General features: G+C 63.8%; 49 protein-coding genes, 1 tRNA gene, 1 other RNA gene, 4 pseudogenes and 1 riboswitch (1 of these 56 running past the window's edge). Of the genes and pseudogenes, 31 read left to right on the top strand and 24 right to left on the bottom strand.

Annotated elements, in window-relative coordinates:
- From tolA to BMX85_RS28250, 5 genes are all read right to left on the bottom strand, one after another.
- On the bottom strand, positions 1-59 hold the 5' portion of the coding sequence (gene tolA / locus BMX85_RS28270) for a cell envelope integrity protein TolA (protein WP_090327319.1). The gene continues 883 nt to the left of window position 1, outside the view; only the first 59 of its 942 coding nucleotides appear in the window; it begins with the start codon at positions 57-59; its stop codon lies off the left edge, out of view.
- 12 nt (positions 60-71) lie between these two features.
- Entirely contained in the window at positions 72-509 is a 438-nt protein-coding gene (locus BMX85_RS28265) for an ExbD/TolR family protein (RefSeq protein ID WP_090327316.1), read from the bottom strand.
- A 15-nt stretch (positions 510-524) separates the two neighbouring features.
- Positions 525-1,217, bottom strand: coding sequence for a protein TolQ (gene tolQ / locus BMX85_RS28260; RefSeq protein WP_090327309.1), 693 nt, complete (start codon positions 1,215-1,217; stop codon positions 525-527).
- 15 nt (positions 1,218-1,232) lie between these two features.
- Positions 1,233-1,655: a tol-pal system-associated acyl-CoA thioesterase gene (ybgC, locus tag BMX85_RS28255; protein WP_090327305.1), complete on the bottom strand. Its 423-nt coding sequence runs from the start codon at positions 1,653-1,655 to the stop codon at positions 1,233-1,235.
- Between the two features lie 232 nt (positions 1,656-1,887).
- The gene (locus BMX85_RS28250; protein WP_090327295.1) at positions 1,888-2,640 is read right to left on the bottom strand and encodes an SDR family oxidoreductase; all 753 of its coding nucleotides are present in this window, start codon (positions 2,638-2,640) and stop codon (positions 1,888-1,890) included.
- Positions 2,641-2,802: 162 nt separating this feature from the next.
- A riboswitch (ZMP/ZTP riboswitch) is annotated at positions 2,803-2,926 on the top strand.
- 99 nt (positions 2,927-3,025) lie between these two features.
- Here BMX85_RS28250 and glyA point away from each other — a divergent pair.
- From glyA to BMX85_RS28210, 8 genes are all read left to right on the top strand, one after another.
- Positions 3,026-4,273, top strand: a complete 1,248-nt coding sequence (gene glyA / locus BMX85_RS28245) for a serine hydroxymethyltransferase (RefSeq protein ID WP_090327617.1) — start codon at positions 3,026-3,028, stop codon at positions 4,271-4,273.
- A gap of 80 nt (positions 4,274-4,353) precedes the next feature.
- Complete coding sequence (nrdR, locus tag BMX85_RS28240) at positions 4,354-4,824, top strand: transcriptional regulator NrdR (RefSeq protein WP_090327291.1); 471 nt, start codon at positions 4,354-4,356, stop codon at positions 4,822-4,824.
- Between the two features lie 113 nt (positions 4,825-4,937).
- Entirely contained in the window at positions 4,938-5,507 is a 570-nt protein-coding gene (gene pilV / locus BMX85_RS28235) for a type IV pilus modification protein PilV (protein ID WP_090327287.1), read from the top strand.
- Positions 5,504-6,454 (top strand): PilW family protein, encoded by a 951-nt coding sequence (locus tag BMX85_RS28230; protein WP_090327282.1) that lies wholly within the window; start codon positions 5,504-5,506, stop codon positions 6,452-6,454. Before pilV ends, BMX85_RS28230 begins: the two co-directional genes overlap by 4 nt.
- A gap of 1 nt (position 6,455) precedes the next feature.
- Complete coding sequence (locus BMX85_RS28225; protein WP_229210705.1) at positions 6,456-6,989, top strand: pilus assembly PilX family protein; 534 nt, start codon at positions 6,456-6,458, stop codon at positions 6,987-6,989.
- 18 nt (positions 6,990-7,007) lie between these two features.
- Positions 7,008-9,149, top strand: a complete 2,142-nt coding sequence (locus BMX85_RS28220; RefSeq protein ID WP_229210704.1) for a pilus assembly protein — start codon at positions 7,008-7,010, stop codon at positions 9,147-9,149.
- Positions 9,146-9,601 (top strand): type IV pilin protein, encoded by a 456-nt coding sequence (locus BMX85_RS28215; RefSeq protein ID WP_090327278.1) that lies wholly within the window; start codon positions 9,146-9,148, stop codon positions 9,599-9,601. The genes BMX85_RS28220 and BMX85_RS28215 overlap by 4 nt, the downstream gene beginning before the upstream one ends.
- A gap of 11 nt (positions 9,602-9,612) precedes the next feature.
- Complete coding sequence (locus tag BMX85_RS28210) at positions 9,613-10,164, top strand: GspH/FimT family protein (RefSeq protein WP_090327274.1); 552 nt, start codon at positions 9,613-9,615, stop codon at positions 10,162-10,164.
- Positions 10,165-10,182: 18 nt separating this feature from the next.
- On the opposite strand, the gene BMX85_RS28205 is transcribed toward BMX85_RS28210, so the two are convergent.
- On the bottom strand, positions 10,183-10,509 hold the full coding sequence (locus BMX85_RS28205; protein WP_090327269.1) for a hypothetical protein: 327 nt from the start codon (positions 10,507-10,509) through the stop codon (positions 10,183-10,185).
- 277 nt (positions 10,510-10,786) lie between these two features.
- Between BMX85_RS28205 and ribD the strand changes: the two genes are divergently transcribed.
- From ribD to BMX85_RS28190, 3 genes are all read left to right on the top strand, one after another.
- The gene (ribD, locus tag BMX85_RS28200) at positions 10,787-11,857 is read left to right on the top strand and encodes a bifunctional diaminohydroxyphosphoribosylaminopyrimidine deaminase/5-amino-6-(5-phosphoribosylamino)uracil reductase RibD (protein ID WP_090327606.1); all 1,071 of its coding nucleotides are present in this window, start codon (positions 10,787-10,789) and stop codon (positions 11,855-11,857) included.
- A 12-nt stretch (positions 11,858-11,869) separates the two neighbouring features.
- Complete coding sequence (locus BMX85_RS28195; RefSeq protein WP_090327265.1) at positions 11,870-12,505, top strand: riboflavin synthase; 636 nt, start codon at positions 11,870-11,872, stop codon at positions 12,503-12,505.
- 243 nt (positions 12,506-12,748) lie between these two features.
- On the top strand, positions 12,749-13,285 hold the full coding sequence (locus BMX85_RS28190; protein ID WP_090327261.1) for a TlpA family protein disulfide reductase: 537 nt from the start codon (positions 12,749-12,751) through the stop codon (positions 13,283-13,285).
- 45 nt (positions 13,286-13,330) lie between these two features.
- Here the strand turns inward: BMX85_RS28190 and BMX85_RS28185 are convergent, their stop codons facing one another.
- Entirely contained in the window at positions 13,331-14,095 is a 765-nt protein-coding gene (locus BMX85_RS28185) for a transporter (protein ID WP_229210703.1), read from the bottom strand.
- Between the two features lie 249 nt (positions 14,096-14,344).
- Between BMX85_RS28185 and ribBA the strand changes: the two genes are divergently transcribed.
- The 4 genes from ribBA to BMX85_RS28165 all read left to right on the top strand — a co-directional run bounded on the left by ribBA (position 14,345) and on the right by BMX85_RS28165 (position 17,343).
- Entirely contained in the window at positions 14,345-15,454 is a 1,110-nt protein-coding gene (gene ribBA, locus BMX85_RS28180; RefSeq protein ID WP_090327257.1) for a bifunctional 3,4-dihydroxy-2-butanone-4-phosphate synthase/GTP cyclohydrolase II, read from the top strand.
- A 26-nt stretch (positions 15,455-15,480) separates the two neighbouring features.
- Positions 15,481-15,969, top strand: coding sequence for a 6,7-dimethyl-8-ribityllumazine synthase (gene ribH / locus BMX85_RS28175; RefSeq protein WP_090327252.1), 489 nt, complete (start codon positions 15,481-15,483; stop codon positions 15,967-15,969).
- A gap of 103 nt (positions 15,970-16,072) precedes the next feature.
- Positions 16,073-16,543, top strand: a complete 471-nt coding sequence (gene nusB, locus BMX85_RS28170; RefSeq protein ID WP_090327247.1) for a transcription antitermination factor NusB — start codon at positions 16,073-16,075, stop codon at positions 16,541-16,543.
- Between the two features lie 200 nt (positions 16,544-16,743).
- Entirely contained in the window at positions 16,744-17,343 is a 600-nt protein-coding gene (locus BMX85_RS28165; RefSeq protein ID WP_090327243.1) for a flagellar biosynthesis protein FlhF, read from the top strand.
- 69 nt (positions 17,344-17,412) lie between these two features.
- Here BMX85_RS28165 and BMX85_RS28160 read toward each other — a convergent pair whose 3' ends face one another.
- Positions 17,413-18,345 (bottom strand): lytic transglycosylase domain-containing protein, encoded by a 933-nt coding sequence (locus BMX85_RS28160; protein WP_090327239.1) that lies wholly within the window; start codon positions 18,343-18,345, stop codon positions 17,413-17,415.
- Positions 18,346-18,827: 482 nt separating this feature from the next.
- Here BMX85_RS28160 and ubiD point away from each other — a divergent pair, with 482 nt between their 5' ends.
- The gene (gene ubiD / locus BMX85_RS28155; RefSeq protein WP_090327234.1) at positions 18,828-20,312 is read left to right on the top strand and encodes a 4-hydroxy-3-polyprenylbenzoate decarboxylase; all 1,485 of its coding nucleotides are present in this window, start codon (positions 18,828-18,830) and stop codon (positions 20,310-20,312) included.
- A gap of 15 nt (positions 20,313-20,327) precedes the next feature.
- Positions 20,328-20,426, top strand: an RNA gene (ffs, locus tag BMX85_RS28150) — signal recognition particle sRNA small type.
- 75 nt (positions 20,427-20,501) lie between these two features.
- Here the strand turns inward: ffs and BMX85_RS28145 are convergent.
- Entirely contained in the window at positions 20,502-21,158 is a 657-nt protein-coding gene (locus tag BMX85_RS28145) for a hypothetical protein (protein ID WP_090327229.1), read from the bottom strand.
- Between the two features lie 137 nt (positions 21,159-21,295).
- On the opposite strand from BMX85_RS28145, the gene dnaX reads away from it, so the two are divergent.
- The 5 genes from dnaX to BMX85_RS28120 all read left to right on the top strand — a co-directional run bounded on the left by dnaX (position 21,296) and on the right by BMX85_RS28120 (position 27,874).
- Positions 21,296-23,869 carry a DNA polymerase III subunit gamma/tau gene (gene dnaX / locus BMX85_RS28140; RefSeq protein ID WP_090327224.1) on the top strand — a complete coding sequence of 858 codons (2,574 nt, stop codon included), beginning with the start codon at positions 21,296-21,298 and terminating at the stop codon, positions 23,867-23,869.
- Positions 23,870-23,930: 61 nt separating this feature from the next.
- Positions 23,931-24,257, top strand: a complete 327-nt coding sequence (locus BMX85_RS28135) for a YbaB/EbfC family nucleoid-associated protein (RefSeq protein WP_090327219.1) — start codon at positions 23,931-23,933, stop codon at positions 24,255-24,257.
- 21 nt (positions 24,258-24,278) lie between these two features.
- Positions 24,279-24,869, top strand: a complete 591-nt coding sequence (gene recR / locus BMX85_RS28130) for a recombination mediator RecR (RefSeq protein WP_090327214.1) — start codon at positions 24,279-24,281, stop codon at positions 24,867-24,869.
- Positions 24,866-26,092 (top strand): CaiB/BaiF CoA transferase family protein, encoded by a 1,227-nt coding sequence (locus BMX85_RS28125; protein ID WP_090327210.1) that lies wholly within the window; start codon positions 24,866-24,868, stop codon positions 26,090-26,092. The genes recR and BMX85_RS28125 overlap by 4 nt, the downstream gene beginning before the upstream one ends.
- A 189-nt stretch (positions 26,093-26,281) precedes the next feature.
- Complete coding sequence (locus BMX85_RS28120) at positions 26,282-27,874, top strand: methyl-accepting chemotaxis protein (RefSeq protein ID WP_090327206.1); 1,593 nt, start codon at positions 26,282-26,284, stop codon at positions 27,872-27,874.
- Positions 27,875-27,887: 13 nt separating this feature from the next.
- Here BMX85_RS28120 and BMX85_RS28115 read toward each other — a convergent pair whose 3' ends face one another.
- Both BMX85_RS28115 and BMX85_RS28110 read right to left on the bottom strand, forming a co-directional pair.
- Positions 27,888-30,041 carry a putative bifunctional diguanylate cyclase/phosphodiesterase gene (locus BMX85_RS28115; protein WP_090327202.1) on the bottom strand — a complete coding sequence of 718 codons (2,154 nt, stop codon included), beginning with the start codon at positions 30,039-30,041 and terminating at the stop codon, positions 27,888-27,890.
- 1 nt (position 30,042) lies between these two features.
- Positions 30,043-33,084 (bottom strand): response regulator, encoded by a 3,042-nt coding sequence (locus BMX85_RS28110; RefSeq protein WP_090327597.1) that lies wholly within the window; start codon positions 33,082-33,084, stop codon positions 30,043-30,045.
- A gap of 186 nt (positions 33,085-33,270) precedes the next feature.
- Here BMX85_RS28110 and BMX85_RS28105 point away from each other — a divergent pair, with 186 nt between their 5' ends.
- Entirely contained in the window at positions 33,271-34,476 is a 1,206-nt protein-coding gene (locus BMX85_RS28105) for a glycosyltransferase (RefSeq protein WP_090327198.1), read from the top strand.
- A gap of 73 nt (positions 34,477-34,549) precedes the next feature.
- Here the strand turns inward: BMX85_RS28105 and BMX85_RS28100 are convergent, their stop codons facing one another.
- The 6 genes from BMX85_RS28100 to BMX85_RS28075 form a co-directional block, all read right to left on the bottom strand.
- Positions 34,550-35,503: a PEP-CTERM sorting domain-containing protein gene (locus BMX85_RS28100; protein ID WP_090327194.1), complete on the bottom strand. Its 954-nt coding sequence runs from the start codon at positions 35,501-35,503 to the stop codon at positions 34,550-34,552.
- Positions 35,504-35,739: 236 nt separating this feature from the next.
- Positions 35,740-36,678, bottom strand: coding sequence for a PEP-CTERM sorting domain-containing protein (locus BMX85_RS28095; protein WP_090327190.1), 939 nt, complete (start codon positions 36,676-36,678; stop codon positions 35,740-35,742).
- A 173-nt stretch (positions 36,679-36,851) separates the two neighbouring features.
- Complete coding sequence (locus BMX85_RS28090; protein ID WP_090327187.1) at positions 36,852-37,541, bottom strand: acyltransferase; 690 nt, start codon at positions 37,539-37,541, stop codon at positions 36,852-36,854.
- Complete coding sequence (locus BMX85_RS28085; protein ID WP_090327184.1) at positions 37,541-38,644, bottom strand: nitroreductase family protein; 1,104 nt, start codon at positions 38,642-38,644, stop codon at positions 37,541-37,543. The genes BMX85_RS28090 and BMX85_RS28085 overlap by 1 nt, the downstream gene beginning before the upstream one ends.
- A 122-nt stretch (positions 38,645-38,766) precedes the next feature.
- Entirely contained in the window at positions 38,767-38,967 is a 201-nt protein-coding gene (locus BMX85_RS28080) for a YbdD/YjiX family protein (RefSeq protein ID WP_090327592.1), read from the bottom strand.
- A complete protein-coding gene (locus tag BMX85_RS28075) occupies positions 38,967-41,051 on the bottom strand; it encodes a carbon starvation CstA family protein (protein WP_090327180.1) in 2,085 nt (694 codons plus the stop codon). The genes BMX85_RS28080 and BMX85_RS28075 overlap by 1 nt, the downstream gene beginning before the upstream one ends.
- A gap of 207 nt (positions 41,052-41,258) precedes the next feature.
- Here BMX85_RS28075 and BMX85_RS28070 point away from each other — a divergent pair, with 207 nt between their 5' ends.
- From BMX85_RS28070 to BMX85_RS28040, 7 genes and pseudogenes are all read left to right on the top strand, one after another.
- A complete protein-coding gene (locus tag BMX85_RS28070) occupies positions 41,259-42,620 on the top strand; it encodes a cache domain-containing protein (RefSeq protein ID WP_090327175.1) in 1,362 nt (453 codons plus the stop codon).
- A 71-nt stretch (positions 42,621-42,691) separates the two neighbouring features.
- On the top strand, positions 42,692-43,309 hold the full coding sequence (locus tag BMX85_RS28065; protein WP_090327172.1) for a response regulator: 618 nt from the start codon (positions 42,692-42,694) through the stop codon (positions 43,307-43,309).
- Positions 43,310-43,586: 277 nt separating this feature from the next.
- A complete protein-coding gene (locus tag BMX85_RS28060) occupies positions 43,587-44,753 on the top strand; it encodes an EAL and HDOD domain-containing protein (RefSeq protein WP_090327164.1) in 1,167 nt (388 codons plus the stop codon).
- A gap of 3 nt (positions 44,754-44,756) precedes the next feature.
- On the top strand, positions 44,757-46,841 hold the full coding sequence (locus BMX85_RS28055; RefSeq protein ID WP_090327159.1) for a putative bifunctional diguanylate cyclase/phosphodiesterase: 2,085 nt from the start codon (positions 44,757-44,759) through the stop codon (positions 46,839-46,841).
- A gap of 59 nt (positions 46,842-46,900) precedes the next feature.
- Positions 46,901-46,990: transfer RNA gene (locus tag BMX85_RS28050), tRNA-Ser, on the top strand.
- Positions 46,991-47,241: 251 nt separating this feature from the next.
- A pseudogene (locus BMX85_RS31225) lies at positions 47,242-47,787 on the top strand (PAAR domain-containing protein); the annotation flags it as partial.
- Positions 47,784-48,383: a type VI secretion system amidase effector protein Tae4 gene (locus tag BMX85_RS28040; protein ID WP_090327155.1), complete on the top strand. Its 600-nt coding sequence runs from the start codon at positions 47,784-47,786 to the stop codon at positions 48,381-48,383. The pseudogene BMX85_RS31225 and the gene BMX85_RS28040, both read left to right, overlap by 4 nt.
- 469 nt (positions 48,384-48,852) lie before the next feature.
- On the opposite strand, the gene BMX85_RS28035 is transcribed toward BMX85_RS28040, so the two are convergent.
- The 7 genes and pseudogenes from BMX85_RS28035 to BMX85_RS31615 all read right to left on the bottom strand — a co-directional run bounded on the left by BMX85_RS28035 (position 48,853) and on the right by BMX85_RS31615 (position 55,675).
- Positions 48,853-49,893 carry a site-specific integrase gene (locus tag BMX85_RS28035; RefSeq protein WP_218147417.1) on the bottom strand — a complete coding sequence of 347 codons (1,041 nt, stop codon included), beginning with the start codon at positions 49,891-49,893 and terminating at the stop codon, positions 48,853-48,855.
- Positions 49,894-49,902: 9 nt separating this feature from the next.
- Positions 49,903-50,689, bottom strand: a pseudogene (gene istB, locus BMX85_RS28030) (IS21-like element helper ATPase IstB).
- Positions 50,686-51,764: pseudogene (gene istA / locus BMX85_RS28025) on the bottom strand (IS21 family transposase). Before istA ends, istB begins: the two co-directional pseudogenes overlap by 4 nt.
- Before the next feature lie 39 nt (positions 51,765-51,803).
- A complete protein-coding gene (locus BMX85_RS28020) occupies positions 51,804-52,904 on the bottom strand; it encodes an IS110 family RNA-guided transposase (protein WP_090327150.1) in 1,101 nt (366 codons plus the stop codon).
- Between the two features lie 213 nt (positions 52,905-53,117).
- Positions 53,118-53,813, bottom strand: a pseudogene (locus BMX85_RS28015) (IS3 family transposase); the annotation flags it as partial.
- Positions 53,814-53,837: 24 nt separating this feature from the next.
- Positions 53,838-55,193, bottom strand: a complete 1,356-nt coding sequence (locus BMX85_RS28010) for an IS110 family RNA-guided transposase (RefSeq protein ID WP_090327138.1) — start codon at positions 55,191-55,193, stop codon at positions 53,838-53,840.
- Between the two features lie 128 nt (positions 55,194-55,321).
- The gene (locus tag BMX85_RS31615) at positions 55,322-55,675 is read right to left on the bottom strand and encodes a transposase (protein ID WP_090327134.1); all 354 of its coding nucleotides are present in this window, start codon (positions 55,673-55,675) and stop codon (positions 55,322-55,324) included.
- A 180-nt stretch (positions 55,676-55,855) separates the two neighbouring features.
- Between BMX85_RS31615 and BMX85_RS28000 the strand changes: the two genes are divergently transcribed.
- Positions 55,856-56,803 (top strand): PoNe immunity protein domain-containing protein, encoded by a 948-nt coding sequence (locus BMX85_RS28000; protein WP_090327129.1) that lies wholly within the window; start codon positions 55,856-55,858, stop codon positions 56,801-56,803.
- Positions 56,804-56,867: the final 64 nt, after the last annotated feature.

Here is a 56,867-nt window from a genome sequence, read left to right as displayed (position 1 = left end):
CGCCAGCCTTCGTTTTGTCGCGGAACCTTGTACGGACCGCCTGCGGTTGCGGGTTTCATCGTCTGCACGTGTTATTTGGTGGACAAGCCGACCCGGTTGATGCCCATCTTTTTCGCTTCCGAGATCAATTGGATGACGTCGTCGTACTTGCTTTCCTTGTCGCCGGCGATCAGCACCGGATAGTCCGGATGGCTCTCGTGCAGCGTGCGCAGTTTCTTGACCAGCGCGTCGCGGTTCGGGGCCGTTTCGGGCGCGTCCTCGCCTTTGCCCTTGACGCCGATAGACAGCGCGCCGTTCGGCTTGATGACGATCTGCACGTAGTCGCTCGGCGGCTTGGTCGATTTTTCAGCGTTCGGCAAGTCGACGATGCTCGGATCGGTGGCCGACGGCATGACCATGAAGATGATCAGCAGAACCAGCATGACGTCGATGTACGGCACGACGTTGATCTCGGACTTGAACTTGCGGCCGCGGCCGCCGCGCATGCTGCTGGAGAAAGAAGAAGCCATGGTCTCTCTGCCTTCTTAACGCGATTGACGTTGCAGGATGTTGGAGAACTCTTCGACAAAACTTTCGAAGCGGATCGCCAGACGATCGATGTCGTGCGAGAAGCGGTTGTAGGCGACGACCGCCGGAATCGCCGCGAACAGGCCGATGGCGGTGGCGATCAGCGCTTCGGCGATGCCGGGCGCGACGGCTGCCAGGGTGGCTTGCTGCACGTTGGCCAGGCCGCGGAAGGCGTTCATGATGCCCCAGACGGTGCCCAGCAGGCCGATGTACGGCGACACCGAGCCGACCGAGGCCAGGAAGGCCAGGTGCGATTCAAGCACGTCCATTTCGCGCTGGAAGGCGGCGCGCATGGCGCGGCGGGCGCCGTCGAGGATGGCGCCGTGGTCGACGGTGTCGCGGCTGGCGGCGTAGGCGGCCTTGCTCTTGATGAATTCACCCATGCCGGCTTCGAAGATGCGCGCCAGCGGGCCGCTGGTGGCGCGGTCCTTGCCGGCGTTCTGGTGCAGCGCGTGCAGGTTGCCGCCGGCCCAGAAGGTTTTTTCGAAGTCGATCGTCAGGCGGCGCGCCGAGCGCACCGCGAACAGTTTACTGAAGATGTAGGTCCAGCTGGTCAGCGAGATAATGAACAACAACGCCATGATCAGTTGCACGATCAGGTGGGCATTGGAGATGAGGGACAGGAAAGAGAGGTCTTGGGTGACGTTCATTGTTTATCAGTCTGATCAGTCTGTTTTGGTGATGTTGGTGATGCTGCGCATTTTGTCCGCGACGGCCGGCGGCACCGCGCGGGGGCGCAGCGTCGCGTCGACGCAGCCGACCTTGACCCGCGCCGTGTTCAGCAGTTGCTCGCCGCACCAGGCCTCCTGGACAAAGGAGATCGAGGCGCGTCCTAATTTTTCGATACTAAGTGTCAATTTTATTACGTCGTCAAGCTTAGCAGGCGCATGATACTCCGCGCTGACGCTTTTGACGACGAACATAGCGTCGTGCTCCTGCAATAAAGCGTGCTGGCTCACATTGAGCTGGCGCAGCCATTCGGTGCGCGCGCGCTCGAAGAACTTCAGATAGTTCGCGTAATAGACGATACCGCCGGCGTCGGTGTCTTCGTAGTAGACCCGGACGTTCCAGATGAACTCTGCTGGCATGTTGTTAGGATTGCAAGTTGTGTTGAGCAACATTCTACGCGATTTTGTTCTTTTGGTTGAAGCTTGAACGGTGAAAAGCACGTCCTTCCCGCCGGTTGTGCGGGATTTCAACTCGCGGCGCAAAGATTGCACTGCCGACAGTTAAGCGTTTTATGAGCAACTTGCCAAGGATTGTAACAACCGCTTACGAATTGCAGGGGGCGGCCGCGTCTGCGTGGCCCCCTGGTTGAACCTACTGAACGTTGCGTTTGATGGCCAGCGGACCGTAGCCCTGGCACGTCGGCATCATTTCGATGCGGTTGATGTTGATGTGGGGCGGGAGGGTGGCGATCCAGAACGCCGTGTTGGCGATGTCCTCGGCCGTCAGCGGCACGGTGCCTTCGTATACCTTGGCGGCGGCTTCGTCGTTGCCCTTCATGCGCACGTTGGAGAACTCGGTGCCGCCGCACAGGCCGGGCGCCAGGTTGGTGGCGCGCACGCCGGTGCCGATCAGGTCCGCGCGCAGGTTCAGCGTGAACTGCTCGACAAACGCTTTCGTCGCGCCGTAGACATTGCCGCCTGGATATGGCGTCGCGCCAGCCACCGAGCCCAGGTTGATGACGGTGCCGCTGCCGCGTTTGACCATGTCCGGCAGGATCGCGCGGGTCATGGCGACCAAGCCGCTGCAATTGGTGGCGATCATCGTGTCCCAGTCGTCCAGCGACGATTCGTGCGCCGGGGTCACGCCCAGCGCCAGGCCGGCGTTATTAATCAGTACGTCGATCTGCTTCCATGCGGCCGGCAGGCCGTCGAGGGCGGTTTTGATCGAAACCTTGTCGGTGACGTCCAGCACCACCGGCAGCACGGCGTCGCCCAGTTCTGCCGACAGGGTTTGCAGGCGGTCCTCGCGGCGTCCGCTGATCAGCACTTTGTGGCCGTTTTGAACGAAAGTGCGGGCCATGGCGGCGCCGAAGCCGGCGGTGGCGCCAGTGATGAAGACGATCATGTTTTATCCTTGTCGGTGAGGTAAGAGGGCGGAAGGCTGGACAAAATTGTAGCCGAAATGGCAGCAACGCTCGCGGTCCCCGGGGAAAACGCACAATCTTGTAAGTTATGCAAGTCATTTCCTTGCTCAAATCTGGCGCATAAATTACAATCCGGGTTCCATTACGTCTCACGTAACTGGCGAAAAGCTGCGGTCGGCCCCAAAATGGTGCGTCGGTCCGTCGGCGAAAGGTGGGCATCCACCGGGAAACGTGAGATTTCACTAGCCGTTCGCCTGGGCAGCCCATCGATGGAAAGCACGAAAGAGGCTGCCTGTCCGCTATCGGCGTCCCTCATTCGATCCAGCCTGCCAAGTACTACAGTTACTCATTCGATTGGAGTTTTTCATGTTCGCAAAAGATCACACCCTCGCCAAGGTTGACCCGGAATTGTTCGGCGCCATCCAAAAAGAAAACACCCGCCAGCACGACCACATCGAGCTGATCGCGTCGGAGAATTACACGTCGCCGGCCGTGATGGAAGCGCAAGGCTCGCAGCTGACCAATAAGTACGCCGAAGGCTATCCGGGCAAGCGTTACTACGGCGGCTGCGAATACGTCGACGTCGTCGAGCAACTGGCGATCGACCGCGTCAAGCAACTGTTCGGCGCCGAAGCGGCCAACGTGCAGCCGAACTCGGGCTCGCAGGCCAACCAGGGCGTGTTCTTCGCCGTCCTCAAGCCGGGCGACACCATCATGGGCATGTCGCTGGCCGAAGGCGGCCACCTGACCCACGGCATGCCGCTCAACATGTCCGGCAAGTGGTTCAACGTCGTCTCGTACGGCCTGACCCCGGAAGAGGACATCGACTACGCCGCCATGGAAGCGCTGGCCAAGGAACACAAGCCCAAGCTGATCATCGCCGGCGCGTCGGCCTTCTCCAAGAAAATCGACTTCGAGCGTTTCGCCGCCGTGGCCAAGGCCGTTGGCGCCTACTTCATGGTCGACATGGCGCACTACGCCGGTCTGATCGCCGCCGGCCTGTACCCGAACCCGGTGCCGCACGCCGACTTCGTCACCTCGACCACGCACAAATCGCTGCGCGGCCCGCGCGGCGGCATCATCCTGATGAAGGCCGAGCACGAGAAGATCATCAACTCGGCCATCTTCCCTGGCATCCAGGGCGGTCCGCTGATGCACGTGATCGCCGGTAAGGCCGTCGCTTTCAAGGAAGCATTGACACCCGAGTTCAAGGCTTACCAGCAGCAAGTCGTCATCAACGCCGACGTGCTGGCCAAGACCCTGATCAAGCGCGGCCTGCGCATCGTGTCCGGTGGCACCGAGTCGCACGTGATGCTGGTGGACCTGCGTCCGAAGAACCTGACCGGCAAGGAAGCCGAAGCGATCCTGGGCACGGCGCACATCACCACCAACAAGAACGGCATCCCGAACGATCCGCAGAAGCCATTCGTGACTTCCGGCATCCGTCTGGGCAGCCCGGCGATGACCACGCGCGGTTTCAAGGAAGCGGAAGCGGAAGAAGTCGGCAACCTGATCGCCGACGTGCTGGACAACCCGCACGACGCCGCCACCATCGAGCGCGTCAAAGCGGCGGTGAAGGTGCTGGCTGATAAATACCCGGTCTACGCCAAGTAATTTGTGTCAGTAGTAAGGCGGGATGCCGGCCTGGCCGGCGTCCCGTCAAGTGGTTCAATGTAAGTTTGCCCATGGCTCATATGAAATGTCCGTTCTGCCAGCATGAAGATACCCAGGTTCTCGATACGCGTGTATCCGAGGAAGGGGATTCCATACGCCGGCGCCGGCGTTGCGGCAAATGCGATAAACGATTTACCACGTATGAGCGCATCGAGCTGGTCATGCCTTACGTGGTCAAGAAGAACGGCAGCCGCACCGAGTATTCGGCCGCCAAGCTGCGCGGCAGCCTGACCCTGGCCCTGCGCAAGCGCCCCGTGGCGGCGCCCGCCGTGGACGCGGCCGTGTTGTCGATCGAAGAAAAATTGCTCACCAGCGGCAAGCGCGAAGTCGACACTGGCTACATCGGCGAGCTGGTGATGCAGGAGCTGCAGCGCCTCGACAAGATCGCGTATATCCGCTTCGCATCGGTCTACAAAAACTTCGAAGACCTGGCCGAATTCCAGGACGCCATCGCCGAAGTCGGACAGGACCGCAAACCGCGCAAAAGCTAGCATCCTGCTAGCGCACCCTTGATCCACCTCATACCTCGGCCATTGGCCGCTGCTACCGTCTAGCATAGTCCCCGACAGTCGCCGACTGTCGCTGTCGACTTGCGGAGGTGCGCATGCCCACGGCCCGTGCTGTTGCCGGCTTTACCCTGCTCGAAGTGATGATCGCCGTGCTCGTGCTGGCGTTGGGCATCGTCGGCGGCGTGTCGATGCAACTGGCGGCGCTGCGCGCCCGGCACCAGTCGACCTTGCTGGCACAGGCGTCGTGGCTCGCCGTCGGCATGGCCGAACGCATGCGCGCCAATCCCGAACAGATGCGCCTGGCCGACGGCGCCAACCTCTATCTCACCCTCGATTACGATGTGCTGGCCGAGCCCAACCCGCCGCCGCCGGCCGCGCTGTGCTATGGCGGCGATTGCGATGGCGCGCAGCTAGCCGCGTTCGACCTGTATGAAATGAAGGCGCTGATGCGGGAGAACTTGCCGGCCGGCCGCGCGGTGGTGTGCCGCGACGCCGGCCTGTGGGCGGGCGGCAAGCTGCGCTGGGCGTGCACCGGCGGCGCCGGCGCGCCGTTGGTGATCAAGGTCGGTTGGCGCGGCAAAAATCCGGACGGCACGCCGCGCAAGGACGAGGCCGGCGAGTATGTGCCAGGGGTTGCGCTCACCTTGGCCGTGGGAGCGCCATGATGCGCGCGCGCCAGCGGGGCTGGACGATTATCGAGCTGGTCATCGCCACCGGACTGGGCTTGGTGCTGACGTTGCTGGCCAGCGGCTTGTTGCTGGCGACCAGCGGCAGCTACCGCAACCACAGCGAGAACACGTGGATCGACGACGGCGGGCGCTACGCACTGGAAATTATGTCGCAGGCGATACGGCAGGGCGCTTATGTCAACTGGGATAGCAAGGAGGCGCCGGCCGAGCTGGCCGCGCACGAGCCGGCGGCGATCGCCGGGATCGACGCCAGCAGCGTCAGCAAGGCCAGCGACGGTATCTCCGGATTGGCGCCGGACATGGCCAACGGCAGTGACGTGCTGGCGGTGCGCTTTTCCGGCCATGGCGACGGCGCAAACGGCGACGGCTCCAGCCTCAACTGCGCCGGCTTCGGCGTGGGCGCGCCATCGGCCGTGATCGAGCGCGGATGGAGCATTTTTTATGTCGCCGCCGATGCCGGGGGCGAGCCGGAATTGCGCTGCAAGTATCGCAGCGCGGCGGGCTGGGGCGCCGATGCCATCGTGCGCGGCGTCGATTCCTTCCAGGTGCTGTACGGCCTCGATAGCGACGAGCCTGCCGATGGCATTCCCAATACCTTCGTCAACGCGACCGCGATCAACGGCATGGATGCGGCGCTGGCGCTGGTCGGCGCCACGCCGGAGGAACTGCAGCGCGATTTGCATCGCAAGACCAACTGGAAGCGCGTTTGCAGCGTGAAGCTCGCGTTGCTCTTGCATGGCGAGAACAACACGCGGGCCGATGCGGTGGTGCGCCGGTTCGATCTGTTCGGGCCGGCTTATTCGGACGGCCATGGCGACGATCGGGGCGTGCGGATCGCGGAGGGAATATTCCCGGAAGCGCAGCGCTGGCGGGCGCGGCGTGTATTCGGGATGACGGTCGCGCTGCGCAACAGGAGCGGCTGACGTGGCGGCGCGCCCGAGGGTTTGCAAGGCGCCGCGGCAAGAGCGCGGCGTGGCGTTGCTGGTGTGCTTGCTCATGCTGATATTGGTGATGCTGTTGGGCGTGTCGGCGGCGCAGCTGAGTTTGCAGGGCGAGAAAGCGGCGCGCGGCGAGCGCGATCGCGAAGTGGCGTTTCAGGCAGCGGAGGATGCGTTGGCGGATGCGGAACGTGACATCGAGGCGGGCGGCGGCGAGGTCGTCGATCCGGCCTGCGGCGAGGCGCCGGTGTGGCAGCGGGTCGACTTGTCCGGCGCCGTCGAGGGCGGCTGCACGGTCGCGTTTGGCGCGGCGACCGGGGTGGCGATGCCGACCGGGCAAGGCTTCGCGCCGTTCAAGAAACCGCGCTACCTGATCGAACGCACCGAGTGCCACCATCCGGGCGAGGATGCGTCGGCGGCCGCCACGCCCAGCTATTGCTATCGGGTGACGGCGATCGGTTTCGGCGCGAAAGCGGCGACCGAGGTGGTGTTGCAAAGCGTGTTCAGCAAGCCGGAGTAAGGAGGGCGTATGTCTGCGATGAACGGTCGGCGTTGGTTGGTGGAGATGCTGAAAGGGTTGGCGCTGCTGGCTGGCATGTTGGCCTCTGGCGCGCACGCGGCGCCGCCGGTGCTCGACATCGCCAGCGAGCCGCTGACGGCCGCGTGTCGCGTCGCCTCGCCGCCAGCCGGCGCCGCCGAGTTCGACGGCGCGTCGTTGCTGCGCGTGGCGCCGCCACCTGCCACCGCCGGTGCCGGCGAGCTTTTTCAGGCGAGTATCAATACCGCCGACTGGGGCGGCCACTTTTCCCGCTACATCTTGTCGCCCGGCGGCGCGGGATCTTCATTCACGCCAACGGCGATGTGGGACGCCGGTGCGCTGCTGACGGGCGACGGCGCGCGCCCGCCATCGCCAGACCCGGCGGCGCGTAAAATCTTCACGGCCATCGTGGAGCCGAACGGCGCGCTGGCGATGATCCCGTTCGAATGGAGCGCCTTGTCGGCCGAGCAGCGACAGAAACTGGATCAGGCGCCGCCGCCCGCCACCGGCGCCGATGCCTTCGGCGAGCAACGCCTCGCTTTCCTGCGCGGCGATCGGACCCAAGAGGGCAAGCTCTTCCGCACGCGCAGCAGCGTGTTGGGCGATTCCATCAACGGCACGCCGGTGTATGCGGGGCCAGCCCCCGGCGCGGCGTCGCGCACGCGGCCCGACGTCATCTATGTCGGCGCCAACGACGGCATGCTGCACGCCTTCAACGCCGCCGATGGCAGCGAGTTGTTCGCGTATGTGCCGAACGCGGTGATGGAAAAGTTGAACCGCCTGCCCGGTCCCGACTACGTTCACCAGGCGTATGTCGATGGGCCGGCAGGCGTTGGCGAGGCGGTGATTTCGGGCAGGGACAAGACGATCCTGGTCTCCGGCATGGGCGGCGGGGCGCAGGGTGTTTTCGCGCTGGACGTTACCGATCCGCTGCGGTTCGCCGACGGCGGCGTGCTGTGGGAATTCACCGACCGCGACGATACCCTGATGGGCAATGTCACCACGCGGCCGCAAATCGCAAAATTGCGGACGCGCACGGTGGCCGGCGTGCCGATCTACCAGCATTTCGCGGTCGTTGCGAGCGGGCTGAACACATACGCGCCGGACGGCAACGCCAGCCCGACGGGGAAGGGCGCCCTGTTCCTGCTGGCGCTCGACAAACCGCGCGGCGCGGCGTGGCTGCTCAACGCCAACTACTATCGTCTCACCACGCCGATTGCGGACGCCGCCTCGGCCAACGCGCTCAGCGCGCCGGTGCTGGTGACCGACCGCACCGGCTCGCTGCGTTATGGCTACGCCGGCGACCTGCAAGGTAATTTGTGGCGCTTCGATTTCGGCGGCGGCGCGCCCTGGGCGGGCGCGGTCGGTCCCGGTGTCGGCGGCGCGCCCCTGTTTGTCGCGCGCGACGACAGCGGCACGCGCCAGCCGATCACCCAGCAGCCCTTGCTGGCGTATGCCGAAGGCGGCGGTTATCTGGTTCTGTTCGGGACGGGAAAGTTGTTGGAAAAGGCCGACCGCACGTCGGCCGGTTTTTCACCGCAGTCCTATTACGCCATCCGCGACAGTCTGCTTGATCCCGCCGAGGTCGTCACTAGTCGCAGCCAGTTGACGCAGCGCGTACTGCTGGACAATGGCGGCACCGCGCCGTTCAGCTTGAGCGGCGCCAAGATGGAATTCGACAGCAAGGGCTGGTATGTCGATTTCCTGCAGGCGGAGAGAACGGGCGAGCGCAGCATCGATCGCGGCGTGCTGGCCGGCGGGGAAGTCTTCTTCAATACGCTGCTGCCCGCAAGTGATCCCTGTGACAAAGCCCGCGGCCGCACCTATGCGCTCAATGTGCTCACCGGGCTGGCCAAGGATAGCGCCGTAGCAAGGCTACCGACACCGCCGTCCACCGAGCAGCCGATTGTCGGGCAAGTGTCGGACGATTACCGGGCAATGCCGTCCCTGCTGCCCATTGCATCCAGCCAGACGCCGCGCGACCCTACCGGCCGCACGTACCTGCTCAAAGAGCTGGCCGTTGCCAACGTTTCCCCACACGGTAGCGTGGTCCTCGGCCGCGTCAAAGTGGCACAGCGCGCCGGTCGCCTCAGCTGGCGCGAGGTGGGCAATTGGCGTCAACTTCACGAGGCCGTCAAATGAGACATCGCGCGCGCAGGGGTTTCAGCATGATCGAGATGCTGATCGTAATGGTAATCCTCGCCGTCCTGGCCGCTGCCGCCATGCCGGCCTGGCAGCAGCATGTGATCAGCACGCGCCGCAACGAGGCGCAGGCGATGCTGCTGAAGTTGATGTTGCAGCAGGAGCGCTATTTCACGCAGCACGGCACGTATATCGCGTTCTCCTCCGGCTCGACCGATTTCGAGGCGCGCCAGTTCCAGTGGTGGAGTGGCGGCCGCGCGCCCGACAGCGGCTACGAGATCGAAGGCATGGCCTGCGACGACGAGCCGATCGAGCAGTGCGTGCAATTGGTCGCCACGGCCGGAACCGCCGTCGTCGATGCCGACTACCGCGACGACGAATGCCGCGAAATGACGGTCACCAGCATCGGCGAGCGGCTGTCCAAAGGCACGCTCGCCGAGTGCTGGCGCTAAGCGGGGCTGCCATGAAGCGAATCATCGCGGGAGTGTCGCTGGTCGAGCTATTGGTTGTGCTGGTGCTCGCTGGCATCCTGCTTGGCGCCGCCGCGTCCGCCTACCATGACGTGATGCGGCGCCAGCAGTTGCGGGTCGCCGTCAACGATCTGGTCGCCGCCATCGACCTGACCCGCTCGCACGCGATTGCGCGCGGCGGCCCGGTAATGCTGGGGCCGCTTGAGCCGAGCGGCAGGGACTGGGCCAAGGGCTGGATCGTGTTCGTCGATGCCAACGGCAACCGCCGGCCGGACGCCGGCGAACAGCGCCTATTCCAGCACGGACCGCTGCCGGCGGGAATGACAGTCGTCTCCGCATTCTCATCCGGGGGAACGCCGCTCTACCTCGCCTACAACGGCGCGGGACGCAGTTGCGCCGCAAGTAACAGCTTGTCGGCGCGCTGGGGTACGCTGTCGCTGGCGCGGGGCGACGATGCGCGCAACATCAAAATCAACATGCTGGGCCGACTGCGCGTCTGCGATCCTGCCATCGACCGTGTCAACTGCGGTGGGGTTAATGATTAATTACGGCGGTTATGCGGCTTAACGCATCTCTGCGCGTCTTGCATCAAGATCTTCCCGCATTTTCTTGATGAGGGTTGCGGTTTCCTCTGAGTTCTTCTTGACCTCGGCTTGAGCTGTGGCCGTGTTCTTGCCGGATTCAAAGGACGCCACCATATTCGACAGCACCGTCGCATTGAGCGCTGCCATACCAAGCACAGTCGCAATGGCGGTCGCGATATTCGTCCACCTTGGGTTTTTGATATCGTTACGCGTCTCACGTGCGGAAGCGATTGCTTCCACGATCAAGCGTTCGATGGACGCAACCCTGGTGTCCATCCTTGTCTCGATGGTTTCCAGTTTTTGCATTAAATTCCTCTCTGCTGGGACCGTGCATCGCCATTGAGCGCGAAGTGCGTTGATGGATAATACAAACACCATGTAATCGGCGCTTGACCCGCGTCGAAGGGCTGAACTCTGACGGAAGCCGGCAATCCTGACTAGTTTTTTCTCAGACGTTGGTATATGGCGGCGCGAGCAACGCGATTTCCATTTGCTTATAATGGCACAGGACGCAGCTGTGGCGCGAGAACCAACGGAATGAGCAATTAAGGACAATGTGAACATCAGCAACGATTTCGAAGGCATGACCCTGGCCCTGGAATGGGCCGCGAAGGGTCTGTACACGACCTCGCCCAATCCGCACATCGGCTGCGTGATCGTGCGCGACGGCCACGTCATCGGCGCCGGCGTGACGCAGCAAGCCGGCGGCGACCATGCGGAAATCCAGGCGCTCAAGGATGCGCAGGCGCGCGGCCACGACGTGCGCGGCGCCACCGCCTACGTCACCCTGGAGCCGTGCAACCACTTCGGCCGCACGCCGCCGTGCTCGGACGCGCTGGTCCGCGCCGGCCTCGGCCGCGTGGTGGCGGCGATGGAGGACCCGAATCCGCTGGTCGCCGGGCAGGGACTGGCCAAGCTGCGCGCCGCCGGCATCGAGACCAGCACCGGCCTGCTGGCCGAGCAAGCTTACGAATTGAACATCGGCTTTTTCTCGCGCATGACGCGCGGTCTGCCGTGGGTGCGCATGAAAAGCGCCGCCAGCCTGGACGGGATGACGGCGCTACACAACGGTGTGAGCCAGTGGATCACCGGACCGGAGGCGCGCGCCGACGGCCACGCCTGGCGCGCCCGCGCCTGCGCCATCCTGACCGGTATCGGCACCGTCAAGGCCGACGATCCGCAACTGACGGTGCGGGCGGTCGAGACGACGCGCCAGCCGCGCCGCATCGTGGTCGACAGCAAGCTCGATATCAGCCCGTCCGCCAAAATATTGGAGGGCGGCGGCGCCTGGATCGTGGCCGCCGTCGCCAATCCAGAGAAGGAAGCAGCCTTGCGCGCCACCGGCGCCGACGTCATCATGCTGCCCAACGCGGCCGGCAAGGTGGACTTGCCCGAACTGATGCGCGAGCTGGGCCGCCGGCAGATCAATGAATTGCACGTCGAGGCGGGCGGCAAGCTCAATGGCTCGCTGATCCGCGAGGGCTGCGTCGACGAGCTGCTGCTGTACCTGGCGCCGAGCCTGATCGGCGACGCGCAAGGCATGTTCGCGCTGCCGGCGTTGACCGACCTGTCGCTGCAACAGCGTCTAAAATTTCACGAGGTTAAGCAGATCGGCGAAGATTTGCGTATCCTTGCACGATTCACCCATCTTTAAGATTGCACTCACATGTTTACTGGAATCGTCGCCGCTGTCGGCAAAATTGAATCGGTCAAACCTTTGGAAGGCGGCTCCTTCGCGGGCGTGCGCCTGAACGTCAACGCCGGCGGCTTGCCGCTGGCCGACGTCGCGCTGGGCGACTCGATCGCCCTGAACGGCGCCTGCATGACCGTGATCGAAAAGACCGACACCAACTTCAGCGTCGACGTCTCGCGCGAGAGCCTCAATTGCACCGTCGGCCTCGACACCCTGACCGAAGTGAACCTGGAAAAAGCCGTGACCCTGAGCGAGCGCCTCGGCGGCCATCTGGTGACCGGCCACGTCGACGGCCTCGGCGTGGTGCGCAAGTTCGAGGCGGTGGGCGAGTCGTGGGAGCTGGTCGTCGAAGCGCCGCACCACCTGGCTAAGTTCCTCGCCTTCAAAGGCTCGATCGTCGTCAACGGCGTGTCGCTGACCGTCAACCGCGTGACCGACATCGGCACCGGCGCCGATCTGGTGTGCCAGTTCTCGATCAACCTGATTCCGCACACCATCGCCGTGACCACTTTGAAGCATCTGGCGGTCGGCAAGCAGGTCAACCTGGAAATCGACCTGATCGCCCGCTACGTAGAGCGGATGGTGTCCGTGGGCGCGGCCGGAAAGTAATCGTACTGCGGCCCGGGGCGTGATTCTCCCGCGCTGCGTCTCGGCTCCTGGTCTTCCCTGACGCAGGCGTCTGCCTTGATGCTCGTGGCGCACGCGCTGGCGGGACGGCGCGATTGCGGCGGCGGGGTGTTGCTTGCGATCCGCCTCCAAAATTTCCATGCGTTATTTGATTCTCGGCAATTCAGTTGGCTTGGCCCAGCCTAACATGCAGTGTCCGTCACTTCAAAAGCAGAGCAAACCGCCATGACTACCATCATAAGGTCACGTTTCCTTAAGCTAGCGTTCGTCCTGTTGCTGTCGATCCTCGCCTCCGGCGCGCAAGCGGCGATACACGATTTCGTCAATGGCCGGATGGTGGGCAAGACGGTCGAGCCAATGCGGCTGGACTACTTCGGCGCCAAGCCCGCCAGCCTGGGCAACAAGGTCGTGCTGATCGACTTCTGGGCCGTGTGGTGCGAGCCGTGCCGGCACTCCATCCCCGAGCTCAACAAGCTCCATGCCGAGTTGGGCGAGCGCGGACTCGTGGTGCTGGGCATGACGCGCGACGACGAGAAGAGCATCGCCGAATTTGTGACGCGCTTCCCGATGCAGTTCCATGTCGGCACCGATATCGACGGCGCGTTCTTCAAGCGCCTGGCGGTGCGCGCCATGCCGTACGCGGTGCTGGCCGACCGCAGCGGCAAGATTATCTGGCAGGGGGATCCAGGCGAGCTGACCCGGGAGCGGATCGAGGCGGCGCTGGGCGGGCAGGCGAAGACGGTCATACCCGCCGGGCGGTGAGCGCGGCGCTCCCGGTGGCGCTCCCCCTGGCGCGCCGGCGATTAGCTACCACAGCTTGGCCAATGGAAGCACAATGCCGCTGAACAGCGACCAATCCGGAGAGGCCGAAGTGAGGCCTCTGGCAACGCCCCAATCGATGGTCAGGCGCTTGGTCGGGCTGTAGGTGGCGGCTACCAGCAGCTGGGCGGTATTGGTCTGGCCGCTGCGGCGCGTGCCCGACAGTTCCGTGGTCACGCCCCATTTTTCCGACACGGGCGCGGAGAACGACGCCGACCAGCCCTTCTGAATCCGCCCGCTGCCGGCCTCGTAAGCCCCCAGCCGTGTCGCGTTCAGATTGGCGTCCATGTGGACGATGCCCATGTCCTGGCTGTAAATGCCGTTGAGGACGTAGTCGCTGCGACCGCTGCCGATGCTGTCTTTGGCGGTCGGCAGTTTCACGCCCAACTCCAGGCCAAACGCGGTGCCATCGTCGATGAGGAACGCGCGCTTGAGTTCCAATGTCGTGTCGCCGATGCCGCGCTGGCGCGGATCGCCGTCCGTTCGCGCCGAGACGTAGCCTTCGCCACCGATCAGCACGCCCCATTGTTCGTTGAACCCCAGTTTGAAGGTGTACGGCAAGCTCGCGCGCCGGTCGTCGTCCGTCTTGCTGCTCAGGCCGCCGAGCTCGAATTCCAGCTGGCCGGGCGCCGGCAGTTGTGCCGGGCTCGATACCGACGGGCGGTAAGGGGAGATCGGCGGGCCGTCCTGCGCGTGCAGCGGTACGGCCATGGCGGCCAACCCGAGCGAAATCAGCAGTTGGGCCGCAGGCACCGTTTTTTGTCGCGTCGTTCGACCCATCCGAAAATCTCCAGTTATTGTCAGGATACCGGCCCCGATTGTAACCGCCGGCTTGGCGCTCGAGCATGCCGCATGCCTTACCAGTCGGTAATGTTTGCAATATGCAAAGGCTCGAGGCCGCAAACGCCGTCTTTTGCCGGATAAAAGCGGCTGATTACGGTAGGGAAGGCGTAAATCCTTTAAAATAGCGGCCTGTTCTCGCAAAGTTCCCAAGGATTAAAAATGTCAATTTCCAGCACCGAAGAAATCGTCGCCGAATTGCGCGCTGGCCGCATGGTGATCCTGGTCGATGAAGAAGACCGGGAAAACGAAGGTGACCTGGTGCTCGCGGCGGATTTCGTCACGCCGGAAGCCATCAATTTCATGGTCAAGCACGCGCGCGGCCTGGTCTGCCTGACCCTGACCGAAGAGCGCTGCGACCAGTTGAACCTGTCGATGATGTCGACCCGTAACGGTACCGCCTTCGGCACCAACTTCACCGTCTCGATCGAGGCGGCAGAGGGCGTGACCACCGGTATTTCGGCCGCCGACCGCGCCAAGACCATCCAGGTGGCCGTGGCCAAGGATACGCAGCCGACCGATATCGTCCAGCCGGGCCATATCTTCCCGCTGAAAGCGCAAAAGGGCGGCGTGCTGATGCGCGCGGGCCATACCGAAGCCGGTTGCGACCTCACCGCGATGGCGGGCCTGACCCCGGCGTCGGTGATCTGCGAGATCATGAAGGACGACGGCACGATGGCGCGTCTGCCGGATCTGCTGGAATTTGCCAAGGAACACAATCTGAAGATCGGCACCATCGCCGACCTGATCCACTATCGCAGCCGCAACGAGTCGCTCGTCGAGCAGATCGGCGAGCGCCAGCTGAAGACGGCGCAGGGCGAGTTCCGCATGATCGCCTACCGCGACAAGCCAAGCGGCTCGGCCCACCTGGCGCTGGTCCACGGCCAGATCGAAAAGAACAAGGAAACCCTGGTGCGCGTGCACCAGCCGGTCTCGATCCTCGACATCCTCGAGTCGGAGGCGACCACCCACTCGTGGAACCTGTCGTCGTCGCTGGCGGCGGTCAAGGCCGCCGACAGCGGCGTGATCGTGCTGCTCAATTGCGAGGAGACGGCGGAGCAGTTCTTCTCGCAGTTCCAGGCGCTCGACAAGCCCGAGACGAAACCGAAAGGCCGCGCGGCCAGCATGGACCTGCGCAGCTATGGTATCGGCGCGCAAATTTTGAAGGAAGTCGGCGTCTGCAAGATGCAGCTGCTGGCGAGCCCGCGCAAGATGCCGTCGATGACAGGCTTCGATCTTGAAGTGACCGGCTACTTGGCCAAACCGAACTAACAACACACATATTAAAGAGGTCCATCATGACGGTAGGAAGCTACGAAACCAATTTGTCCGGCGACGGTTTGCGCGTCGGCATCGTCCAGGCGCGTTTTAACGAGGACGTCTGCCACGGCTTGCTGGCCTCCTGCCTGGCCGAGCTGAAGCACCTGGGCGTGGCCGACGAGGACGTGCTGCATGTGGCCGTTCCCGGCGCGCTGGAAGTGCCGCTGGTGCTGCAGAAGATGGCCGAGTCGCAGCAGTTCGACGCGCTGATCGCGCTGGGCGCGGTCATCCGCGGCGAAACGTATCACTTCGAGCTGGTGTCGAACGAGTCGGGCGCGGGTATCACGCGTATCGGCCTCGATTATGGTATTCCGATCGCCAACGCGATCCTGACCACCGAGAACGACGAGCAGGCGGAAGCGCGCATGGCCGTCAAGGGCGCCGACGCCGCCCGCGTGGCCGTCGAGATGGCCAACCTGACCATCGCGCTCGAAGAGCTGAGCCAGGACCAGGGCGACGACGAGTAATATTTGTAGGACGGCAGGGTGTGCCGGTATGCGCCGGCGCACCAGACCGGATTTTCAGCAGTGTAGTGAGTATTTAAGTAAGTAATTAGAAACGGGTACAACCATGACAGATAAAATTTTGCACGCCAACCCTAGCAAGAGTCGCACGCCGCGTCACCGCGCACGCGAGTTCGCGTTGCAGGGTTTGTATCAGTGGCTGCTCAACAATGAAGACGCCGCCACCGTGGTCAATAACATCCGTGGCGCGCACGGCTTCGACAAGGCCGACGGCGACCACTTCACCGTGCTGCTGTACGGCGCGATCAAGGATTCGGTGGCGTTGCGCGAGACGTTCGCGCCGCTGGTCGACCGTGGCATCTCCGAACTGTCCCCGATCGAGCACGCGGTGCTGTTGATCGGCGCGTTCGAACTGAAGAACAACCTGGAAATTCCTTACCGCGTCGTCATCAACGAAGCGGTGGAATTGACCAAGTCGTTCGGCGGTATCGACGGCCACAAATACGTCAACGGCGTGCTGGACAAGCTGGCCGCGCGCCTGCGTCCGGACGAAGTGGCGGCCGACAAGAAACGCTAAGCCCCATCCGGTATCGCCTGAAGCCACCCAAGGTATCTTGCGGTGGCTTTTTTTATATGGGCGTTGACCTTGCGCGGCTTGCACTAGAGAATCAGTTGATATTCGACTAATCTTGAGGGCGCATTATCGAACTCTATCCTGCCCATGGCCCGCAAGCCTGGCGGCGGCGCGGCTGGCTGGCGCTGATCGGCGCCGCCCACGTGCTGGGCTTCGTCGCGTGGCAGACGCCTGAACGTCCGCTGGCGGCTGCCCTGGCGCCGCACGCGGCCATCACCTATATCCTGGCGCCGGTCAAACGGCTACAGCCGGCTGTGCCGGCGTCACCGAAGCCGGCCGGGCGGCCGTCGGCCACGCCGCCCGCCGCCAGAACGCGGACGCCGGCGCCCAGCGAGCCGGCCGCCGTCTCCGCGGCGCAACCGCAAGCGATCACCCAGCCCGTCTCACCGCCGCCGGACCCGTTCGCGGAGCAGGCCGCCAAGTCGCCCGACGACCTGCGGCAGCGCGCGCTCAACAGCGCCGCGCTGGTCGACAAGCAGCTGCGCAAGGAAGCCTGGAACCCGCGCGACAAGCGGATCGCCAACGATACGACGGCCCTGGCCGCAAGGATAGGCGGCGCCTACGTCGGCAACGACAGCGGCACGACGACGCAGGAGGTGGTCATGCCCGACGGCCGCCTGATGACCAAGGTCCGCACGCCGGGCGGCGGCTCGTACTGCGCGTACAAGGAAAACAATGCGCTGACCGGCGGGCGCGATCCTTTCCGCGACGGCATCAAGACCAAGGTGACCAGCTGCCCGTGACGCTGGACAATAGAAAAAGGCCGTTCAGTCTGCACTGAACGGCCTTTTTGTCGGTGTCCCCTATATATATTAGAGGCCGGCGATTTGCGTGTCGTGGTTCGGGCTTGGCGCCGCCGCGATCGGCGCGGTTTGCTGCTGCGGCTGCTGCTGCGGTTGTGGCTTGGCCACCGCCAGCATAGGCGTGATCGTCGGCACTTTCTTGCCTGCCGAAACCTGCTTCAGGCGGTTGTACTCGGCCATGACCTTCGAGCCGTAGCCGTCGTCATGTTCGAACGCTGCCGCGCCGACGTAGATCTTCAGGCCGGCTTCGACCGAACCGCCGCGCTGGACGTAATCCTTGAGGATCAGCGAGCCGACCCGGATGTTGGCGACCGGATTGAGCGCCGCTTGCAGGCCGCCCATTTCCTGGAATTTGTCGTGGTGGATCTTGGACATGACCTGCATCAGGCCCTGCGCGCCGACCGGGCTTTCCGCGAACGGATTGAGGCCGGATTCGATCGCCATCACGGCCAGGATCAGCAGCGGATCGAGTTTGATCTCGCGGGCCGTCAGGTAGGCGGTGGAAACGAGCATGTTGGCGGCGTCGCCAGCCACGCGGTAGCGCTTCGACAGCCACGAGGTGACCCATTGTTGCTGCTTCTGGGTACCCACCAGGGCTTTGTCGTCGGCGCTCAGCGGGGCGTCCTTGGCGTTGGCCGAGGCGGTTACCGGAGCGGTGGCTTGGGTTTGCATCAGTGCCGACAGCGGCGGCGCCACGACGGCGGCAACGGCTGGGACTTCTGGAGCCGGGTTCAGGCTGTCGCTCAAGGCTTTGGCCAGGTCCGGACGAACAAAAAATACTGCCATGACAACTAAAGCGGTCACACCAAGAATGGTCAAAGTGTGCTGGGCGGTGGTGAAAATGCCCTTTGCCGATACGCGGGCCGTCAAAAACGACGTCGCTGGCTGGCCGGCCAGGTAAGTGCGGGCCGCAGCCGACGCACTAGTGAAGCGATTAATCATAGAGTTCCCCTGAAATGCCGTAAAAGCGGGTCCCTGCCAGCGTCGAACGCAGCTAACCGGGTGCTAATGCCATGCATCAGAAATATCATCGTCCGTCGCCGCTATGGGTGCGCGCGTTGGACGCCGTCATTGCTTGCCTGAGCTGATCTTTCCCTGTGGTATTCGATCAGTCGCAATACAACTTCTTTCGGGGGTAAGGCAGACGCCTTTTGAAAACACTCCTTAAAATGTCATGTGGAGCCCCGACTCCGTGAATGAATGAGCAACAACAACATGTGCTTCCATGTGGTCCTGAGACCGTGTCCTCTTCAAGTAGGGCAAATTGTAGAAGCCGTTTTATATCAAGTCAATACTAACGCAATTGAAAGCTATAACTTTTAAGTCTTACTTTTTTGCTTGTGTTCGCTGGAAAACCAATAAAATCAACTACTTGACCTGTATTTTTAAACAGTACGCTTCACTGCACGAAAAATTAAAAAACAATGAAATATTCTGATTTGCGAGATTTTATTTCTCAACTGCAACGAATCGACGAACTTAGGCCCATTTTATTGCCCGTTTCGCCGCATTTAGAGATGACCGAGGTATCCGACCGCACATTGCGCGCCGGCGGACCGGCATTGCTGTTCAAAAATCCGACCGGGCACACGATGCCGGTGCTGACCAATCTGTTCGGCACGCCGCGCCGGGTTGCGCTCGGCATGGGCGCCGAGGATGTCGGCGAGCTGCGCAAAATCGGCCACGTGCTGGCGCGCTTGAAGGAGCCGGAACCGCCCAAGGATTTCAAGGACCTGCTTGGCCTGGGTTCGCTGGTCAAGGCCGTCTGGGACATGGCGCCGAAGGAATTGCGCGGCGCGCCGTGCCACGACATCGTGTGGGAGGGCGCCGACGTCGATCTGGCCAAGCTGCCGATCCAGCATTGCTGGCCGGGCGACATCGCGCCGCTGATCACGTGGGGCCTGGTGATCACCAAGGGACCTAATAAGAAGCGCCAGAACCTGGGCATCTACCGCCAGCAGGTGCTGGGCCCGAACAAGGTCATCATGCGCTGGCTGGCGCATCGCGGCGGCGCGCTCGATTTCCGCGAGCACGCCATACAGAACAAGGGCAAGCCCTATCCGATCTGCGTCGCGCTGGGCGCCGATCCCGCTACTATATTAGGCGCGGTCACGCCGGTGCCGGACAGCTTGTCGGAATACCAGTTCGCCGGCCTGCTGCGCGGCAGCCGCACCGAGCTGGTCAAGGCCATCGGCAGCGAGCTGCGGGTGCCGGCGTCGGCCGAGATCGTGCTGGAAGGCCATATCTATCCGGACGAGAACCATCCGTCCGGCTACGAGCACGCGCTCGAGGGGCCTTACGGCGACCACACCGGCTACTATAATGAGCAGGATTCCTTCCCGGTGTTCACTATCGACCGCATCACGATGCGCCGCGATCCGATCTACCACTCGACTTATACGGGCAAGCCGCCGGACGAACCGGCCGTGCTGGGTCTGGCGCTGAACGAAGTGTTCATCCCGCTGCTGCAAAAGCAGTTCACCGAGATCACCGATTTCTATCTGCCGCCGGAAGGTTGCAGCTACCGCATGGCGGTGGTGCAGATCAAGAAGCAGTACGCCGGCCATGCCAAGCGCGTGATGTTCGGCGTGTGGAGCTTCCTGCGCCAGTTCATGTATACCAAGTTCATCGTGGTGGTGGACGAGGACGTGAACGTGCGCGACTGGAAGGAAGTGATCTGGGCGATCACCACCCGCGTCGATCCGACCCGCGACACCACCCTGGTCGACAACACGCCGATCGATTACCTGGATTTCGCCTCGCCGGTCAGTGGCCTGGGCAGCAAGATGGGCATCGACGCGACCAACAAGTGGCCCGGCGAGACGACCCGCGAATGGGGCACGACGATCACCATGACGCCCGAGGTGAAAACGCGCGTCGATCAGATTTGGCAGGAGTTGGGCCTGTAGGGTATAATTGATCCCGGCGGGCCCCTGCGCATTGTGGCACGGCTAACCTGGTCAGGTCGGGAACGAAGCAGCCACGGCTGTTAACCATAAGTGCCGCAGATCAGGCTCGCCTCCTTCGGGAATCCTTCGGGAATATTAAAAAGCTGCCATCAGGCAGCTTTTTTTATGTCCGCTGAACCGGTGGCCGGGTTAGTCGCCCCGCAGTTCCGCTTCGAACGGGCGCTCGGACGCCACCATCATCGGGTTGGACTTCAGCAAGTCCGCGTCCGGCTTCAGCGCGATCTCGTGTTTCGCGTTGGTGGTGTAGACCTTGGCGCCGACCCTCAGCTGCGCCGGCTTGTCGAACTTGAACAGCACGGCATCGACGCTCGGGGCGAACAGGCTCATCGCGCCGGCCATCTTCTTGATCGCCTTGTTCATTTGCCCGACGCTGCCCATCACGGTGGCGTACGACCATTGCAATCCTTCCGGCAGCGGCGTCACGGCCTCGTAGTTGACGGCCGTCTTGTCTTCCTTGGGCAGGCTGGTCATGATCTTGACGTCATCCCGCATCCATTTGGGATTGGGCGCGCCGATCGCCAGCCGGAAGTCCGGCGTGAGCGCGGGCAGCGGCGTGCGTTCGGCGCCGTCGACGACGGTCAGCACGACATCCGACGGCTTGTAGGCTTTGTTGACCGGTTGCACCTTGAGGAACAGGTTGACCCGGTCGCGCTCGGCGAGCGGCAGCGCGTAGAACCGGTCCAGGCGCAGGCCCTCGACCAGTTTTTTATAGGGCGTCCATTCACGCTCGGCGGCGTGCAGGTTGAGGGACAACATCAGCAGGGAGAGCAGGGCGATTTTTTTCATTTTTCACAGGTCGAAGCAAAAACAAATTGTAGGGCAGAATTGTTGCCGTACCTATTATTGCGCCGAGTTGTTACAATTGCCGCTTTGGCGCGCCCAACGCGGCCCCTTCGCTCCTGCTATCTACGGTAAAATCCAGCATGTCCTATCAAGTCCTCGCCCGTAAATACCGCCCCAAGAACTTCGAAACGCTCGTCGGCCAGGAGCATGTCGTGCGCGCGCTCACGCACGCGCTGCACAGCGGACGGCTGCACCACGCCTACCTGTTCACCGGCACCCGCGGCGTCGGCAAGACCACCTTGTCGCGCATCCTGGCCAAGTCGCTCAATTGCGTCGGCCCGGACGGCAACGGCGGCATCACGCCCACACCGTGCGGCGTGTGCGAGGCGTGCACCGCGATCGACGCGGGCCGCTTTGTCGATTACATCGAGATGGACGCGGCGTCGAACCGGGGCGTGGACGAGATGGCGCAGCTGCTCGAGCAGGCGGTGTACGCGCCGAGCAACGCGCGCTTCAAGGTCTACATGATCGATGAGGTGCACATGCTCACCAACCACGCCTTCAATTCGATGCTGAAGACGTTGGAGGAGCCGCCCGAGCACGTCAAATTCATCCTGGCGACGACCGATCCGCAAAAGATTCCCGTGACGGTGCTGTCGCGCTGCCTGCAATTCAATTTGAAACAGATGCCGCCGGGCCACATCATCGGCCATCTGGAAAACATCCTGGGGCAGGAGGGCATCGCCTTCGAGCAGCCGGCCTTGCGCCTGCTGGCCGCCGGCGCCCACGGTTCGATGCGCGACGCGCTGTCGCTGACCGACCAGGCCATCGCCTACGCGGCCGGCGAAGTGACGCTCGACGCGGTGCAGGGCATGCTCGGCGCGCTCGACCAGTCGTATCTGATCCGCCTGCTCGACGCATTGGCGGCGCAGGACGGCGCCGACCTGCTGGCCGTGGCCGACGAGATGGCCACGCGCAGCCTGTCGTACAACGGCGCGCTGCAGGATCTGGGCACCTTGCTGCACCGCATCGCGCTGGCGCAGACGGTGCCGGCCGCGTTGCCGGAGGATTTGCCCGAGTACGCCGACGTGGTGCGCCTGGCCGCCGCGTTCGACGCGGAAGAAGTGCAATTGTATTACCAGATCGCCGTGCATGGCCGCAATGAACTGGGCCTGGCACCGGATGAATACGCCGGTTTCTCGATGACCCTGCTGCGCATGCTGGCCTTTCGGCCCGGGGTAGGCGGTGCCGAGGGACAACCTGCGGGCGCGCCGGCGATGTCGCGTCCGGCGGCCGTGGCCGCCGCCCGCGCCGCCGCCGCGCCGCCGGCGCGCGCGGCCTCCCATGTGCAGGCCAACCACGCCAGCATGACGCCGCCCGCGGTGGTCGCCGGCGCCGCCGCCGCGCTGGCGCGTGGCGAGATGCAGCCGCCCGCGGCCGCTTCTGCGCCTGCGCCTGCGCCGGCACCGGCCGTGGCTCCCGCAGCGGTCGCGCCGGCAAGCGCGCCAGTGAATGCGGCGCCACCCCCGACGATGGCGGCAGCGGCGCCCGTGCCTGCGCCCGCGCCGATGGCGGCTCCCGCCCCGGCGCTACAGGCGGCCGCGCCGTCGGGACCGATCAGTCCCGCCCGCGCCGCCTTGAACGCCGCGCTGGAAGCGGCGCGCGCCGGCTCCAAGCCGGGTGCGCGCGCCTATGGCGGCGGACCAGCCCCATCGGCGCCAGCGCCAGCCGCTGCCGAGCCTGCCGCAGCGCCGGCGATGGCGCCGTCGCAGCCTCAGCCCCAGCCCCAGCCTCAGGCGCCGAGCGCCGCCTACGCGCCGCCGGGGGGCTCCGCAAATTTTAATGCCGCGCAGGCCGCCGCACCGTCGCGTCCTGCGCCATGGGAAGACCTGCCGCCGGCCTCGGCCTCGGGTGGCGATGCCGCCGTGCTGGAAGCGCCGGTGCGCCAGGCCGTGCAGCCGCTGCACCAGATTCAGCAGCCAGCCCCCGCAGCCGCGCCGCAATACGCCGCGCCCGCCGCCCGTCCCGCCCAACAGCAGGCCGACGACGAGGACGACCTGCCGCCGTGGGTCACCGAATTTTCCGACGACAGCGCGATAGCGCAATCGTCGCCGGCGCCGCAAGGCTACGCGCCGCCCGCGCAGAGCCAGTCGTATGCGCCGTCGCACGGCCCGGCGGCCGCGCCGGCCCCGGCGAACCATGGCATCGGCGATGGCGTGCAGGCGTTCGTCGCGCCGGCCCGCGCCGCGCCGGCCCCGGCCAAGGCGCCGTACGCCTACGTCATCACCCCGGTGCCCGAGCTCGGCTGGGACGGCAACTGGCCGGCGGTCGCCGCCGCGCTGCCGTTGCGCGGCGTGGCCCAGCAACTGGCGATGCAGGCCGAGCTGATCGAATGCGGTTTCGACGGCAACGCGGTCGTCTTCAAGGTCCGCGTGCCGATCGAAACCTGGCGCACGCAGGGCAACGTGGAAAAGCTGACGGTGGCGCTGACCGAGCGTTTCGGCCGCGCCGTGCGCGTCGACACCGAGCTGGGCGCCGTCTGGTACACCGCCAGCGCCGAGGCGCAGGCGCACCGCGCGGCCTGCCAGCGGGCCGCCGAGGAGACCATCGCCAACGATCCCTTTGTGAACAGCATGATCCGCGAGTTCGACGCCTGGGTCGTGCCGGGCTCGATCGTGCCTCCGGCGGCGGCCCTGGCCGCGTCGCCGAGCTGATTATATCCTCGCTCACATCCTCGATCACATCCCTATTAATTCAAACACGGAGAACTCCATCATGATGAAGAACCAACTGGCAGGCTTGATGAAGCAAGCGCAAGCAATGCAGGACAACATGAAAAAGGCGCAGGAAGCGCTGGCCCTGATCGAAGTCGAAGGCCAGTCCGGCGCCGGCCTGGTCAAGGTCGTGATGAGCTGCAAGAACGACGTCAAGCGCGTGTCGATCGATCCGTCGCTGCTGGCCGACGACAAGGACATGCTGGAAGACCTGGTCGCCGCCGCCTTCAACGACGCCGTGCGCAAGGCCGAGGCGACCGCCGCCGAGAAAATGGGCGGCTTGACCTCCGGCATGAATCTGCCGGCCGGCTTCAAGATGCCGTTCTAAGCAAGGGCTCGGTCCGGGCATATGTCCAAATCGCTGGAATTTCTGACGGAAGCGCTGCGCCGTCTGCCCGGCGTCGGCCCCAAGTCGGCGCAACGGATGGCGTTCCACTTGCTGCAGCACGACCGCGAAGGCGCGGACATGCTGTCGCGCGCGTTGCACCAGGCCGTCAGCGCCGTGCACCACTGCGCGCTGTGCAACACCTTCACCGAGGACGAGGTGTGCGACATGTGCACCGACGAGCAGCGCGACCGCCGCCTGCTGTGCGTGGTCGAGACGCCGGCCGATCAGTTGATGATCGAGCAGACCTTGACCTACAAGGGCTTGTACTTCGTCCTGATGGGGCGGCTCTCGCCGCTCGACGGCATCGGCCCGAAAGATATTCACCTGGAAAAACTGGTGGCGCGCGCCGCCGACGGTCTGGTCACCGAGGTGGTGCTGGCCACCAATTTCACCAACGAGGGCGAGGCCACCGCGCATTACATCAGCGAGTTGCTGAAGGCGCGCGGGCTCAACGTCAGCCGCCTGGCGCGCGGCGTGCCGGTCGGCGGCGAGCTCGAATACGTCGACGCCGGCACCATCGCCCGCGCGATGCTGGACCGCAGGGCGACATGACCGATCCCAAATCCCCCAAGTCTTCCGGCCCCTTGGCCGGCATCAAGGTGCTGGAGCTGGGCACGCTGATCGCCGGGCCGTTCTGCGCGCGCATGCTGGCCGAGTTCGGCGCCGAGGTGATCAAGATCGAATCGCCCGACGGCGGCGACCCGATCCGCAAATGGCGGGTGCTGAAGGACGGCACGTCGCTGTGGTGGTCGGTGCAGGCGCGCAACAAGAAATCGCTGACGCTCAACATGAAGAGCGAGCGCGGCCGCGCCATCGCCCGCCAACTGGCGCTCGAAGCGGACATCGTCGTCGAAAACTACCGTCCCGGCGTGCTGGAAAAATGGGACATCGGCTACCAGCAATTGAAGGCGCTCAATCCGGCCACCATCATGGTGCGGCTGTCCGGCTTCGGCCAGACCGGGCCGATGAAGGATCTGCCCGGCTTCGGCGCGATCGGCGAATCGATGGGCGGCTTGCGCTACGTGTCCGGCCACGCGGACCGGCCGCCAGTGCGCGTGGGCGTGTCGATCGGCGACTCGGTGGCGGCGCTGCACGGCGTGATCGGCGCGATGATGGCGTTGCGGCACCGCGACGCCACCGGCGGCAGGCTGGAAGGCGAGGGCCAGATGGTCGACGTGGCGTTGTACGAGTCCGTCTTCAACCTGATGGAATCGCTGGTGCCGGAGTTCGATCATGCCGGCGTGGTGCGCGAGCGCACCGGCGGGGCGTTGCCGGGCATCGTGCCGTCCAACACCTACACGACGAAGGATGGCGAGAACATCGTCATCGCCGGCAATGGCGACGCGATCTTCAAGCGGCTGATGCTGGCCATGGGACGCTTCGACCTGGCCGGGGATGCGCAGCTGGAGCGCAACGACGGCCGCGTGCGGCGCACGCAGGAAATCGACGACGCCATCCAGGCGTGGTGCGCGACGCAGGATATCGACAGCGCGCTGACGGTGCTGAAAGCGGCCGATGTGCCGGCCGGGAAAATTTATTCGGTGCGCGACATGATGACCGATCCGCAGTTTTTGGCGCGCGGGATGTTCGAGCAGCACCAGTTCGCCGATGGCACGCCGGTCAAGCTGCCGGCGATTTCGCCTAAGCTGTCGGCCACGCCCGGCCGCACGCAGTGGATCGGCCCGACGCTGGGGCAGCACAACGACGAGGTGCTGCGCTCGCTCGGTTACAGCGACGACGAAATCGCCGCGATGAGGCGGGACGGCGTCCTTTGAGCGCCGCGTCGATCGATTAAACCCGCCGCGCGCGGGTTTTTTTGTCACTATTGCTTTTAAAGCCAAGAACGGCGCGGCAGGCGATTCATGAATTATTGATTTATTTGGTTTTTCAAAAATCACATTAATCAAATTTCCCAAATTCATGTTAAGGTGTCGCCATGCAATAATTTCTTTAGGGGAAGCATCATGGAGCATACCGGCGGCCGTTTTTCGTTTAAAAATTTCTCGGTTAAAAACAAGCTGGGCGTGGCCTTTGGCGCGCTGATCGTCCTATTGTTGCTGATCGTTGGCATTTCCCTGCTGGCGCTGTCACGCGCCAATCGGCAGTTCGTCGACTATGTCGACGGCGTGCAGGCGCGCGCGCTGCTGGTCGAGCAGATCAGCTCTGCCGTGGACCGGCGCGCGATCTCCGCCCGCAACCTGATCCTGGCGTCTTCGCCGCAGGACATGGCCGCCGAACATGCGCAAGTCCAACGCGACCACCGCGACGTTGGCCGCAACATGGACGCGTTGAAGGCGATGTTGCAGCAGAACGGCGGTGAACTCGACCAGGCCCGCCGCCTGTTTGCGGACATCGAAAAAGTCGAGGCCGCGTATGGGCCGGTCGCGCTGGAGATCGTCCGGCGCGCTTTCTCCCGGGATAAGGCAGGCGCCACCGCCGACATCGTCGAACGCTGCCGTCCGCTGCTGACGCGCCTGACCGCGGCGACGGTCGCCTATGCCGACTACACGCGCCTCCATTCGCGCAAGATGATCGACAAGGCCGGGCGGACCTACGAGACGCTGCGGAACGCGCTGATCGCCTGCAGCCTGGCCGCCGTGGCGCTGGCCGCCGCCCTGGCCTGGCTGATCACCATCCAGATCACCCGTTCGCTCAGGGTGGCGGTGGCGGTGGCCGCCAGCATCGCGGAAGGCAAGCTCGACAACCATATCGCGGTGGAATCGGTGGACGAAAGCGGCCAGTTGCTGGCGGCGCTGCGGCGCATGCAGTCGAGCCTGAACGAAACCGTCAGCGCGGTGCGTTCGACCGCCGAGGACCTGGCCAGCGCCACCGCGCGCATCAGCCACGGCAACAACGAGTTGAGCGAGCGTACCGAACGCCAGGCGTCGGCCTTGCAGGAATCGGCCGCATCGATGGAGCAGCTCGGCTCGACGGTGCGTCAGAACGCCGATATGGTTTGCTCGGCCAACGAGTTGGCGAACCGGGCCAGCCAAATCGCCGCGCGCGGCGGCGATGCCGTCGGGCAGGTGGTGGCGACCATGAAAAATATCGAGGGCAGCTCGAAGCAAATCAGCAGCATCATCACGGTGATCGACGCGATCGCGTTCCAGACCAATATCCTGGCCCTGAACGCGGCCGTCGAGGCCGCCCGCGCGGGCGAGCAGGGCCGTGGCTTCGCGGTGGTGGCCAGCGAGGTGCGGATGCTGGCCGGGCGCAGCGCCGAGGCCGCCAAGGAGATCAAGACCTTGATCGGCGCCAGCGCCGATTGCGTCGCCCATGGCGCCGCCCTCGCCGGTAGCGCCGGGGCCACCATGCTCGACGCGGTGGCGGCGATTCGCAGCGTCAGTTTGCTGATGAATGACATCAGCTCGGCAACGCGGGAGCAGACCGAGGGCGTGCGCCAAATCGGCGAGTCGGTGGCGTTAATCGATCAGGCCACCCAGCAGAACGCGCTGCTGGTGGGCGAAAGCGCCGAAGCCGCCGGCGCGCTGCGGCAAATGGCGCAAGCGATGGTGGACAACGTGTCGGTGTTCCAACAGGCGGCGCAGGCGGCCTGATTCGGCCGCCGGCTTAAACCGCCGGCGCCGAGAGCGCCCATTGGTTGCTCAGCATCAGCGTGATCGATTCCGGCGGCGACGGGTGGCCCAGGTAATATCCCTGCACCATGTCGCAACCGTACTCCTCCAGCAGTACCAGCTGCGCGTCGGTCTCCACGCCCTCGGCCACCACCGCCATCTTCAGCCCATGCGCCATCGCGATGATGGCGCGCGTGATGGCCGCGTTCTCCGAATCCTGCGGCAGCCCGCAAATAAAACTCTTGTCGATCTTGAGCGCCCGCACGTCGAAGCGCTTGAGATAGTTCATCGACGAATACCCGGTGCCGAAGTCGTCGATCGACAGGTACACGCCGATGGCGCGCAGCTGTTCCAGGGTGACCATGGTGGCGCGGGCGTCGTCCATCAGCGTGCCTTCGGTCAACTCCAGTTCCAGCAAGTCGGCCGGCAGACCCGTGTCGTCCAGCGCCGACATCACGATCTGCGTCAAATTCTCATCCTTGAACTGCTTGGCCGACAGATTGACCGCCACCCGCAGCGGCTGCTTGCCGATCGCCTGCCACGCCATCGCCTGCCGGCACGCCGTGCGCAGCACCCATTCGCCGATCGGGACGATCAGGCCGGTCTCCTCGGCCAGCGGAATGAATTCGGTGGGCGAGATCACGCCGCGCTCCGGATGGCGCCAGCGCACCAGCGCCTCGACGCCGACGATGCGGGCGCTGGCGACGTCGATCTGCGGTTGGTACAGCAGATACAGTTCGTCGTTCTGCAAGGCCTTGCGCAGGCCGACCTCGAGCTTGACGTGGCTCATGATCTGCATCGTCAGCGACGAGCTGTACAGCTTGGCGTTGTTCTTGCCGCAGTTCTTGGCGTGGTACATCGCCGTGTCCGCGTACTTGAGCAGCGAGTTGCAATCCTCGCCGTCCTCGGGGTACAAGGAAATGCCGATGCTGGCGGTGACGAAGATTTCGTGGGCTTCGATCAGGAACGGCCGGCGCATCGCTTCCTTGACCCGGTGCGCCACGTTGAGCGCGTTTTCCACCCGTTCCAGGTCGGGAATCAAAATGGTGAATTCGTCGCCGCCCAGCCGCGCCAGGTTGTTGCCGCCCACCTCGGTGCGCGAGACCAGGTCGCTCGGGCGCGTGGTTTCGCGCAGGCGTTCGGACACGGCCATCAGCAAATGGTCGCCAACGTCGTGGCCCAGGGTGTCGTTGATGCGCTTGAAGGCGTCCAGGTCCATGAACAGCACGGCGAATTTCTTGTTGCCCTTGCGCGAGCGCGCCAGCTCCGCCTCCAGCGTCTCCAGGAAGGCTTGCCGGTTCGGGATGCCGGTCAGGCTGTCGCAGTAGGCCAGGCGGCGGATCTGTTCCTCGGTGCGCTTGCGCTCGCTGATATCGCGCACCAGGCCGAGCACCTCGTCGGGGCCGGTGGCCACCAGCCGCGCCTCGAAGTGCCGCACCGGCAACGGCACCGCGTGCTCGCCGTGGCGCACGCGCGGCGCCGGGCCGGGGATCGGCAGTTCGTAGTCGAGCGAGCGGATGTGCTGGGTCTCCAGCACCGTGCGCACTTCTTCCAGCATGTGTCGCGCGATGTCGTCGGGCAGCACCTGGTTCAGGTGGCGGCCGACGCAATTGTCGCTGGAGAACACGCTGCTGGCCTCGTGGCCCTGCTCGTAGTCCAGATAGAAACCGTCCTTGTTCATGCGGAAGAAGGTGTCCGGGATCGCCGCCAGCACGGCGCGGTGGTGGGCGTCGGCGATGCGCAGCCGGGTGATGGCGTCGCTGGCGCGCAGCACGTACAGCACGCGGTGGCCGAGGATGGGCCAGTTGATCGGCTTGGAGACGAAATCGGTGGCGCCGGCCTCGTAGGCCTTGGTCACCGATTCGAGCTCGTCGCCGCCGGTGACCATGATGATGGGCACCACCGAATGCGTTTCGAGCCGGCGGATTTCGCGGCACACCGAGAAGCCGTCCATGCCGGGCATTTCGACGTCGAGCAGCACCAGGTCCGGCGCCATGCTCTGGTAGCAGGCCAGCGCCTGCACGCCGTCCTCGGCCTCGACGGCGTCGAGGCCGACCTGGGCCAGCATTTCCAGCATCAGCAGGCGCATCACGGGATCGTCGTCGGCGACCAGCACCAGACCGCGCTTGGGGGAGAAGGGCGTTGCCATGTCAAATTTCCTTTTCCAGGATAGCTCCCAATGCCTGCCGTACGGCCTGGAAAGATCGTTCCATATCATCGAGCAGGGCGGCGGCGCCCGCGGTGGTATCGTTGCGGCCCAGCTGTTCCATTTCCCGGCAGCGCTGCGCCAGCGCATCGGCGCCGACGTTGGCGCTGCTCGATTTGAGGCTGTGCGCCGCCTTGCGTATCTGCACGGTGCTGCCGCTGTCGATGGCGGACTTGATGGTGCGCAAATGGGTCGGGGTGTCTTCCAGATACGCCTGCAGCACCCGCTCGAGCAGCGCGTCGCCGTTGCTGGCGCTGAGCGCGCGGATGTTTTCCAGCGCGTGCCGGTTGATCAGCGGTTCCTGTAGCGGCGCGACGCCGGCCGCGACCGGCGCCCCCGCCATGTCGGGCGTCGCGGCGGGGGCGCGCGGTGTTTCGGCCGCGTCGGATGGGCTTGGCGGCGCCGGCGCTTCGGCGGCACCGCCCTGGGGCGCGGGCGCCACCCGAGGCAGCGTGATCCAGCGGCCGATGGTTTGTCCCAGCGCCTGCTGCGTGAACGGCTTGCTCAGGTAGTCGTCCATGCCGGCGGCCAGGCACGATTCGCGGTCGCCCTGCAGGGCGTTGGCGGTGATGGCGATGATCGGCAGGCTGCGCGAACGGCCGCGCTGTTGCTCGTGGCGGCGGATCTCGGTGGTGGCGGCAAAGCCGTCCATCACCGGCATCTGGCAATCCATCAGGATCAGGTCGAAGTCGCCGGCCTGCACCGAACGCAACGCTTCCTGTCCGTTGCAGGCGCGGCTGACGTCCAGGCCCAGGCCTTCAAGCATGGCGCTGGCCACTTCGACGTTGACCGGATTGTCTTCCGCCAGCAACACCTTGCGTCCCTTGCGCGCGCGCTGCGCCGGCAGCGCCGCGCTCGAGCTGAAGGTCGGGCTGAAGGTCGACAGCGGCGGCGCGGCCGGCGAGGCCGCGCCCGTATGCGGCAGGCGGATCGGCCGCTCGTCGCCATGGGCGAACGATGGCAAGCGGGCCGGCAGGGCCGGCGGGGTCGGCAAGTTCGGCAAGCTCTGCGGGGCGGCCGGCGGCGGCGCATGGCGCGCCGGTTCGGCCCTGCGCATCTGGGTCTGGGTGACGACGCAGTCGTACAGGTCGCACTCGCGTGGCGGCTTGATCAGTTGAAAGGCGACCCCGGCCTCGCGCTGCTGGACCCGGTCGGCGGCGTTGCGCTCCGTGCTCAGCAACAGCAGCCGGGTGGCGCCCAGGCCGGTGTCGGCGTGGATCGCCGCCGCCAGCGCCAGGCCGCTGGTGCGCGGCAACTCCATGTCGAGCAGCGCGACGTCGAAGGGCTGCGCGGCCGAGGCGGCGTGGCGCAGCTGTTGCAAGGCTTGCGTGGCCGAGGCGCTGGTGCTGAGCACGCGCCAGCTCGTCAGCCGCCGTTCCAGTTCGGCGCGACTGGTGGGGTTTTCGTCAACAATCAAAGCGCGTATTCCCAAATTGGTGTTGGAAGGATCGTCAAAATCGACGCGTGGTTTATCGAAATTTACGGCAAACCAAAAGATCGACCCTTGAGTTAACGCATGGTCGACGCCTATCGTGCCTCCCATGAGCTCCACCAGTTGTTTTGAGATCGCCAGTCCGAGGCCGGTGCCGCCGTGCTTGCGCGTGGTCGAGCCGTCCGCTTGCGAGAAGGAATCGAAAATGCGCGAGCGCGCCTCGCTCGAGACGCCGATGCCGGTGTCGTGCACCTCGAAGCGCAGGCCGACCGTTTGCGTATCCTCCTGCACCACGGCGACCTTGACGGTGATCTTGCCGCTCTCGGTGAACTTAACGGCGTTGCCCAGCAGATTGAAGATCACCTGGCGCAGGCGGTTCGGATCGCCGTGGATGGCCACCGGGATGTCGTTGGCGATGGCCAGCTCGAGCCGTATGCCCTTGGCCTGCGCCTGCGGCGAAAAGACGTTGTCTATGTCGTCGAGCAAATCGCGGAAGTTGAAGTGGATGTATTCGACCGTCAGCTTGCCGGCCTCGATCTTGGAGAAGTCGAGGATGTCGTTGATGATCACCAGCAAATGCTCGCCGGAGCGCTTGACCATGCTGGTGTAGTGGCGCTGCTGCTCGCTCAGCCGCGTGGCCAGCAGCAACTCGGTCATGCCCAGCACGCCGTTCATCGGCGTGCGGATTTCATGGCTCATCGTGGCCAGGAAGGCGCTCTTCGCCTGGCTGGCGGCCTCGGCCGCGTTCTTGGCCTTTTCCAGCTGCTCGGTGCGCACGCCGACCTGGCGCTCGAGCTGGTCGCGGTATTGCGCCAGCGCGCCGTCGCGCGCCTCGACCTGCGCCAGCATGTCGTTGAAGCTGTCGATCAGCGCGCCAAGCTCGTCGCTGCGCTGGTGGATGATGCGCTCGGTGGGCTGGCCGCGGCTGACCTGCTGCGCCGCCGCGATCAGCTTGCCGACCGGCTCGGCCACGCTGCCCTTGAAGCGCGCCGCCATCAGCAGCGCCGTCATGAACGACAGCACCGCCGCCACGGCCGCCGCCCCCAGGTTTTTCAGGATGTCGCCCCACATGCGCGTCTGCGAACGTTCGATCAGCACGCTGCCGGCGGGCGCGTCGCGGCCCGGGACGTCGCGCAGCAGGCGCAGCGCCGGCGCCCACGGCGGACCGGTGCGTTCGCTGCGCACCTCCGGCCCGGCCGGCGGGATCTCGATCAGCGGCGGCGCTTGCTGCGGGTCGGGCAACTGGCCGGACGCGTAGCGCGCCAGCAGCTTGCCGTCGCCGTCGTACAGCGCCGCCTGCAGGATGTCGTCCTCCGCCACCAGGGTCGCCAGCGTCTGCTCAGCTTGCTTGCGGTCGCCGCGCGATAGCGCGATCATGCTGTTGTTGCCGATCACGCCGGCCAGCGACGACAGTTGCTTGCGCTCGTCGTCGGTGTGGCTGAGCACCGAGGTGACGGCGAAGGCGATAAACACCAGCATCAAGGCACTGCCCGTCGACAGCACGGAAATGATGGTCAGTTTCTGGCTCAGGCCGGAACGTTCGAAATTGAACATCGCGTGGCGGTTCCCAACGATACAGTGGGCGCCGAAGGCGTCGACGCGGGCGGTGCGCGGCACACGATTCTTGAGTGCCACTAGGAAAAATATATGCATGTGGCAAGGACGATGTTGATCTAGGTCTAAGGCTGCACGTTTGCGCGTACGCGAACCGCGCGGGATACCACACTTCAAGCTGGCGATATGGAACGAAAAAAGATCTTGTTCATGGCGGAGGCGGTGACGTTGGCCCACGTGGGCCGCCCGCTGGCGCTGGCGGCGACGCTCGATCGCGGGCGCTACGACGTCCACATCGGCTGCGCGCCCGGCTTTGAAATGTTTTTCAAGGGCAGCGACGTGCGCAGCTGGGGCATCACCAGCATTTCCAGCGCGCGCTTCCTGGCCGCGTTGGCCGCCGGCAAGCCGGTGTACGACGCGGCGACCTTGCGCGGCTATGTCGAAGACGACCTGCGCGTGTTGAACCAGGTGCGCCCGGACGTGGTGATCGGCGATTTCCGCTTGTCACTGTCGATCAGCGCGCGGCTGGCGCGCGTTCCGTATGTGGGCGTGATCAACGCCTACTGGAGTCCCCACGTGCGACAGCATTACCGCGTGCCGGCGATCGGCCTGTCGCGCGTGTTGCCGATCGCGATCGCCGACCGGCTGTTCAAGCTGGCGCGCCCGCTGGCGTTCGCCCTGCACAGCGTGCCGCTGAACCGGGTGCGGCGCGCGTACGGGCTGGCGCCGCTCGGCCACGATCTGCGCCGCGTCTACACCGACGCCGACCAGGTGCTGTACGCCGACATCCCCGAGATGTTTCCGGCAACGGATTTGCCCGCCACGCATGGTTATCTGGGGCCGGTGACGTGGTCGCCGCCCACCGGGTTGCCGGACTGGTGGGACGCCTTGCCGGCCGACAAGCCGGTGGTCTATGTGACGTTGGGCAGTTCGGGCCAGGGCGCCTTGCTGCCGCGGGTGTTGCAGGCGCTGGCGCCGTTGCCGGTCGGCGTGGTCGCCGCCACCGCCGGCAAGGTGGACATGCAAGCGGTCCCGCCCAACGCGCGCGTGGCCGCCTACCTGCCGGGCATCGCGGCGGCCCGGCGCGCCAGCCTGGTCGTCTGCAACGGCGGCAGTCCGACCAGCCAGCAGGCGTTGAGCGCCTGCGTGCCGGTGCTGGGCATCGCCGGCAACCTCGACCAGTACCTGAACATGCACGGCGTGGTGGCCAGCGGCGCCGGCGCCTTGCTGCGCTCGGACCGCTTGAGCGAGGACGGGCTGCGCCGCGCCGCCATCGACCTGCTCGAACAGCCCGGCGCCAAGGCCTGCGCGCGCAAGGTGGCCGAGCAGTTCGTCCGCTACGACGCCGGCGCCCGGCTGTCGGCGCTGCTGCTCAAGCTGTTGCCCTGGTGACGCGGCGACGGCGGGCGAAAAAAAACGGACCGAGGTCGCCGCCAGGGTCCGCCAAAGTTACACAGCCGCGATATCAGGAGTTGCTCCCGGTTTTGAGTTTCCGGCGGCTGCCCATTGCCAGGCCGGCGAAGCCCAGGCCCATGATGGCCAGGGTGCCCGGTTCCGGCACCGCCGCGACGGCGAACGACTGCGACGAATCGACCTTCAGGAACGGCACCGTGGTGGGCGTGGCGCCGTCCCACATCATCGTCGGCGAGAAGAACGAGGGCACGTTGGTGGTGCCGGTGATCTTGTCCTGGAAGATGGAACCGGTGACGATGTCCAGGTAGGCCGGGTCGACGTAGTCGATCATGAAGCGCGAATCGAACGAGCCGGTGCCGACCGCGCCGCTGGCGGTGAAGCTGGCGTCGTTGAACACCAGGTGGCCCGACAGGATGATGATGCCGTCGCCGTCGGTGTCGCCGGGCGAGGTGCCGCAGCCGGCCGAGGTCGAACCGGTGCCGTAGCAGCGCACGGTGCCGGTGCCGTTGCCCGGCACGGCGCGGCTGCTGCCGGCGCCGGGGGTGATCTGGTCGAAGTAGATGGCCAGGTTTTGCACGCCGGCGCGCAGCGGATCGACGTCCATCGCGGCCGACTGCGATGGCGGCAAGGTGAAGTGGGCGGTGGTCGGCGTCTGGAAGTCGACCAGCTCCTGGAAGCGCACCACCTTGCTGATTTCGAAGGTGGTGTTCAAGCCGGCGGGCGTGACGATGGCCGGCACGTTGCTGTTCGACATGGTGCCGATGACCATCTGCGAACGCAGCTCGGTCAGGTACGGCGCGCCGGCGCCGGGGCCGACCGTGATGCCGGGGATGAAGCCGGTGGCCAGGCCGGTGTCGGTGACGTTGGTCCACAGGTCGGCGTAGGTGGTGTAGCTGCCGCTGCCGGTGACGTCGAGGCCCACGGTGGGGCCGGCGCTGGCGCTGAGCGGCGCGGCCAGGGCGGTGGCGATCGCGGCGGCGGCCAGTGCGGGTTTGAGGATGTTCATGGGTGTGCTCCCTGGAGTTGGCGGACCCCGGAAATCGGGATCGTATGGGCTCTACAGCAAAACCCTTGCCAAGCAAGGTGAACCGTGAGAAATCAAGCACTTGCGCAACGCCGGCGCGACGCTTGGGCAACTATTGTAAAAAAAGCCGTCAATAAAAAAAACGGACCGCGAGCATGGCGCCGGGTCCGTTGAAAAAGGCCGGGGAGGCTGCCGTCGTTGCAACGGCGAACGGCCGCTCAGCAAGGCGCGTTGAGCTTACGGCGCTTGCTCAGCGCCAGGCCGGCCAGGCCCAGGCCGATGATGGCCACGGTGCCCGGTTCCGGCACGGCGAAGGATTGCGAGGAGTCCACTTTCAGGAACGGCACGGTGGTGGGCGTGGCGCCGTCCCACATCGAGGTCGGTGTAAAGAATGACGGCACGTTGGTGGTGCCGGTGAATTTATCGATGAACACCGAACCGGTGACGATGTCCAGGTAGGCCGGGTCGACATAGTCGATGACGAAGCGGGTGTCGAACGAACCGGTGCCGACGGCGCCGCTGGCGGTGAAGCTGGCGACGTTGAAGACCAGGTGGCCCGACAGGATCATGATGCCGTCGCCGTCCGGGTCGCCCGCGCCGCCGCCGCAACCGTTGGCGGCGCCGCCGGTCACGCCGGTGCCGTAGCAGCGCACCGTGTCGACGCCGTTGCCGGGCACGGCCTGGCTGGGGCCGCCGGGGGTGATCTGGTCGAAGAACACCGCGAAGTTCTGCACCCCGGCGCGGGTGGGGTCGACGTCCATCGCCGCCGACTGGCTCGGCGCCAGCCCGAACGTGGCGGTGGTGGCGTTTTGCGACGTGACCAGTTCCTCGAAGCGCACCACCTTGGTCAGCTCGAAGCTGGTGTTGAGGCCGGGCGGGGTGACGATGGCGCCGAGATTGCTGTTGCTCATGGTGCCGATGACGGTCTGCGTGTGCAGCTCGGTCACGTACGGCGCGATGCCGCCGGGGCCGACGATGGCGCCGGGCACGAAGCCGGTGACCACGGCGGTGTCGGTGATGTTGGTCCACAGGTCGGCGTAGGTGGTGTAGGTGCCGGTGCCGGTGGGATCGAGGCCGACCACGGGGGCGGCGAGCGCGCCCAGCGGCGCGGCCAGCGCGGCGGCGAGGAGGGCGGCGGCGGGTTTGTAATAGTTCATAGCTGTTCCCCAAGAAATAGAAGACCCTGGAAATCAAGGTCGCTCCACGTCTTCAGCAAAACCCCTGCCAGCCGCGGCGAAGCCTGTGGATTCAAGGGCTTGCGTCGCGATGCGTGTTGCGGATCGAACAGTGCGTAAAAAATACCGGCACTTGCTTGATCTGGTTCATTGCCCTAGCCCAGCTCGTTTGCCTTTAGTGTCGGGGCCGCTTTGAGTTTGCGCGCCGGAATGCCGCCCCAGATTTCGCCGGCGCCGATCTGGGTATCCTTGGTGACCACCGCGCCGGCCGAGACGATGGCGTGGTCGCCGATGCGCACGCCGGCCATCACCACCGCCTTGGCGCCGATGGTGACGCCGTCGCCGATGACGACCGCTTTCAGTTCCAGCCGGCAGCCTTCGATCACGTGCGCGAACACCACCGCGTCGTGGCCGATGATGGTGTTGCTGCCGATCCGCGTGAGCGGCGGGTCGAGCAGGGCGCCGGCGCTGTAGGTGTTGGCGCCCAGCCTGGCGCCGAGCGCCAGGTAGATCAGCCGCACGATCGGCACCGGGATGAAATGCGTGCGGATCAGCGAATTGAACAGCAGCAGGTAGAACAGGATGTTGACGTTGGCGGCCAGCTCGTGGCGCGAGTGCTCGGCCACCTCGCCCTCGCGCAGCGGCACGGCCGACAGGAAGCCGCGGTACACGGCGAACGCCGCCAGATAGGTCAGCAGCACGGCCGCCAGCAGCAGCGCCACGCCGCGGAAATCGCCCAGCGGCAGGCCGCCCAGCAGCAGCGCGGTGGCGCCGACGCCCAGCGCCAGGATCAAGCCCAGCAAGGCGAGGAAGACGGCGATCTGCAACGGTTTGATGGCGCGCATCAGCCGCCCTCCGCCGGCGGGCCGACCAGCAGTTCGTTGAGCGGCCTGCGGATCGAGCGCGCCGCCGCCGCCGCGCCGGCGCCGATGCGGCCCATGAACACGGCGGTCTCCCACACTTGCCGGCCGACCAGCCGCTCGCCCTGTTGCGCCAGCTCGGCCGCGCGCTGCTGCATGCCCGGCGTGCCGGAAAACACGCGGCCGTCGCGCACGTAGCGGCAAAAGATCAGCGGCGTCAGCTCCGGCTGCAATTGCAGGCCCTGCGCGGTGGCCGTCAGCCAGAAGCGCTGCATGGCGCGGCCGGCCGCCACGTAGTCGTCGATGCGCTGCGGGCGGCGCTGCGCCGTCAGCACGAAGTGAGCGGCGCAGGCCAGGCCCGGGATCAGGTCCATCTGCAGGCGCGGCGCCACCGTGCCGGCCAGCCAGGTGTTGAAGAATTCCACGCGGCGCCAGTCGCGCATGATCCAGCGCATCAGCTTGGCGGTCAGCGGGTCCACGCCCAGCGCCTGGTCGGGCATGCGGTCGGCGCTGTAGCGGGCGTTCCATTCGATCACGGCCTGGTGCACCTGGTGCGCCTCCGGCATCGTCAGCCGCAGCTTGGCGTTGCGGTACATCAAGCGCGCCGCCGCCACGCGCTGGCGGCCCTCGAGCCACGTGACGCCGAAGCCCGGCGGCAGGCTGGCCGTCAGCGCGCTCTTCTCGCCCGGCGTCAGCGGGCGCCGGCTCAGCGGCCGGCGCTGCACGCTGCGCGCCAGGATGGCGTCGGCCAGCGGATCGCCCGCGCGCCGCGGCGCCGGCACGAAGTCGACGAGGAACGTCGGGCGCGCGTCGGGCGCCTCCGGTCGCCGCGCGATTTGCGCCGCCAGCCCGAAGCGGCTGGCGGCGATGGCCATGGTTTCCAGCAGCGCGCCCAGCGAGAGCTGGCTGGGGTGGCCGTCGAGGTCGTAGACGCAGTGGTCGCGCGTGTCGTGGCCGTGCACGACCAGGCGGCGCGGGTCGAGGATCTGGAAGCGCCACGGCTGGGTGTTGTCGCCGCTGGGCGCCCAGCGCGCCAGTTCGAGGATCTGTTCCAGCGTGGAATCCAGATGTTGTTCCATCTTGCTCATGATGCATCTCCGGGACGGCGCCGCTTGGCCAAGGAGTTTAGACAGATGAGCTAAATCAAAAGTTCCGTGAAAATTCCGCGCCGGGCGAAAAAAAAGCCGGTTCAACCGAACCGGCCTTCTCGCTAGCAGCAACCGCCGCGCTTGCCGGCGCCGCCGTAGCGCGCCTCCTGGCGCTCGCGGAAGAACTCCTCGTACGTCATCATCGGTTCGCCGGGATGGGTGGCTTCCCGATGGCTGACATACGTGTCGTAGTCGGGCAGGCCCATCATCAGGCGCATGCTTTGCCCGAGATAGCGGCCCGCCTTGGCGATGTCGCCCAACATCATTGCACCTTGGGCGCCAGCACCATCGGGCTTTCCATGGCGGTCGGCTTGCTGCTGGCGCGCGCCAGCATCACGGTGCGGATGCCGAACACCAGCACGCTGAGCACGACGATGACGAAGAAGCCGGCCAGCGACGCGTCCAGGTAATCGTTGAACACGATCTGGTGCATCTGCGCCACCGACTTGGCCGGCGCCAGCAGCTTGCCCTCGTCGAGCGCGCCCTGGTATTTGGCGGCGTGCGCCAGGAAACCGATTTTCGGATTGGCGTCGAAGATCTTTTGCCACCCGGCCGTCAACGTGCACAGCAGCAGCCAGATGGTCGGCACGATGGTGACCCAGGCGAACTTGCCGCGCTTCATCTTGAACAGCACGCAAGTGCCCAGCATCAGCGCGATCGCCGCCAGCATCTGGTTGGCGATGCCGAACAGCGGCCACAGGGTGTTGATGCCGCCCAGCGGATCGACCACGCCCTGGTACAGGAAGTAGCCCCAGGCCGCCACGCACAGCGCGGTCGCGGTCAGGTTGGCGAACACGTTCTCGGTCTTTTTCATCGACGGCACGAAGGCGCCGAGCAAATCCTGCAGCATGAAGCGGCCGGCGCGGGTGCCGGCGTCGACGGCGGTGAGGATGAACAGCGCCTCGAACAGGATGGCGAAGTGGTACCAGAACGCCATCATCGCCTGGCCGCCGATGACGTTCGACAGGATGTGGGCCATGCCGACGGCCAGCGTCGGGGCGCCGCCGGCGCGCGAGATGATGCTGTGCTCGCCGACATCCTTGGCGGTCTGGGTCAGCATTTCGGGCGTCACATAAAAGCCCCACTGCGAGATCGCCGCAGCGGCGGACTCGGCGGTGGTGCCGATCAGCGCGGCCGGCGAGTTCATGGCGAAGTAGATGCCCGGCTCGATGGTCGAGGCGGCCACCAGCGCCATGATGGCGACGAACGATTCCATCAGCATGGCGCCGTAGCCGATGAAGCGGGCGTGGCTTTCATTCTCGATCATCTTGGGCGTGGTGCCCGACGAGATCAGCGCGTGGAAGCCGGACACGGCGCCGCAGGCGATGGTGATGAACAGGAACGGGAACATCGAGCCGGACCAGACCGGGCCGGTGCCGTCGATGAATTGCGTGAACGCCGGCATTTTCAGGTACGGGGCGACGAACAGGATGCCCAGCGCCAGGCCGACGATGGTGCCGATCTTGAGGAAGGTCGACAGGTAGTCGCGCGGCGCCAGCAGCAGCCACACCGGCAGCACCGAGGCGACGAAGCCGTAGCCGATCAGCATCCAGGTCAGCTCGGTGCCGGTGAAGTTGAACATCGGCGCCAGCGCCGGATTTTCCTGCACGTACTGGCCGCCGAAGATGGCCGCCATCAGCAGCACGAAGCCGATGATCGACACCTCGCCGATGCGGCCGACGCGGATGTAGCGCGAATACACGCCCATGAACAGCGCGATCGGGATCGTCATCATGACGGTGAAGCTGCCCCACGGCGAGCCGGTCAGCGCCTTGACCACGATCAGTGCCAGCACCGCCAGGATGATGACCATGATCATGAAGGTGCCCAACAGCGCGATCATGCCGGGGATCTGGCCCAGTTCGGACTTGATCAGGTCGCCCAGCGAGCGGCCGTCGCGGCGCATCGAGATGAACAGCACGATGAAGTCCTGCACGGCGCCGGCGAACACCACGCCGGCCAGGATCCACAGCATGCCGGGCAGATAGCCCATCTGCGCGGCCAGCACCGGCCCGACCAGCGGACCGGCGCCGGCGATGGCGGCGAAGTGGTGGCCGAACAGCACGTATTTATTGGTCGGCACATAGTCGAGGCCGTCGTTCAGCTTGGCGGCCGGCGTCATGCGCCGGTCGTCGAGCCCCAGCACCTTGTCGGCGATGTACAGGCTGTAATAGCGGTAGGCGATCAGGTAGACGCACACGGCGGCGATGACGATCCAGATCGCGCTGACGGACTCGCCGCGCTTGAGCGCCACCACGCCCAGCGCGGCGGCGCCGCACAGGGCCAGCGCCGCCCAGCCGAGCTTGCTGGCCAGGGTCTGGGGTGTACTAGTGGGTAAAGATTTCATGCTTCCTCCAAGGAGATTCCGAATTTCGTCTGGTGCTGCCTTGGCCTTGTCAATCCGGCATCGTGGCAGCTTATGGCGAGTATTCACGAAGCTGATAATCGGCGCAAGCGCAGCACTACGCAGGCGCGCTAGGTAGTACTACGTACGACCGGGCGCGCGCGGGGGCGTAGAATCGCGGAAATTGGATATTCGGATGGGCGGTGTTTCATGAAGTTGCGGCAAAAAGTCATATTCCTGGCCATCACGCCGCTGATCCTGGCGCTGTGCGCGATCGCGCTGGCGGTGCGGCACCAGTCCGTGCTGCTGGCCCAGCAGCAGCGCGAGACCATCCAGCAAGCGTATCTCAGCAGCAAAGAGGCCGAGCTCAAGCATTACGTCGCGCTGGCCTCGCATTCGATCTCGCACCTGTACCATTCCGGCCGCAACGACCCGGCCACGCTGGAGGAGGCCAAGCGCATCCTGTCGTCGCTGAGCTACGGCGACGACGGTTATTTCTTTTTGTACGATATGAGCGGCAACACCCTGATGCATCCGCGCCAGCCCGAGCTGGTGGGCAAGAACCTGTTCGAGCTGCGCGACGCGCTGGGCCGGCCGACGATCCAGAACCTGCTGCAGCGCGCCCGCGCCGGTGGCGGCTTGGAGCGCTACATGTGGATCAAGCCGTCGACGCGCAAGCCGGTCGCCAAGCTCGGCTATGTGATCGCGATGCCGAACTGGGGCTGGATGATGGGCACCGGCATCTATCTGGACGACGTCGACCGCGCGCTGGCCAAGATCGACATCCAGCAATCGGGCAACATCCACAACACGATGCTGTGGATCGCCGCCATCGCCATCGCCGCCTCGGTGACGGTGGCCAGCACCGGGCTGGCGCTCAATATCAGCGAATTCCGCGTCGCCGACGCCAAGCTCAAGGTGCTGGCGCAGCGGGTGGTCGAATCGCAGGAGCAGGAGCGGGCGCGGCTGTCGCGCGACTTGCACGACGGTATCAGCCAGTGGCTGGTGTCGATCAAGTTGCAGATCGAGGCCGGGATGATCCGGCTGTCGTCGGACAAAGCGGAGCAGCGCCAGGCCGCGCACGCGGTGTTCGAGCACGCCGCCGGGCAGTTGAGCAATGTGATGGGCGAGGTGCGCCGCATCTCGCACAACCTGCGCCCGGCCATCCTCGACGACCTGGGGCTGGCGGCGGCGCTGCACCACCTGGGCCAGGAATACACGCTCAGCAGCGGCACGCCGGTGCGCTTCGAGGCCAGCGGCATCACCGACGGGCTGGCCGACGTCGCCAACACGGTGCTGTTCCGCATCGCCCAGGAGGCGTTGACCAACATCGAGCGCCACGCCGCCGCCAGCGCCATCGAGATCGGCCTGACCGGCGACGGCAAGGGCGTCAACCTGCGCATCAGCGACGACGGCGTCGGCTTCGACGCCGAGGGCATCGCGCTGCATCCGAAGCACGGCATCGGCCTGCGCAACATGATGGAGCGGATGGACGCCATCGGCGGCCGCTTCGAGATCGTCTCGTCGTCGGACGGCACCGTGCTGAGCGCCTACGCCGCCAACAATAGCTGAACAACGCCGGCGCAACGGCTAATATGAACCACCGCCGCCGAATTTTTTAAAGTACCGGGAAGACGCACGCCATGAGCTCAACAATCAAAATCCTGCTGGTCGACGACCACCCCCTGGTGCGCGACGGCCTGCGCGCGCGGCTGGAGGCGATGGCGCAGTTCGAGGTCGTGGCCGAGGCCGGCGGCGCGGCCGAGGCGCTGGAGCAGGCGGGCCAGTGCGCGGTCGACCTGGTGCTGATGGATATCAATATGCGCGGCACCAACGGCATCGAGGCGACCGCCCAGTTCAAGCAGGCGTTCCCCCGCATCGCGGTGCTGATCCTGTCGATGCACGACAAGCTCGAGTACGTCTCGCAGGCGATCCAGGCCGGCGCGCGCGGCTACGTGCTCAAGGACGCGCCCGGCAAGGACATCGTCGTCGCCATCGAGACCGTCATGTCCGGCGGCATTTACTACAGCGCCGCGCTGGCGCGCCAGCTGGCGCAGCCGCAAAACCAGGACAACCAGCTGACCTCGCGCGAGCACGAGGTGTTGCGCCACATCGCCAACGGCGAATCGAACAAGCAGATCGCCCGCGCGCTCGACCTGAGCGTGCGCACCGTCGAGACGCACCGGCTCAACATCAAACGCAAGCTGGGCATCGAAGGACAGGCCGAATTGATCCGTTTTGCCGTCCAGCATGCCCAGTGACATAACTTTCACCATGATTCTTTGTTTGGATGCAACAAAATCGAGCCGAACCTCTAATACTGTTGAGCAATTTCTAATATTCCGTGTTTGTCCGGCAATATCTGATATATTCTAACTGCTTAGAAAATTGCAATTGTGTAAAAAGAAAAATGTTTTTGTGTGCAGTCAGTTGTTCCTATACTGGTCATATTTGCAAATTACTCTACTGCCCCATGGTATTTGTTTGCCCCGTCATAGTTGAACGATCGCTGCGCGCACCACCCTCGATGAGAAATTGATGCCCGCGCCCGATACTAGCCCGTTCCCCCTCGTGGAATTCCAAGCGGTGTCCAACGCTCGCAACGAGTGGGTGGCGCTGACTTTCGAATTGTCCGCCGACACGGGCGACGCTTTCCAGTCCACGCTCACCCTGTTCAGAACGCCCGACGCCTTTGCCGCGCTGGCGCCGCTCGATTGCATCGTGCCGGTGCCCGATCCGGCGGCGCTGGAACTGTCGCAGCTGTCGAGCCTGCCGCCGGCCCGCGTGATGCTGCGCGTGCCGGCCGCACGCTGCGCCGAGGTGCCGGTGCAAAAGAAACTCGCCACCATCGCCGAGGCCGGCTACCGCATCATGATCGAAGGCGTCAGCGCCGGCTCGGCCGCCACCATGTGCGGCGCCACGTCGCTGATGGTGGACGCCTCGCTCAAGCTGCCGCCGGTGATCGCGCTGATCGGCCAGCCCGGCCCGCACCTGGCCACCAATATGCACAGCGAGCTGCGCATCGCCGAATGCGCGCACGCCGGCTTCCACTGGTTCAGCGGCGACTACGCGCTGCATCCGTCGCAGGAGGGCGCCGGCGACGGCACCTCGCGCAAGCGGCTGCTGGCGCTGCTGGGCATGCTGGCGCGCGACGCCGACTCGCGCGAACTCGAAGTGCTGCTCAAGCAAGACCCGGCGCTGTCCTACCACTTGCTGAAACTGGTCAACTCGGCGGCGTTCGCGCTCAGTTCGCCGATCCACAGCTTCGGCCAGGCGATCAACGTGCTGGGGCGGCGCCAGCTGCAACGCTGGCTGCAATTGCTGCTGTACGCGCGCCAGCAGGACGACGGCCTGGCCAACCCGCTGCTGCCGCTGGCGGCGGTGCGCGCGGCCCACATGGAAGCGCTCAGCAAGTCGCTCGGCTGGGACCGCGACCAGCAGGACATGGCCTTCGTCGCCGGCGTGTTCTCGCTGCTCGACGTGTTGCTGGGCATGTCGATGACGGAAATCGTCGCCGCGCTCAGCCTGGACCTGGATGTCGTCATGGCGCTGCTGGACCGCGGCGGCCCGCTGGGCGAGCTGCTCAGCCTGGTCGAGCACCACGACCGCGACGCGCTCGACAAGGCCGGCATCGGCGCCGACACCTACTGGCAAGCGCAGCTGCAGGCCTACCACTGGGCCATCCAGGTCAGCAGGAATCTCTAAGCCATGGCCGACCATCCCGTCTCCGACTTCCTCAGCCACAGCGCCGCCGTCTGCGACGCTGTGTTGCGACTGCGCGGCAGCGCCATGGCCGAGGAACTGGGACGCATCGTGCGCAGCGTCACCAACAGCCCGCTGGGCGAATACCTGCCGGCCGACGCCGTCTCGCTGCTGGTCGCGCCGCCGGTCGAGGAAATCGTCGCCGCCAACGACGCCGCCGTTCCCAGCCTGACGCAGGACATCTGGTTCGAGGACCGCTATTTCGGCCGCTTCACCGTCTCCGGACGGCTCGGCTACAGCGACGCCGACCGCCAGCACCTGGCCAGCCTCGCCACGCTGGCCGGCAGCGTGCTGCAAGTGCACTCGCTGGCGCAGCGCAGCACCCACGCCTACGTCCAGGTCGAGTCGCAATTGCAGCACCAGGCGCAGATCCTCGACCACATCCACGAATCGGTGGTCACGATGGACATGAACGGCTTCATCCTGAGCTGGAACAAGGGCGCCGAGCGGCTGTTCGGCTACACCTCGGTCGAAGCGGTGGGGCGCAACATCCTGTTCCTGTACGACGACGAAGACATCGACGCCCACGACCCGTTCCTCGAGCAGGGCGGGCGGCTGATGGAAGTGCGGCGCAAGAAAAAATCGGGCGAGGTGTTCTGGGCCAGCCTGTCGCTGTCGCCGCTGTGCGACCTCAACAAGCGATCGATGGGCCTGATCGCCTACCTCACCGACATCACCGAGCGCAAGCTGGCCGAAGAGCGCATCCACCACCTTGCGTACTACGACGCGCTGACCAACCTGCCGAACCGCACGCTGCTGACCAAGCTGGTCGACCAGGCGCTGATGGTGGCGCAGCGCGGCAAGCTGCAAGGCTGCGTGCTGTTCATCGACCTGAACCGCTTCAAGATGATCAACGACACGCTCGGGCGCAAGGTCGGCGACGAATTGCTGTGCGAAGTGGCGCGCCGCTTCCGCACGGTGCTGCGCGACCAGGACCTGGTGGCGCGGCTGGGCGGCGACGAATTCGCCATCGGCCTGTTCGACCTCGGCCAGCACTTCGAAGCGAGCATGATCGCGCAAAAGCTGCTCGCCACGCTCAACAGCCCGATCATGATCGACGGCCACGATTTGCGGGTCGGCGGCAGCATCGGCATCAGCGTCTATCCGCAGGACGGCGACGACGCCGAAACCTTGCTGCGGCTGGCCGACATCGCCATGTACCGCGCCAAGCAGGAGGGCGGCGTCAACGGCGACCACGTCGCCTTCTACAGCCAGGACATGAACCAGGGCATGCAGGAGCGCATGCGCATCGAAACCGGGCTGCGCTACGCGCTCGGCAACGGCGAGCTGCTGCTGCACTACCAGCCAAAATTCTCCATCGACAACGGCAAGATCATCGGCGCCGAAGCGCTGGTGCGCTGGCGCCATCCGCAGCGCGGCCTGGTGCCGCCGGCCGAGTTCATCCCGCTGGCCGAGGCGACCGGGCTGGTGGTGCAGGTGGGCGAATGGGTGCTGGAGGCGGCCTGTGCGCAGGCCAAGCTGTGGAAGGACGCCGGCTTGCCGCCGATCCGGCTGGCGGTCAACGTCTCGGCGCGCGAGTTCACCGCGTCGCTGCCGGGGCGGGTGATGGATACGCTCAACCGCTACGGGCTGGAACCGTCGTGGCTGGAGCTGGAGATCACCGAAAGCACCTTGATGCACAACATCGACCGCGTGATCGGCATCATGGACCGGATCACGGCGCTGGGCGTGACGTTGTCGCTGGACGATTTCGGCACCGGATATTCGAGCCTGTCGTACCTGAAGCGCTTCCCGATCGACACGTTGAAGATCGACCGCTCGTTCACGATCGGCATACCGAGCGACGCCAACGATTGCGCGATCGCCAACACGATCATCAGCATCGCCCAGCAGTTGAAGCACAAGGTGATCGCCGAGGGCGTGGAGACGGTCGAGCAGCTGGCGTTCCTGAAGAATTCCGGCTGCGACGAGGTGCAGGGCTATCTGTTCTCGCAACCGCTGGAGGCGGCGGCCTTCGAGCTGGCGCTGCGCGAGAACTGGACGCCGGGGCGGGCAAGCCGAGCGGCCTGACGACGTCTTCCGCGCGATTACCCATCAACGGGTTGAATTCTGTATAATGCTGCGCCATAGGAAGCGTGGCCGAGTGGTTGAAGGCAGCAGTCTTGAAAACTGCCGACGGTGTGAGCCGTTCGTGAGTTCGAATCTCACCGCTTCCGCCACCGCATATTACTAAGCCCTTGATTTTAAAGGGCTTTTTTCGTTTCTGACGTAGCTGCGAAAAAATAAGCCTTCCGCAGATCCCCGTGTTATCAGACTAGTTGCGGAAACGTTTCCGCAACTAGCATGGTGATAACGGATTCAATGCCTCGCTGAGACTGTAAAATTGCGTTAAAATTAATATGATGAAATAAATATCATCCTCTTTGGGGAGCATCGCATGCCTGAGATAATCCGATAGGGCGACACCACAAGTCACGGCGGCACAGTATTGGAGGGATCGCCGCTTGACCTGTGCATGGGTAAGCCCATCTCATATTTCGGCCACAAGGTGTACTGCCCAAAGTGCAAAGGCACATTTGTGATCGCCGAAGATGTGACCACAACGTCATTCTATGGCCAAGGTGTGGCGGTAGCGGGAATGAAATCCTCGTGCGGCGCCGTTCTTATCGCTTCCCAATTCACTGACACAGTGGAATGGAGTTCAGGCACAAGGCAAGCCGCTGAGCATTCAATTGCGACTGCGGCGGCTGCAGCGCAATTGGCGCCGGGGGCTTTGCCTCCAAGCTCGTCTGGCGCGGCCTCAAAGGCCGCCGAAAGCTATGACAAACAACCCCAGCTTGACGCCAGCGAAATCGATGGCGTTCCGTATTTCGTCGAAACGCAGGACGGACGACGCTTCTCTGGCCGCGCAGCTATGGAAGGCATACTCCCCCGTGTAGAAACTTATAACGAAGAGGAATACACCGTTTATTGGGGCGATGTAGCCTTGGATAAAATGGAAGAGGTCGGCCGATGACAACGGTTCTCAAGCAACACGCGAAGGTCAAGACCAACACCACGAAGGACTCCGTGTGCAAGATCGATGTGCCCGTGGTGCGCTTCGCCGATCTGTGGAAATCTTATCCGAAGAGCTCTCCATATTTGGACCCGAAAACAGGGGCGCCGCCGCCAGGCTACGACAACCAGTGCGCGATTAAAGTTAGTTGGGCGATACAAGGGGTCGGAGTGCAAATGGTCTCGTTCAAACAGGCCGCAGTATCAGTGGATGGAAAAAAGCTTGCGATTCGTGCCGAGGAGCTTGCCGCGTGGCTCAAAAAGCAGCCGTTCTGCGGTTTGCCTAAAGCTCCGGTTGCGGTCACTGGTAAAGACTGGACGAAGAAAATCGCGGGTAGGACCGGTATTTTATTCTTTAAAAATTATTGGCAACGCGACGGTGAGAGAGACCCCTCGGGCGATCACATTGATCTCTGGAATGGTTCACGATTGACTTCAACCGGCTTTCTAGGCTCGCTTGAGACGTTCGCACGCTTTACTATGGGAATTCAAAGTTTGCCGAGGCTATACTCCGACCTTGGCGGCTCATCGGAGATCCTCTTTTGGGAAATAAAATGATGCGGATTCTGGCCGCCATCGCTGCCGGCTTGACGGGTTTTTTGGTGACATGGCTCAGCCTCCGCTTGACTCAAGAAATCCATTGGCCAGGAGCGCCGGCACCGACAAGTGGCTGCTTTGCGATAAGCGACTGTCCTCATCACTGGTGGACACTGCCCACATTCTTTCTCGTTTTATTTGGGCCCGCGATACTGTACATGATGGTTGCTCAAGTGGGAATGGCCAAGCGTTGGCCTCGGCGTTATTGGATAAGAGTTTTCTCAGCTATGGCAGTGGTTACGGTGCTGGTCTATATTGCCTACCATGCGGTCCTAAAATATTTAGGCTGAGCATCGTAAGGCTTTGTTGCGAAAATAAATTAAGAGCGGCCAGCCATGCACCCGCCAAGGGAACTGCCCCATGGTCCGCGATGGGGCGAAAACCGACCTTAGCCTGGCTCGTTGCGGAGCCAGGCTGGGAATGTTCGGTCTTAGCGCGTAGGTTTGACGGACTGCCCAACGCGGCGATAAACGCGGTCGGTAATGTCCTGCTCGGTGTGTCCCAACAGCGCGCTTGCATCGGCCGCGTCCACGATCTCGCTGGCGGACTTGGCCCGAATGTCGCGGAACTGGAAGAGAGCGATCCGCTCGGCGAGGACGTGCTGCTCCTCCTTCTTGCATGTCTCGATAGCCGCTTTGCGGGCGGTGTCGAAACGAAGGCGCAGATTCCACTTGTTGAGCTGCTGGCCGTCCGGTAGCGATACCAGGTACGACCCGCGTTTGCGACCTGGGCGTGCCTGAATGCGCTCGATGACGCTGGCCAGCTCCGATTTGATCTCGCCCTGGTACAGCATGATGCGCAACAGCTTCCCTGTCTTCGCTTGGCGGACAAGTAGGGCGTTGTTGCTGATGTCCGGGTCGGCCATCTTCAGCACGTCCGCCGGCCGCTGGCCAGTCAGATAGTTCAAGTCCATTGCGTCTTGAAGCTCGACGCTCGCATGGCGATAGACCGCGTCCCAAACCGCTTTGTCCGCGTAGAAGTCGCGCGGCTTCTCCTTGTTCTTGCGGATGCCTCGGCAAGGGTTCTCATTGGTCGTATAGCCCCATTCCCGCGCCATGTTGAAGATGTGAGACAGCAGCGTCACCTCTCGGTTTGCGCGTACCTTGGCGGTGCGGGCGTCGCGGTAGCTGGCGATGTGCTGCGGCGTCAGCGCGTCAATCGGCGCGTTGGCAAACGCCAGGCGCAACTGTTTGATCGAGCCGTTGTTCTCTCGCTGAGTGTTAACGCCTTTCATCGGCAGAATGTCCTTGATATAGCGGTCGAAGACGAAGCGCATCGGCGTCGCTTCTGTGGGTATCGGCTTGCACTCCAGCTGCGCCCACTTACGTTTCGCTTCGTTGAGATCGGTGCCTAGCGGGAACTCCTTACGCTTGCCTTCCTCGTCGCGGCCGCTTGTCAACGGCGATTGAAAACTGATACAGATTTCGTCGTGCCAGCGATTTAAAACTGATACACCGCCGTCGCCAAACACCGTCCGTGCTCAGCCATTTTCCGCCACCTCGCTCCCACGCATCATGCCGGCCTGGCGCTGATGTTTGAGGCGGTAATTTTCCCCCGCGATCGGCACGATGTGTGCGTGGTGCAGCAGCCGGTCGAGCAGCGCCGCCGTCAGCGTTGTATCCTGCGCGAAGGTCATGTCCCATTGACCGAACGGCAGGTTGCTCGTGACGATCAGGCTACTGCGCTCGTACAGCGCCGCGATGACCTGGAAGAACAAGTTCGCTTGCTCCCGGGTCATCGGCAGATAGCCGATCTCGTCGATGAACAGCAGCCGGTACGCCTCGATCGCCCGGTCCATCACCGCCTTCAAATTGTTCTGCGTATGGGCGGTCGTCAAGCTCAGCATCAGATCGGCCGCCGTCGTGAAGCGCGTCTTGATGCCGGCCTGCGTGGCCTTGTAGCCCAAGCGCCATGGCCAGATGCGTCTTGCCCACGCCGCTGGGCCCTACCAGCACCACGTTCTCGTGTCGTTCCACGAAGCCAAGGCCTGCCAGCTCATCGATCTGGCTGCGTTTGACGCCTTTGGCGAAGTCGTAGTTGAACTCGTCCAAAGTCTTCACCACCGGGAAGCCCGCCAGCCGGGTCATCGTGCTTTGCTTCCTGGCGTTGCGCCCGGCGGCCTCCTCCCGCAACAATCCTTCCAAAAAGTCACTGTAGGCCATGTCCTGCTTGGCCGCCTTCTGGCTTGCGGCGCCGTAGCCTTGCGCCACGAAGGGCAACTTCAGGCTTTCGCACAACGCCGCGATCCGCTCATGCTGCAGGTTCATGCCGCCACTCCTTCCGCTACCCGTCCCAGCAACGCGTCGTACACCTGCAAGGGATGCTGCAACGGCGACGGCTGCGCGATCCTGCTCACCACGGCCGCCGGCCGTGGCGGCGCCACCGGCGCCGCTGTTGGCTGCGGCCTGGCCGCGGCGATGTTGGCGCGCCATGGCGGCGGCAGCGGTTGAAGATGCGGCGCCTCCCGTTTGAGCACCGCCGCCGGCGCTTCCTTGATCGTGCCGTGGATACGCGCATTGGCGACATCGCGCAGCCAGTGCGCCACCTCGACGTTGGCCGTGACCACATCGAGGCGCTGTCCGCTCTGCGCCAGCCGGCTCGCCAGCGGCACATAAAACGACCGGCGCAGGTAGCCGTTGAAGCGCTCGACCTTGCCCTTGGTCTTGGCCCGGTACGGCTGGCACAGCTTGATCACGAAACCGCTGTGCCTGGCGTAGTCGAGGAACCCGGCGTGGTAACGGTGCTCGCCGTCGCCATAGGCGTCGCGTTCAAGCACGACCGTTTTCATGTTGTCGTACAGGACCCGCCTGGTCACGCCACCGAACGCCGCGAAGGCCCGCTCGTGGCACGCGATGAGCGTCTCCACCTTCATGTTGCTGACGAACTCCACGTAGCTGGCACGGCTGAAACCGAGCGTGGCGCAGAAGGCGTGCAGCGGCGCGCCGCCTTTGCGGAACTCGACCCAATCCACCTGCAACTGCTCGCCCATCGCCGTCTCGAAGCGCACCACCGGCTCGGCCGCCGGCGCTGGCCGCAACGTCCTCATAAAGGCGCGCAACTGGCTCATGCCGCCCTGGTAGCCACGTCGACGATCTCCCGATGCAGCACCGTGGCGGGAATCACGTCGGGATGCGCGGCCTGCTGGCGCCCACGCAAATACTGCTCGAACGGCGCCAGCTTCGTCGGGCGTTTGTGCTTGCGCTCGTACTTCGGCACCGTCTCCAGTGCCAGGTGCCGCCGCACCGTATTGACCGCGCAACCCACCTCGGCGGCGATCTGCCGTAGGCTTAACCCATGCTTCTTCAGTAATTGAATTTCCACGTACACCTCTTTGGGTTTCAAGGCCGCTCCGCAAAGCGACCATCTTCTCAAACTTGTGTATCAGTTTTCAATCGCTGCCTGTATCAGTTTACAACCGCTGCTGACACTGGTCGAGCCGGCCACCTGTAGATCGCGCAATATAACTCGGTAAAGCTCCCGGACGAGGTATCTCTTCAGGCAGCGATGTATTTCCTTGTTGGACATGCCTTCAGTGGTCCGCCTTTCAACATAAGCACGCGTTCTCGGTTCACTTCGCATCCGGACCATCGCGATGGTCCACAAGGCATTGTTGCCTTGTCGATCGCCACCGCGATTTAGTCTATGCCGTATCGTCTTGCCGGAGGACGCGGGCAGCGGGTTTACTCCGCAAAGTGCCGCTAGTGCCGACTCGCTGCGCAGACGTTCAGGATTATCACCGGCTACGGCAATCAAGATTGCTGCGGTCTGCGGTCCCACACCGAACTGCTGACGAAGGCTTGGCGCAAATTGACTCGTCAACTTATCAAGCGTGTTGTCGAGTTCTTTGAGTTCATCCGCCAGCGTCAGCCAGCGCTTCGCCAGCAGGCGCAGCGTCGTGGTCAATGCCATGAGTACAGTCGTCGTGCCTAACTGTTCAAGATCAGCGCACGCCGCGACGCATTTCTCAGCCTTGGTTTTCCAAAGACGTTCACGGATTTCCTGCGGTGCACTAACCAGGATGGCTCGCAACTGATTGATCGCTTGTGTTTTTGCCTTTATGGCACTTCGCCTGGCAACTGAAACAGTGCGCATAGCCTCTGCTCCTCCTGACTGGGACTTTGGAATTGCTGTCGCCTCGCCGGCAAGCACCGCGCGCGCAGCGTTCTCCGCGTCCGTGGGATCCGACTTTCCTCTTAAACGGCGCTTACTCCGGTTAGGCCGGTTGACTTCGAGAACCTCAATTCCTTGCTCGCGTAAAACGCGAGCAAGGCCAGCGCCATAGGTCCCAGTGCCCTCAACGCCGGCACGTCGAATACAACCCAGTGAGCGTGCCCATTCGACTAGTTCCAGATGGCCACGTGCGCTGGTTTCTGCCGCAAATGTTCCAAGAAACTTGCCTGTGTGACTGATGACTGCGCCGACGTTGACCTCCAAGTGCGTGTCGACTCCAAGAACAACTTCGTTTTGTAGTTGATCGTCCATTTGCGCTCCGAAAGAATGGTAGGCGCATCACCAACCCCACTTCCCGGACAGGACACTCACGGTGCAGGACAAAGCTCCTATTAGGTCACAGGCAACGGGCCCGGCAACGCTCGGGGAACGCTCTGCCAAATCGACAGGTCAACGCAAAGGCACAGAACCAATCCCAGCACGGGTCAGATTTGATAGGCGTTCGCTGCTCATCATAGACTGAGTGTCCCAGCAGTTACCGCGACGGCTCATGCTGCAAACGATGCCGTGGGATTCGAGTAGCCGCTGAAAATTCTCGCTCGTGTATTGCGCTCCCTGGTCTGAATGATGCAGCACGGCACGAGGACGGCCGCGACGGAAAATAGCCATCATCAGTGCATCCATGACGAGCTGCGCCGTCATCGTCGGTTGCATCGACCGGCCCACCACACGCCGTGAGTACAGGTCGAGGACGACAGCAACGAATAGCCAGCCTTCGCCGGTCCACACGTAGGTAAAGTCTGCTGCCCATTTCTGGTTCGGCCCTGTCGCTTCAAATTGCCGGTCCAGCAGATTCGGCGCAATGGCATGGACAGGGGAATCAAGCTGTCCTGGTGCTCGACGCCGCTTGTGACGTGCCTTAATGCCAGCAGCGCTCATTAACCGTGCCACACGGTTCTCGCTACAGGTGAAACCAGCGTCGATAAGGTCTCGCACTACGCGCGGTGAACCATATGTGCCATCGCTGGCTTCGTGACTATCCTTGATTGCCTTGAGGAGCTCGGCATTCTCGCGCTCGTGAGCGCTCGCCGGCCGCCCAAGCCAATCGTAAAAGCCGCTGCTCGATACGCCGAGTAGCCGGCACATCGCTCGCGTCGGCCAGATGGTTCGATATTTGGCGATGAAGCCGTACTTCACTTGAGGTCGGCTGCGAAGTAGCCGAGCGCCTTCCTAAGAAACTCATCTCTATATCGGTGACTCCTCTGGCTGCAGCGAGTATCCAAACTGTGCAGCGCGCCGGTGCAGCTGTTTGATGACGCGTTCTCGATATTGCTGTTCGTAGTGATCCGCCCCGGGATCACGGTAGTCCATTCCGTAACGCATGGCGTTGTAAAACAGGACTGCGATCTTGCGCGCAGTAGCTGTGACGGCCTTTGCATTGCCGATCCGGCCGGCGAGGCGGCGGTAGAAGGCACCGAGCGCGGTGTTGCTTCGCCCGACCGTCACCGCCGCGAGCCTGAGCGCGACGGTAAGTCGGCTGCTCGTTTTACGCGTGTGCGCCGACAGCACCTTCCCGCCGCTGATTTTGCAGCCGGGAGAAAGTGTCAGCCAAGAGGTGAAGTGTTTGGCGGTTCGCCAACGACTTAGATCTGTCCCGCATTCGCCGATCAGGCGCAGTGCCAGGAACGGACCGACGCCATGGATTTGTGTCAGGTCTGTGCCAGCGAGTTGGTACATGGCCAGGCGCACATTGAAGTTTGGATCGCTAGGCATTTTGCTGCGGTGCTTTGCCTTTGGGAGCGGGGCATCCGGCATCGGGCGTTCGATATTGAGTCCCGCGACGGCTTTTTCGATCTCGGCATCGCACTCGTCGATGCATTGCTGATAGAAGTCGTACAGCGCAAGTGACTGACGCAACGCGAACAAATGTTCCGGCTGATAGTTTCCGACCAGTGCGCCGCGAATTGTTTCGATACCCTCCTTGCACCGGACATCGCGCATCGCGGCGAGTTTGTCTGGGTCGCGTTCGCCGGCGACGATGGCCCGGATGATGCGCATGCCTGTCACGCCAGTGATGGTCGCGATCACATGGTGCAATTGGATATTCATGTAGGTCAGCGCCTTCTGCATGTGCTGGATGTGCGCGGCGGCATAATCCGTATGTTTTTCGCGGGCGCGCAGGTAGGCTCGTAGCTCGGCGATGTCACGGTCTGGTCGAAAGCTTGCACGCAACAGGCAGCATGCGTGCAGCCGCTGCAGCCATTGAGCGTCGTTGACATCGCTCTTCCTGCCAGGGACGGCGCGCGCTTCCCGGGCGTTGGCGAAAATGACTTCGAGGCCGTGGGACTCCAACACTTCGAAGGCCGCAACCCAATAGACGCCTGTCGATTCCATCACGACAGTCTTGGTTCCGGTCGCAATGAGCCAGTCCGCCATGCGCTCCAAATCGGCGGTGAATGCTTGGAACGTCTGGACCGGCTCATCGCACAAGTCGGGACTGACGGCAGCGACATGAAATCGCGAACCGATATCGATGCCGGCCGCGTATGGGTGAATGATCGGGAGCCCCGTGGGCTTCGATCTCGTTCGTTCTTTGGGCATGATCCCCTCCTGGTTTTTTAAGCGCAGGACGGGGACTCGGATTTGATCAATTTCCTAAACGGGGTCGTCCGAGGACGCCACCCCAGATGAGTCCGCAGCTTCCCCTGGGCCAGGTTTTTTGACGGGGTCTATGCCTCCAAGAAGCTAACGGCCACTGACTCTGCGTGCCACCAGTGTACTCGTCCAGAGTTTCTATTCATAAGGGCCACGGGCAACCGTGTGGGGCGGTTTTTTAGTATGTCGCGCTCCATCTTGACCTTCGCAAGCTCGCGCCGCATACGCTCGTACTCTTGGGCCGAGACTTTCTCGCGCCCGACTGCAACCTCTGCATCGACGTTGGCGTCTCTGCACCACCGTCCCAGCAAATTGGCGCCAATGCCGAGGTCACGGGCAATCGCCGCCTTGCTCGCACCAGGCCGGCCTACCAGCTTGACTGCTTCGCACTTAAACTCTTCTGAAAATACTCGTCTTTCACGTGCCATTTAATACCTCCGATAGGAACATCATACCTATCGAAAGTGTCCGTCCTGGTGGGGGAAGGCCATCGGCATGACGAAAAAGAAGTGAAAGCGGCTGTTAATCATAAACATACTAAACTTGGTTTGGAACTTGAGCCATAGAACAATTCCGCATCTAGCACCGATCTTAATCAGGTAAATTTTATGCAATTCCATGAAAAACGTAGGCAGCAATTCTTAAATGAAACGGCTTTTGCAAAAACGACGAATTTTTTTATCATTACTGCGCACGCGGAACTGTCACGCGAACTAGGCGATCCAAGTAATGATGCACTGGGCCGCAGTCTTGTGTCAGCAGCGATCGCCGATTATACAGTTACAAATTATTTATTGCGCTACACCGCAGGCGAATCATTGGATTGGTTGCGGGATAACCTTACCGAAGTTATAAAGGTTCATGAGCAATCAACTAAATATGTTAGGGAATATCAGCATGACTCGGCGTTTCCGCCTTTGCGCTTTGCCGAAATAGATGACTATGAGCGCGCAATGCAACTCATTGGCCTTTGCTATCTGCTACATCGTCGTGACCTATTACCACGACTGGCGGCAATGCTAGACGGCGCATTTGCCGGCAAAGATACGCTCTATGAGGACTTGTTTGCCTATGAACTCAAGGATCGTTACGAAGTCGACGAGTGGTACCACGACGCGCCCTATCGCGACATCATCAATAGCTTTTATCGCGACACGCCAGAGGAGAGCATTCGGGACATCGAGAACTATTTGAAGGCTTGGTACAAGTCTATGAAAAAAGCGCCATGGCACGACAGTCACTTGAGCATGAACGCAGAAGGTTGCGGCGCGTATTTTGGCTATTGGGCGATTGAAGCCGCTGCGGCTGCCTATCTTTTGGAGCTGGACGATCACAGTTTTCGAGACCATATCGTGTATCCAAAAGATCTGGTGGACTACGCCAGAAAGTTCGACAAACAAGCCCCACCTATGTCCACAGGGCCAGAAGAACTGCGTGTCGAAGGGGGCAACCCTTGCCCCCAGGCGGGTTACTGGTTTACCCCTGCCATCACCGACAGTCTTCGTCATTTCGAGAAAGGCGAGATGGTAATCCCCCCAGCAAATGATCGCGTTTAAAAGTAGAATTTTCTAAACTCAGATTTTTTGAAAGTTCTGCATGAAGACGTCCCGTTTTACCGAT

Origin of the sequence: Duganella sp. CF517, assembly GCF_900110275.1 — a bacterium.
In the GTDB taxonomy this organism is placed as follows: domain Bacteria; phylum Pseudomonadota; class Gammaproteobacteria; order Burkholderiales; family Burkholderiaceae_D; genus Rugamonas.
This window is presented reverse-complemented; position numbering and strand designations above follow the sequence as displayed.

What these genes read in the sequence shown, in the direction of transcription:
- BMX85_RS28040 (WP_090327155.1), top strand. Translation starts at nt 47,784, where the DNA reads ATGACAACGGTTCTCAAGCAACACGCGAAGGTCAAGACCAACACCACG.
- BMX85_RS28125 (WP_090327210.1), top strand. Translation starts at nt 24,866, where the DNA reads ATGACCGATCCCAAATCCCCCAAGTCTTCCGGCCCCTTGGCCGGCATC.
- BMX85_RS28000 (WP_090327129.1), top strand. Translation starts at nt 55,856, where the DNA reads ATGCAATTCCATGAAAAACGTAGGCAGCAATTCTTAAATGAAACGGCT.
- pilV (WP_090327287.1), top strand. Translation starts at nt 4,938, where the DNA reads ATGCCCACGGCCCGTGCTGTTGCCGGCTTTACCCTGCTCGAAGTGATG.
- ribBA (WP_090327257.1), top strand. Translation starts at nt 14,345, where the DNA reads ATGTCAATTTCCAGCACCGAAGAAATCGTCGCCGAATTGCGCGCTGGC.
- nrdR (WP_090327291.1), top strand. Translation starts at nt 4,354, where the DNA reads ATGAAATGTCCGTTCTGCCAGCATGAAGATACCCAGGTTCTCGATACG.
- BMX85_RS28265 (WP_090327316.1), bottom strand. Translation starts at nt 509, where the DNA reads ATGGCTTCTTCTTTCTCCAGCAGCATGCGCGGCGGCCGCGGCCGCAAG.
- BMX85_RS28230 (WP_090327282.1), top strand. Translation starts at nt 5,504, where the DNA reads ATGATGCGCGCGCGCCAGCGGGGCTGGACGATTATCGAGCTGGTCATC.
- BMX85_RS28020 (WP_090327150.1), bottom strand. Translation starts at nt 52,904, where the DNA reads ATGGACGATCAACTACAAAACGAAGTTGTTCTTGGAGTCGACACGCAC.
- BMX85_RS28075 (WP_090327180.1), bottom strand. Translation starts at nt 41,051, where the DNA reads ATGAAATCTTTACCCACTAGTACACCCCAGACCCTGGCCAGCAAGCTC.
- BMX85_RS28070 (WP_090327175.1), top strand. Translation starts at nt 41,259, where the DNA reads ATGAAGTTGCGGCAAAAAGTCATATTCCTGGCCATCACGCCGCTGATC.
- ybgC (WP_090327305.1), bottom strand. Translation starts at nt 1,655, where the DNA reads ATGCCAGCAGAGTTCATCTGGAACGTCCGGGTCTACTACGAAGACACC.
- dnaX (WP_090327224.1), top strand. Translation starts at nt 21,296, where the DNA reads ATGTCCTATCAAGTCCTCGCCCGTAAATACCGCCCCAAGAACTTCGAA.
- BMX85_RS28080 (WP_090327592.1), bottom strand. Translation starts at nt 38,967, where the DNA reads ATGTTGGGCGACATCGCCAAGGCGGGCCGCTATCTCGGGCAAAGCATG.
- BMX85_RS28085 (WP_090327184.1), bottom strand. Translation starts at nt 38,644, where the DNA reads ATGAGCAAGATGGAACAACATCTGGATTCCACGCTGGAACAGATCCTC.
- BMX85_RS28115 (WP_090327202.1), bottom strand. Translation starts at nt 30,041, where the DNA reads ATGGCAACGCCCTTCTCCCCCAAGCGCGGTCTGGTGCTGGTCGCCGAC.
- recR (WP_090327214.1), top strand. Translation starts at nt 24,279, where the DNA reads ATGTCCAAATCGCTGGAATTTCTGACGGAAGCGCTGCGCCGTCTGCCC.
- BMX85_RS28055 (WP_090327159.1), top strand. Translation starts at nt 44,757, where the DNA reads ATGGCCGACCATCCCGTCTCCGACTTCCTCAGCCACAGCGCCGCCGTC.
- BMX85_RS28215 (WP_090327278.1), top strand. Translation starts at nt 9,146, where the DNA reads ATGAGACATCGCGCGCGCAGGGGTTTCAGCATGATCGAGATGCTGATC.
- BMX85_RS28010 (WP_090327138.1), bottom strand. Translation starts at nt 55,193, where the DNA reads ATGCCCAAAGAACGAACGAGATCGAAGCCCACGGGGCTCCCGATCATT.
- ribH (WP_090327252.1), top strand. Translation starts at nt 15,481, where the DNA reads ATGACGGTAGGAAGCTACGAAACCAATTTGTCCGGCGACGGTTTGCGC.
- nusB (WP_090327247.1), top strand. Translation starts at nt 16,073, where the DNA reads ATGACAGATAAAATTTTGCACGCCAACCCTAGCAAGAGTCGCACGCCG.
- BMX85_RS28195 (WP_090327265.1), top strand. Translation starts at nt 11,870, where the DNA reads ATGTTTACTGGAATCGTCGCCGCTGTCGGCAAAATTGAATCGGTCAAA.
- BMX85_RS28105 (WP_090327198.1), top strand. Translation starts at nt 33,271, where the DNA reads ATGGAACGAAAAAAGATCTTGTTCATGGCGGAGGCGGTGACGTTGGCC.
- BMX85_RS28145 (WP_090327229.1), bottom strand. Translation starts at nt 21,158, where the DNA reads ATGAAAAAAATCGCCCTGCTCTCCCTGCTGATGTTGTCCCTCAACCTG.
- BMX85_RS28120 (WP_090327206.1), top strand. Translation starts at nt 26,282, where the DNA reads ATGGAGCATACCGGCGGCCGTTTTTCGTTTAAAAATTTCTCGGTTAAA.
- BMX85_RS28135 (WP_090327219.1), top strand. Translation starts at nt 23,931, where the DNA reads ATGATGAAGAACCAACTGGCAGGCTTGATGAAGCAAGCGCAAGCAATG.
- BMX85_RS28090 (WP_090327187.1), bottom strand. Translation starts at nt 37,541, where the DNA reads ATGCGCGCCATCAAACCGTTGCAGATCGCCGTCTTCCTCGCCTTGCTG.
- BMX85_RS28110 (WP_090327597.1), bottom strand. Translation starts at nt 33,084, where the DNA reads ATGTTCAATTTCGAACGTTCCGGCCTGAGCCAGAAACTGACCATCATT.
- BMX85_RS31615 (WP_090327134.1), bottom strand. Translation starts at nt 55,675, where the DNA reads ATGGCACGTGAAAGACGAGTATTTTCAGAAGAGTTTAAGTGCGAAGCA.
- ubiD (WP_090327234.1), top strand. Translation starts at nt 18,828, where the DNA reads ATGAAATATTCTGATTTGCGAGATTTTATTTCTCAACTGCAACGAATC.
- BMX85_RS28210 (WP_090327274.1), top strand. Translation starts at nt 9,613, where the DNA reads ATGAAGCGAATCATCGCGGGAGTGTCGCTGGTCGAGCTATTGGTTGTG.
- tolQ (WP_090327309.1), bottom strand. Translation starts at nt 1,217, where the DNA reads ATGAACGTCACCCAAGACCTCTCTTTCCTGTCCCTCATCTCCAATGCC.
- BMX85_RS28220 (WP_229210704.1), top strand. Translation starts at nt 7,008, where the DNA reads ATGAACGGTCGGCGTTGGTTGGTGGAGATGCTGAAAGGGTTGGCGCTG.
- BMX85_RS28100 (WP_090327194.1), bottom strand. Translation starts at nt 35,503, where the DNA reads ATGAACATCCTCAAACCCGCACTGGCCGCCGCCGCGATCGCCACCGCC.
- BMX85_RS28190 (WP_090327261.1), top strand. Translation starts at nt 12,749, where the DNA reads ATGACTACCATCATAAGGTCACGTTTCCTTAAGCTAGCGTTCGTCCTG.
- BMX85_RS28160 (WP_090327239.1), bottom strand. Translation starts at nt 18,345, where the DNA reads ATGATTAATCGCTTCACTAGTGCGTCGGCTGCGGCCCGCACTTACCTG.
- BMX85_RS28205 (WP_090327269.1), bottom strand. Translation starts at nt 10,509, where the DNA reads ATGCAAAAACTGGAAACCATCGAGACAAGGATGGACACCAGGGTTGCG.
- glyA (WP_090327617.1), top strand. Translation starts at nt 3,026, where the DNA reads ATGTTCGCAAAAGATCACACCCTCGCCAAGGTTGACCCGGAATTGTTC.
- BMX85_RS28060 (WP_090327164.1), top strand. Translation starts at nt 43,587, where the DNA reads ATGCCCGCGCCCGATACTAGCCCGTTCCCCCTCGTGGAATTCCAAGCG.
- BMX85_RS28095 (WP_090327190.1), bottom strand. Translation starts at nt 36,678, where the DNA reads ATGAACTATTACAAACCCGCCGCCGCCCTCCTCGCCGCCGCGCTGGCC.
- BMX85_RS28250 (WP_090327295.1), bottom strand. Translation starts at nt 2,640, where the DNA reads ATGATCGTCTTCATCACTGGCGCCACCGCCGGCTTCGGCGCCGCCATG.
- ribD (WP_090327606.1), top strand. Translation starts at nt 10,787, where the DNA reads ATGACCCTGGCCCTGGAATGGGCCGCGAAGGGTCTGTACACGACCTCG.
- BMX85_RS28065 (WP_090327172.1), top strand. Translation starts at nt 42,692, where the DNA reads ATGAGCTCAACAATCAAAATCCTGCTGGTCGACGACCACCCCCTGGTG.